We start from the raw sequence: 57,671 nt of genomic DNA on the forward strand, positions 1-57,671 counted from the left end.
TTTATTCGTTGGTATTGGGTTAGGGTACAGTCAACAAGTCGGTGCAGAAGGAACACAGACAGACATACAAAAAAATATGATATCAGAAAACTATGAGTCAGATTTTTCGCAGCATTTAGGTACTTGGCAAGACATTGTTGGAAAAGCAGATAAATATACCAACGAGAATGGGTTACAGATCGCAAATCAGAAAGTCAATCAACAATTTGAGTCTGTGTCGTTATTATTAGATGCAGGTGTCCGCAGTTCAGGTGATCTAGAATACACGTTTCTATATGAGGGACAGACCAATTTTGGACTAGTTTTTCGAGGGAACGATCAGACGATATCGAACTGGCAATCGTTTGCCTATATGCGCGATGGTGAATGGCAATTGGGGCAGCCTGGGGGAAAGTGGTTGACAGCCATCAAAGGCCCTACACTGATTCCAGGACAAACCTATAAATTGTTACTAAGATATGAAGGAACATCGTTCCAAGCATATTTGAACGACCGTTTGTTGTATGAAAATCAAGAAGTTTTTTATACTGATGGGACAACGATCAATGGGGACTGGTCAGGTTATTCAGGGATTCGGTTATTTGGGAATGAAAGTAAATTAACTATTTATTCCATGCGTAGTGGAGCGGTCAATAGTCTGCAAGTAGAAGAACCGACAGAAGAATTTCAAACAATGAAAGCAAGCTGGAAAGATCAACTTGTGTCAACAACGACCGATTTAGCCAATCCAGCGATTGCTAATTATGTAAGCGCTCTTTCTAACGAAGCAGAAAAACTTTACAAGACAATGAATCAAGATCCTGACCGCACGTATCTATGGCCATTAGAATCTGGAAATACCGCTTCGGCAGATTTAACCACGCAATTTATAAAGTTGCAAAAACTAGCGTTAGCATACGGAACGAATGGGACAATTTTTTATCAAGATGAAGTCGTCAGTCAAGCGATTCAAAGTGGATTAGATTTTATGATCACAAAAAAAGGCTATGATGGCACAAAGTATCATGGTAATTGGTGGGATTGGCAAATCGGAGTAGCTCAAAAATTTGTGGCGATTTTGATGGTACTGGATGAAAACGTGCCAGAGGAGAAACTTCAAGAGTATACGAGTGTGTTGAGTAAATATGTACCCGATCCATTTAAACAACTCTACACAAAACCACAAGGAACTTTTGTCGCGCTTGATTTTATACCAAATTTTTCAACGACTGGTGCGAATCGCACAGATTTAGCGCAAACTGTCTTAGGACTAGGTCTCTTACAAAATGACCCAGCAAAAGTCACACAAGCAGTTGAAAGTATTACTGATGTCTTCAAACTAGTGACACATGGCGATGGATTTTATCAAGATGGTTCATTTATCCAGCATGAAACGATTCCATATACAGGTTCTTATGGCAATGTACTAGTCAAAGGTGTAGGACAAATTTTATCGATTGTCAAAGAATCCCGCTATACTTTGACAGCAGAGCAGATCAAATCGTTTGTTGATAATGTCCAATCGGCATTTATCCCATTAGTATATCAAGGTGAAATGTTGCCTTTAGTCAATGGTCGCTCCATTTCTCGAGCACCAGCTGCAACAAAAAATGGTTACGGCTCGACAACCATGTACAATTTATTGATCGTGGCAAAATTTGCACCTGAAACACAGCAAAAAGCATTAAAAGAAGCAGTGAAATATTGGATGCTGTCTAATCCTGACTATTATTTGACAAATCCGAGAGATTTCAATGATCTGATGATGACAACCAACTTATTGGAAGATGCAACAATCGTAGGCAATCAGCTACCGTTCATCGGAACGAAGATGTATCATGCAATGGATCGGTTTGTCCAACGAACAGAGAATTACCATTTAGGATTAAGCATGTATTCGAAGCGAATCTCTTCATTTGAAGCAGGAAATCTGGAAAATCAACGAGGCTGGCATACCTCAGATGGAATGGTTTATCTTTACAATGATGACCAAGTCCAATTCGGTCCGAGTTATTGGCCAACCGTCGATCCTTATCGTTTACCTGGCACGACCATCGATACAGTACCTTTAGCAGATGAAATTTCAGCATTTACTACAGTGACTTCAAATGAAACATGGGTAGGCGGGACCGCTGCTGGAGATCAAGGTGTAGTAGGGATGGCTCTTAACAAAGCAGGAACAAAGAACAATGGCACGACCTTGCCGATGAATGTACAAGGGAAGAAGTCATGGTTTACATTGGATGGGCAAATCATTGCCTTAGGTGCCGGTATTACAGGAGATACAACTGCCTCAATCGAAACAATCGTCGATAATCGTTTATTAAATGATTCGTATAAGTATCAAGTACTTTCGGATGAAGGAATGATTGATCAGTCACAACAAACGAAGGAGACATCGTGGTTATTGCTTGAATCGGATCATCAACATGCGTCGATCGGTTATTATTTCCCACAGAAAGAAACAGTGGATGTAATCAGCGAGACACGTACAGGGCCTTATCAAGAAATTAACGAAGCATTCCCTAGTGATACGCAATATACTGGTGACTATCGAACCTTCTCGATCAATCATGGCCAACAACCTAAAGATGCGGATTATGCTTATGTGATGTTGCCAGGAACGACTCAATCGGAATTAGAAACGTATGTGGCAGAACAGCCAGTCGACATTATACAAAATACTAAAGAAATCCAAGCAGTAGAAGTAAAAACATCCGGTTATTTAGGTATCAATTTTTGGCAAGGACAAGGTGGAGAAATTGCTGGGATCAAAACGAATAAACCAGTTTCTTTATTGAAACAAATGAAGTCAGAACAAACGGTTTATACACTTGCTAATCCGACACAACAAACTGAACCAGTAACGCTTCGTTTATCAAGTGATTTTACTGACGTGGTGTCTATGAGTGAGGGGATTGTCTATGATAGTCAAACCAATACGTTTACCATTGATTTCGGTCAATTCGAAAGCAAAGAGATCGTTGTCAAATAGCTCTACCTTTCTAGGTCATAATCAAACACAGATCAATTGAAAAAAACAGAAACTTCCCAAACGTTTTCTTATTGGAGAAGTTTCTGTTTTTTTATAAATATGCTCTCTTATGCCCATTTGAGATCGCCGATAAAGTTGATATTCAGCCATAAAGAATAGTCAGAGAAACCTTCAGTTACTTTGTGGTTGAGTTTATCTCTTAGATGATCTTGCGCGCGGATACTATCTAATTCACTGTCGGGTAAAATCACGATATCTAGTTCAAGAATGACTTGATCCCCGACTTTTGCGATTCGTAAGACATAGGTTTCGATGGCGATATTTTGCAAGAGCTTATCAACTACAAACAATATTTTTTCGCGTAATTCATATTTTGGGGGTGCATAAGTAAGTTCTAATGTGGCATTTTTGATTTCAGTCACCGATAGATAAATATAGAAAATAGTGATTCCAATGGAAATCACAGGGTCGATCAGTTGGGCGATTGCAATGTAAGATGTTTTTGCGAGCAACCCAGAGGCAATGATGGAAACCACTACCCCTAAACTAAACAGAAACCCGAAACGCCATTGTTCCAACTCCACCTTATAAAAGGAATGATTGATTGGATTTTTTTTCAAATAAAGATAAAAAACAAAACAAAAGAGTGTCCCAAATAAAGAAAAGGGCAAGCCAATCGCTAAATCAACGTAGGTATCTGCAAAAAGCAAACTGAAAAAAGACTCAATCAGGCCATAGGAAGAAATCAATAGGATGACACTGTATTGGATAAAAACAACCAAGGGCATCAGTGATTCCTTTCCAAATGGAAAACGTTCAAAATCTTGTGTCTGGATAAACTTAGCAATATATAATGCGATCAGAGACATCAGCGCACCGACCATCGTATAGACACCATCAAGCAAGAGGACGTTGTAATTGATCATCAATCCCGTAAGTAGCGCTAAAAGACCATAAACGGTTCCTGCAATGATGGAGGCGGTTAATAATTTTTTTATTTTTTGTGTATTTTTCATATAACTAAAATCCTTTCTGGAATAAATGCTTTTTTGAGAATCATATTAATTGTAATAAAAGATGCGAATAAATACTTGCGGTTAGAGTCGTTCTAAGCCTTATACTTTAATCATCTTACTCAAAGGAGGAGCGTTGTACAAATAAAAAATCAAAACTAGAGGTGGAAATAGATTGAAAAAGAACGTATTGATTCTTGGTGCATCAGCACCAATTGCTAGATATAGCTATGAATTTTTAAAAAATGATCCTACTGTGAATGTAACTTTATTTTTGAGAAATCCGGATAAAGTCTTTGATAAGGAACGAAGTATCATTGGTGATGCGATGAATCTAGATGATTTGGTTCATGCAATGAAAGGCATTGATATCGTCTATTCTTGCTTAGGTCCTTACAATATGGTGCCTTTAGCTAAACATGTGATCGAGGCGATGAACCAGAATAAGATCAAACGCGTATATTGGATGGCAACACTTGGGATCTACGGTGAAGTTGACTTTAATGACGAAGAAGCAATTGCAGAGTTGGGCGACTATCGCGATCCTGATACTTATTTAGGGGATCAGCGTATTGCAGCAGATTTGATTGAGAACAGTCATCTAGACTTTACCATTATCCGCCCTAATTGGTTAACCGATAAAGAGATCATTGAGGATATTCGTATCGAGAATAGAAACGGAAAAAGTTACATTGGTGAAATCAGCCGACAAACTGTAGGAAAATACTTAGCAACTTTGATCAACGAGCCAACTACTCATATGTATGACTCTATTGCATTAACAGCAAAGGGGAAAATACACGAGTAAATAATTGAGGTTTGATAGAAATTTTCAGCTTTGAAAATAAGGCAGGACCCCCAGAAAGTATTCTTAGATTTTCTGGGGATTCTGTCTTACTATTTTTTGTGATGATCGAAAGGAAAGTAGTTAAAACAAACGTAAGATTCACTTTTGTCTGTGACCATAAAAACAAATCAACAGCAAGAATCAACGAAACCTCTTCGAAAATAAGGCAACAGCTACAAAAATTGGAAGAGTAATTTTTGTAGCTATCACCTTATTTCATGAGGCTAAACACTTCGGTGCAATATCGGATCGCTGATTCTTTGAGGCGATTATCCAGCCTGAGTGGAAAGTATGTTGGCACAGTCCAATTGATTGAACATTTTATAGAGATTGTCAAAACTTGTTTCGATCATATTTGATACTGCTTGGTCGGTATTCGAACCAATATGCGGTGTAATGATTACTCGCGGATACATATCGATCAGCGCCTTAGCTGTTGCATCGATCAATAATGGATCTTCATCAAAATTTTTGTTGAAAATCAGCGCTTCATTAGGTAAGACATCTGTACCAAATCCAGCTAGTTTTTTGCTCGTCAACGCATCAAGGATTGCTTGATTATCCTGTAATTCCCCTCGAGCAGTGTTGATCAAAATCGCGTCATCCTTCATTTTTCCGATAAAAACTTTATTAATGAAACGTTCATTTTTACCGGGGATGTAAGGAATATGGATACTGACGATATCACTTTCTGCCAGTAAGTCATCAAGCGACTTAAATTCGATGAATGCTTTTGCTTCTTCGCTTGGATATAGATCATTACCAATCACCGTTGCACCTAATCCTTTGAAAAGTTTTGCTTCTGTTAGTCCGATGTTCCCCACGCCAATGATTCCAACTGTACAGTTTCGGACTTCTTTACTGAACATAAAGCGATCAATCGTAAAATTATAAGAAGCTGTTTTATTCGTTGTATGAGTTGTTCTACGTAAAAGCATCATTGCTAAAGTAACAGATAATTCAGCGATTGCATTTGGTGAATAAAATGGTACATACGCGACTTGCATTTCATGATCGTGAGCTGCCATTATATCAATATGATTTGTCCCAACTGTACGCGTGAGTAGGAACTTGATCCCGAATTGGGCAAAGCGTTCGATATTCATACGATTTGCTAAACAATTTCCTCGAACGATGACGGCATCCATTCCTTTTGCTTCTGTGTAATTTGTCTCATTTAATAAATCTTCTACTAGTTTCAAGTTGAATCCGTGGACATTCAACTGCTGAAAGAGCTCTCTTTCAGCAGGACGAACACCATAACATACAACATTTAAATTTTTCATAGTATAGTTTCCTTTCGTTAATTATATAATGTGCTTTAATTTCCAATCAAGTTTAAGACGATGATCCAGATAGGGATTAAGACGATCGAGAAGAGTGTAGAAAGTAAAGAGGCGTTAGAGGCAAGTACTGCTTCTTTTTCAAAGTTTATGGCATAAGCAACCGCAACTGTTGCAGCTGGAGTAGCCATCATAATGATCATTGTACTTAGACCAACTGAATTCACTGGTAAAATATTCATTGCGTTCAACAGTAAAATTGAAAGTAAAATCACAAGTGGGAAGACAATGACTTTAATGAATGAATAGTACCAAGCGGTATGACTGCTGAGGGTTTTTCCGAATGGAAGATCGCCTAATGTGATCCCGATTGCCAACCAAGCGAGTGGGGAGGCTAAACTAGAGAGGAACGTCAAAGGTTTAAATAGCCATGGCAACGTCTGATCGATTCTTAAAAAAGCAACAGATTCAGAACTAGACTGAGCAATTTGAGGTAAGCTATCTTGGAAGAGCCAAATAAATAATCCGATAAAAGTTGCCAATACGATTGGGTTCAAGATCATTTCTCTAATATTCTCGCGTGCCATTTTCAATCCACTCATTTTTAAATAAGCATAAGAGTATAAAAAGATACGATAACCAATGTTAAAAATCGATGCGTACAAAATCCCTTCTGCGCCAAAGACTGCACCGACAACAGGAATACCGAAAAATGTTGTTGACCCGAAAATAGAGAGTACACGCAATGTGTCTTCTTTATTTGGTGCATATCTAAAATAGAAGAATTTACTTAGAAAAATCAAGAAAACGTGGACCAAGATTCCGAGAATCAAAATGTTGATTCCTTGATTCAATACTTCATCATTCAAGTCCTGCATAAACGAATTAAAAGCTAATGCAGGAATTGCGACAGTTAAGACGACCTTAGACAAAGTCTTTCCGACATCTGATGAGAAAACCTCATGCTTTCTTAAAAAGTAACCTAATAATATAATAAACAGTGTGGAAGTGATCGCACTGATAATTTCTATGTTGATGACATTGCTTAATGTTTCTGATAGTGACATTTAAATTTTCCTCCTCAATCCTTGTGAATGTTTTAATTTGTTTATTTGAATCAGTTGTGCATGTTTACCAATCCTCCTCAATTACATCTTAGAGGTTAGAATCGTTCTAAGGTCAATATGCTTTATAAATAAAATCACAAAAGTATTTTTTCTTCTATATAAGTGATTTTTTACTTTTCTGATGTAAGCGGTTTTATCGAAATGATAAGAAAAAGATTGACCTTAGAGTTGTTCTACCCTTTAGTCTTAACATGTAAACAGGAAAACATATAAAGGAGAGAATAATATGAACAATCGCAAGAAAAAGTATTTTTGGCATCCAATGACGGATACTCGAGCAAGTGAAGAAGAAACAATCGTTATCGAACGTGGTGATGGGAATTTTATCTATGATGACACGGGAAGAAAATTACTCGATGGTGTCGGTGGATTATGGTGTATGAACGTTGGTCATAATCGCCCTGAAATGAATCGAGCAATTTCTGATCAAATGGAAAAATTATCTTACTATCAATTGTTTACGAATATTGCCCATCCCAAGGCATATGACTTGGCAGAAAAAATCATTCAAATGATGCAAGAAGAAGAGATGGCGAAAGTATTCTTTACTTCTGGAGGAAGTGATTCAGTAGATACTGCTTTAAAAATTACAAGACAATACTGGCAAGCAGTAGGTAAACCGACAAAGAAAGTATTTCTTTCATTGGAAAAAGCCTATCATGGGATGCATTATGGTGGAACGTCGATAGGTGGTAACCCGATCTATCGGGAATTTATCGGGCCTGGTCTACAAGATTGTGTGCGTGTTTCTTCCCCACATTTGAAGAAAAATAAATGGAATTGCCAAGATCCAGAAGAATTGACAAAACTCTGTATCGCTGAATTAGTTGAAACAATTGAGCAAGTGGGTGCAGATAATATTGCTGCATTTATTGCTGAACCGATCCAAGGTGCTGGTGGTATCATTGTTCCACCAACTTCTTACTGGCCAGCTTTACGTGAAGTCTGTGACAATCATGATATTTTATTGATTGCGGATGAAGTGGTGACAGGATTTGGCCGTTCAGGGCATCTTTTTGGTAGTCGTGGCTGGGGCATCAAACCAGATGCCATGGTTCTAGCCAAAGGATTATCTTCAGGATATGTTCCACTAGGGGCTACTGTTTTTAATAAACGCATCGTTGAAGGCATCGAATCAGCGACCAATGGAGCTAATGTCATTATCCATGGGCATACTTACGGTGGACACCCGCTCGGCTGTGTGGCAGCATTAGAAGCTTTACGGATTGTGGAAGAAGAAAATCTAGTTGAGAATGCCCGTGAAGTCGGTGCATATTTATTGGAACGCCTAAAAGGTCTTGAAGGAAAATATGACTGTATTAGTGATGTTCGTGGAAAAGGTTTGATGATCGCTATCGATTTTGAGAATACCGGGAAATATGATGTGGAACAAACATCAAAGAATGTACAAGCCGTTGCTGATTATGCTATCAATGCAGGCGTCTTGCTACGTGATGAATTACAAACGATTATCATTTCACCATCATTGACATTCTCAAAAGAAAATGCAGATCAACTATTTGATGCCATTCACATGGGATTTGAGGAATGGCAAAAGCAGCAATAATTTAAAGGAGGATCAATATGACAATCATTGGCGTACCAAAAGAAATAAAAAATTCAGAGAAACGTGTAGGCTTAACACCTGCAGGAGTCAAAGAGTTAGTAACAGCAGGTCATATCGTTTATGTGGAAGAACGTGCAGGGGAAGGATCAGGCTTTACAGATGAACAATATCGTGAAGCGGGCGCTCAAATCAAAGCGAATCCACAAACAATCTGGTCGGCAGAACTCGTCGTCAAGGTCAAAGAACCACTACCATCAGAATATCAATACTTTAGAAAAGATTTGATTTTATTTACGTACTTGCATCTAGCCGCAAATCTTGAATTGACCGAAGCATTGATCAAGTCTGGAACAACAGCGATTGCCTATGAAATGGTTACGAAAAGCGGAGCATTCCCATTACTCGCACCAATGAGTGAAGTCGCTGGCCGTTTAGGCGGTCTATTGGGTGCAGAGATTTTAGCGAAGCAAAGTGGAAAATTGATTTCAGGTGTAACAGGTGTTTTACCGGTTCAGGCAACTATTTTAGGTGGTGGGATCGCCGGAGTGAGTGCGGCGCATTACTTGCATGGATTAGGAGCAGATGTGACGATCTTAGATATCAATGTCGACCGCTTACGTGAATTGTCAGAGATGTTTAATGGGCAAGTAAAAACGCTCTATTCAAGCCCAGCGAATATTGAGAAAATGGCATTGACTAGTGATATTGTGATTGGTTCAGTCTTATTACCAGGTAAAAAAGCACCTCATCTTATCACAGAAGAATTGGTGAAGCAGATGAAAGAAGGAACGATCTTGGTGGATATTGCGATTGACCAAGGCGGCTGTTTTGAAACGAGCCAGCCAACCACCCATGAAGAACCGACTTTCGTTAAACATGGCGTAATCCATTACTCTGTAGCAAATATGCCAGGAATAGTGCCCCAAACGTCTACGCTTGCTTTGACGAATGTCACGATGAGATATATCAAAGGATTAGCCTCTCAATCATTGACTGACGTGATCCAAACCTATCCAGAACTGATACCGGGTATCAGCACACTTGACGGAAAATTGACCTGCCTTGAAGTAGGAGAAGTGTTTGAGCGAACAGTTGCTGATGTTCGTGAATTAATTTAAAGATTTTAAAGAAATGTGAGGGAAATGAAATGAATAAAAAGATTCGTATGGTACAAGTTGGCTGTGGAAAAATGTCGAAAGAGATTATCAAATATGCCATGGAAAAAGGGATTGAAATCGTTGGAGCGGTTGACAATCGACCCGAAGCAATCGGTCAGGATCTAGGGTTATATCTAGGATATGACCAAGCCTTAGGAGTGAAAATCTCTAATGATCCCCACGAAGTTTTTCAAAATTGTGATGCAGATGTCGCTTTAGTAACGATTGCTAGTTATATCAAAGACTTCATGCCAAGTTTAGAGATTCCTTTAACTTATGGAGTCAATGTTTTAACGATCAGCGAAGAAGCTTTGTATCCTTGGACGACTTCGATTGCAGAAACTAACCGTCTAGATAAAATCGCAAAAGCCAACAACGTCACAATTTCAGGTACAGGAATGCAAGATATTTACTGGGTGTTGTTCCCAGCCTTGATGGCTGCTGGGATGAATGATGTACAAAAAATTAGCGGTGAAGTTAGTTATGATGTCGAACACTATGGCAAAGCGTTAGCTGAAGCCCATGGGGTCGGATATGATCAAGAGAAATTTGCAAAAGAAATTGCGAACGCGACCGATTTACCGTCGTATTCTTGGATGACGGCAGAAGCAATCTGTTCTAAAATGAATTGGTCGATCAAACGTATTACTCAAAAGAATGTTCCAATTGTTTTAGATAAAGCTATTTCGTCGAAAACAATGGAACGTACGATCAGAGCAGGCGAAGCAATCGGGATGTCTGCTGTGGCGACTGTTGAAACGATCCAAGGACCAATCGTTGAAGTTGGTTGTACTGGAAAAGTGTATCAAGCAGGCGAGGGCGATCTATGTACTTGGTCGATCGAAGGAACGCCAAGTATGCAATTTGAAGTAACAAAACCAGATACACCAAAACATACGTGTGCAACCTTGATCAACCGTATACCAACGGTGGTCAACTCTGCCGCAGGTTATGTCACGATCGATCAATTGGCACCTGTCCAATATATGACCTACCCAGCACATCTTTATTTAGATAATAAATAAGAAGAACTAAGTTTGTCAGTTGAAGAAAGAGAAACAAAAAAAGAGCGAGGATTGAACATCCAAGCTCTTTTTTTGTTTAGTCTAAACCAATCAAGTAATCTTCATCTTTCATCGCTTCTACATTACCTAATAGGTAGCCATTTCCGACTTGTGAGAAGAAATCATGGTTACTTGTTCCAGTAGAGATCCCGTTCATGACGATTGGATTGACATCGTTTGCTGTATCAGGGAATAGAGGATCCATTCCTAGATTCATCAATGCTTTATTTGCATTGTAGCGCAAGAATGTTTTGACTTCTTCCGTCCAACCGATTGGGTCATACAGTTCTTCCGTATAGCGTTCTTCATTTTCGTATAATTCATATAAAAGATTATACATCCAGTCTTTTAATGTTTCTTGTTCTTCCTCAGGTAATTCGTTATAGCCTAATTGGAATTTGTACCCGATATATGTGCCATGGACAGATTCATCACGAATGATCAACTTGATGATCTCTGCTACATTGGCTAATTTATTATTCCCTAAATAATAAAGTGGGGTGTAGAATCCTGAGTAAAATAAGAAGGTTTCTAAAAAGACACTCGCGATTTTTTTCTCTAACGGCGTACCATTTTTATAGATTTCATTAATACGCTCTGCTTTTTTCTGAAGATAAGGATTCGTATTCGTCCATTCAAAGATTTCTTCGATTTCTTTTTTTGTATTCAATGTACTAAAGATCGAAGAATAACTTTTCGCATGGACAGACTCCATAAATTGGATATTGTTCAATACTGCTTCTTCATGGGGCGTGCGGACATCTTTACGTAATTGATCCATGCCGCTTTCTGATTGGACGGTATCAAGTAAAGTCAGTCCACCGAATACGTGACCAACTGTATCTTTTTCTAATTGAGAAAGTGTACGCCAATCGTCTAAATCATTTGACAAAGGGATACGTGTATCTAACCAAAATTGCTCGGTTAGTTTCTCCCAAGTTGATTTATCAATGATATCTTCAATTTCATTCCAGTTTATCGCTGCATAATAAGTTTCTGACATGAGAATGCTCCTTTATTAAAATCCAGTAACGGTTCTATCACTAAGTGAAATTAGATCACACAGCTTTCACATTGGTTGCTGCCGCTTTCTTCTGCATCGTCTGTAAACGTACGGACATAATAAATCGATTTGATTCCTTTGTGGAAAGCATAGTGTCTTAGAATATTTAGATCACGTGTGGATTGTTTTGTTGTTTCTTTCCATTCGTACAAACCTTCTGGGATTTCTGAACGCATAAACAACGTCATACTCATTCCTTGATCCACATGTTTTTGTGCTGTGGCATAAACATCGATCACTTTACGCATATCCATATCATAAGCAGAAGTGTAATATGGAATTGTTTCATTTGATAAATAAGGCGCTGGATAATAGATTTTCCCAATTTTCTTTTCTTGGCGTTCTTCGATCATACGAGTGATCGGATGGATACTTGCACTCGTATCATTGATATAAGAAATAGAACCATTAGGTGCTACAGCTAAACGATTTTGGTGATACAAACCATCTTTCATGATTGCTTGCTTCAAGTTTTCCCAGTCTTGGGCAGTCGGAATAAAGATACCATCAAACAAAGCAGCAACTCGTTCAGATTTTGGTTGGAATTCGCCAGTGACATATTTATCAAAATACGTGCCATCTGCATAAGCTGATTTTTCAAAGTTATGGAAGACTTGTTTTCTTTCACGTGCGATATTGTTACTTTCAACAAGTGTCCAGTAATTCAACAACATGAAATAGACATTCGTGAAATCAAGCGAATCTTCAGAACCATATTCCATTTGTTCTTTAGCAAAGTAAGTGTGAAGGCCCATCGCACCAAGCCCGATCGTATGATTCAACTTGTTCCCATTTTGGATTGGAGGAACGACATCAATATCTGAAGCATCAGTGATATAAGTCAAAGCACGAGTCATCGTGCGGACAGAACGACCAAAGTCAGGGCTATCCATCAAATTGACGATGTTTGTCGAACCTAAGTTACATGAGATGTCTGTCCCTAACTCTTCATATTCTTGCTTGCCATTGATGACAGAAGGTGTCTGCACTTGTAAAATCTCAGAACATAAGTTACTCATGATGATTTTACCATCTACAGGATTTTCACGATTTGCCGTATCAATATTGATGATATACGGATAACCAGACTCTTGTTGTAATTTAGAAATCTCGTTTTCTAAATCACGGGCTTTGATTTTTTGTTTACGGATATTTGGATTTGCGACTAAATTGTCATATTCCGCAGTGATATCTACGTAAGAAAATGGCACACCATATTCTTTTTCCACACTGTATGGGCTGAATAGATACATTTCTTGGTTTTTACGTGCTAATTCATAGAATTTATCTGGGACAATCACACCAAGTGATAAAGTCTTCACACGAATCTTTTCATCTGCATTTTCTTTTTTTGCTGAAAGGAACATCATGATGTCTGGGTGGAAGACGTTTAAATAAACGACACCCGCACCTTGACGTTGTCCTAATTGGTTCGAATAACTAAAGCTATCTTCAAACAATTTCATTACTGGAACAACACCGCTAGCTGCACCTTCGTAGCCTTTGATCGGCGCTCCGGCTTCACGTAGGTTAGAAAGAGTGATCCCAACACCGCCACCGATTCGTGAAAGTTGTAAGGCAGAGTTGATCGAACGACCGATCGAATTCATATCATCCGTTACTTGAGTCAAGAAACAAGAAACAAGTTCACCCCGACGTTTACGGCCAGCATTCAAAAATGAAGGGGTTGCTGGTTGATAACGTTGATGGATCATTTCATCAGCTAAAGCTAAGGCTAGTTCTTCGTCGCCATTCGCAAAATACAACGCATTGAATGCGACACGATCTTCATAAGATTCCAAGTAGGCAGAACCATCATTTGTTTTTAACGCATATTGAGAGTAGAATTTATAGGCTGCCATGAATGATTTAAATGTAAAGTTTTGTTCGAATAGGAATTGATAAAGTTTTTCAATAAATTCACTACTATATAATTGAATGAACTCTGCTTCTAAATATTGGTTGTCGATCAAATACTGGATTTTGTCGATCACTGTTGGAAACGTCATCGTATTTGGTTTGACATTTTCTTCAAAAAAAGCAGCTAAAGCTTCTTTATCTTTATTTAAAGGGATTTGCCCGTTGACTGGTCGATTGATTTCATTATTCAGCTTAAAGTAGCTGACATCTTTTAGATTTTTAAGACTCATACATACGCCCAACCTTCTTTTTGATTTTGATGATACGTGTTTGACCACAAGATATAGTGGTGTTCATTGCTGTAAAAAAGGATTTGGGGAGGTTACGGACAAGAGCCGTAAGTCCATCAAATCCATGGTGGCAGAGGACCAAGTTGATCCTCGATCTATTTGACAACTGTTTGAATGATTCTTAGCTAGCTAAGTGACGTAGTTGATCTGGTCTGAAGCCGATGACAGTTGCTGCGTCAGAAGTGATGACTGGAACACTTTGGAATCCTTGGTCTTTTAACCATGAGATTGCTTCAGGTTGCTCATCGATATTTACTTCTTCAAAGTCAATTTTATTTTCAGCTAAAAAGCGTTTCACCATTTTACATTGCATACAATTATTTTTAGAAAAGATTTTTACGTTCATTATTGTTTGCCTCCTTGCCCATGTGTTTTCTCTATAATCAATAGTATAAATCTATTAGTAAAAAAGTCAATCAACAAACACTACATCTTGTGTTGTGGAAATTGTGGAATACTATGTTTTGTGGTTTTTGAAAAACAGTGAAAACAAGCATCTCATGCAAATTCGCTTGTGTTAGTACAGAAATGCTTGTGGAAAACTCCAATAAAAAATATTTTTTTAACCTTTGCTGGCCAATAAATGAATGTTCGATTGAAAAATCACAAACGAAAAAAGTATGCAAAATGATGGAAAGAAGAAGAGAAATAAATGCAGATCAAAACCAGAAGAAAAAGGTATTTATACATTTTAGAGATAGAAATTTTTTCACAAAAAGAAAAATGATCATGAAGCGTTTAAGGAGCATCTAAAAGAGAAACTCGAATCAAAATAGCAAAAGTCAAAAGAGTACTCACTATGTATAGTAGTAAGAAGATAAATGTTGTAAAAATTTAACTAACAATATTTTTTTAATTTTTTAATAACGATGTTATGTTTAAAAATTGGTTAATTGTCATGTTATCTGTTTTTTAATTCCTAGATTTTTGTTTAAATAGAGCCAACAGGACGTCTTGTTGATGCTTTGAAAATTCAATAAAAGGAAGCGATCCAAGATGCGTACAATGATCAAATGGGTAGGTGTTATTTGTTTTACTTTACTAGTTTACGTTGGAGGAACAGCAGAGGCAATTTCGATTCCAATCAAACCTATGATTACTGAAAAAAATCAACATGTGTTAGGTAGTAGCAGCCAATTCTCAGAATCACTCACCCGAAGTTTGACAGACGATTCAGGAATCTCCGCTGCAGAACCAGGAAGACCAGCTAAAGATTTTATTGACATATCTTCCAATAATGACAAGATATCGAGTGAAGAATTTCAAACGATGAAAAACTACGGCATTAAAGGGGTAGTCGTAAAATTGACTGAAGGAGACTCGTATAAAAATCCGCTTGCTCCTGAACAGATTGCTTCAGCCGTTGCGGCAGGCCTAAAAGTAAGTGTCTACCATTATGCGTGGTTCAATGAAGAAGCTGACACAAAAGGGGAAGCTCAGTTTTTATTGGATTATATGAAAGAGTTGAACCTGCCATCATCAACTGTTGTTGTCAACGATAGCGAAAATCCAAAGATGAACGTGGATAAAGTGACAGATAATGCATTGGTTTTCCAAAAAGCGATCCAACAGGGAGGCTATCAAAACGTCGTCCACTATTCGAGTGCTTCTTGGTTCACCGAAAACAAATTGGATATGACACGTCTAGGAAAAGAAAATTGTTGGGTTGCACAGTGGCCGTACGATCCTTCTGATAAAAATCCTTTGCATACAGATACAGCAGCTTGGCAGTGGGCAAGTGATCTTTATTTCCCAGAATTTCCTACCCGTCATTTTGATGTAAGTAGTGACTATTTGAAAAAATTTACAAGCTAAATGAAATTTGTTTTTTAGCGCAAGAAACAAAAAGACAACCACGAAAATCAAAAAAATTTTCGTGGTTGTCGCTTTATTCTCGAAGTGAGTGATACGAACTGTTTAGTTTGGGAAATCAACTGATAATTACCGGATTTCTTGTATAGAAGAAAAAATAAAACCAGTTTACTTTTGCTTCTTTAAAGCGTCCATAGTAAGATGTTAGCTGACAAGTAGATGAAAGAGGAAGAATAAAATGAGTGAAAAAACCAAACTGGTTCGCCCACGTTATCAACAGATTGCTGTTGATTTGGCTGAACGAATCGTAGAAAATCGTTATCAAATCGGCGAGAAGATTCATGCAAGATCCACTTTAGCAAGCACGTATAACGCTTCTCCAGAAACGACTCGTAAAGCAATCAATGTTTTGGTCGATCTGGGGATCATGGAAGTCCGTCATGGCAGTGGTGCGTTTGTAGCATCTAAAGAAAAAGCAAAGGATTTCCTTTTACAATACCAAGATGTGCAATCGATCCAAGAAACAAAAGCAGAAATCATGGAAAGCGTGAAAAAACAACAAGAAGAATTGAACCATTTTTCACAACTATTGGATCAACTGGTGAGTCAAACGAAACGAATACATAAGATGAATCCACTTCTGCCTTTTGAACTTGCTTTGACAGAGGAAGCGGCTCACTTAAACCAATCCATCAGCGAATTGAATATTTGGCAAGCTACTGGTGCAACAGTGATTGCCATTTCCCACGATCAAGAACTGTTGGTCTCGCCTGGTCCATATGCGAAATTTTCAGCGGGGGATACTGTCCACTTTATTGGGAACGAGTATACGCTGCAACGGATGACAAACTTTTTTTATCCAGATGGGCAGTGAACGAGCGGATAAGAAGAATCTCATTTAATTCTAATTTTGGTCAATCCCTATACTGATAAGGGATTGACCATTTTTTTGTATCGTTTCACTAAGAATAGAGATGCTTGAATTTTGACAAAGTGACTACATGGTGTTATCGTAGTGTGGTCACTTTTTTCAGAAAGAAAAATGAATTTACATACAAAGGAGAATTTGTTTGGTAAAAGTAGAAGTCAAAAACTTAACGAAAATATTTGGTAAACGAACACAAACTGCTTTGGAAATGATGAAAAAGCACCAATCGAAAACAGAGATTTTACAAAAAACTGGCGCAACTGTCGGGGTATATGAAGCGAGTTTTGATGTACAAGAAGGTGAGATCTTCGTGATCATGGGTCTTTCTGGGAGTGGGAAATCAACCTTGATCCGTCTATTGAATCGTTTGATTGAACCTACATCTGGAAATATCTTGATTGATGGGGAAGACATCTCAACACTTAGCAAAGAAGAACTTCGTGAAGTTCGTCGTCACAAAATCAACATGGTTTTCCAAAACTTCGGTCTATTCCCGCATCGTACGATTTTAGAAAATACAGAATATGGTCTTGAAGTTCGCGGTGTTCCTAAAGAAGAACGTCAAGCTAAAGCAGAAAAAGCGTTAGAGAACTCAAGCTTGTTATCCTTTAAAGATCAATATCCTAGTCAATTATCTGGGGGGATGCAACAACGTGTAGGGTTAGCCCGAGCATTGGCAAATGATCCAGAGATCCTATTGATGGATGAGGCTTTCTCAGCACTTGATCCATTGATTCGTCGTGAAATGCAAGATGAATTATTGGAACTACAATCTAATGTGCAAAAAACGATCATCTTCATCACACATGATTTAAATGAAGCATTGCGTATCGGCGATCGCATTGCGTTGATGAAGGATGGCGAAATCATGCAAATCGGTACTGGAGAAGAGATATTGACAAATCCAGCCAATGATTACGTGAGAGAGTTCGTTGAAGAAGTGGACCGTTCGAAAGTCTTGACAGCTCAAAACATCATGGTGCCAGCATTAACAACAAATATCGAATCAGATGGTCCAAACGTTGCGTTGACACGTATGCGTAACGAAGAAGTCAGCATGTTGATGGCTGTTGATAAGAAACGAAACTTAAAAGGGATCATTACAGCAGATCAAGCATTAGAAGCAAGACGTCAAAAACGTCCTTTAATCGATTTCCTTGATGAAAATGTCACAGTGATTGGGAAAGATATGCTTGTTAGTGATATCTTCAATATTATTTATGATTCACCAACTCCATTAGCAGTGGTTGACAACGGAAAATTAAAAGGCGTTGTTATCCGAGGTAGCGTGATCGAAGCATTATCAGCAACTAGTGAGGTGAGCGAACATGAATAATTTATTGAACTATCAAGTACCCGTCGCTGACTGGGTCGAAACGATCACTGATTGGTTGACAACAACGTTCGCAGGACTGTTCTCATTCCTTCAAACGATTGGTCAAGCAGTGATGACAGCTATCACGAATCTTTTATTAGTGATACCAGCACCATTATTTATTCTTTTAATGGCAGTCGCAGCATTCTTTATTTCAAAAAAACGTCCGGGGTTGACATTATTCACGTTGATCGGCCTATGGTTCATTTATAATCAAGGATTATGGTCAGATTTGATGAATACTGTCACATTAGTGTTACTATCTAGTGTGATCTCGATCATTATTGGTGTACCTCTTGGTATTTTAATGGCAAAAAATGGTAAAGCACAAGGAATCATTAAACCGATTCTTGACTTTATGCAAACAATGCCAGGTTTTGTTTATTTGATCCCAGCAGTTGCCTTTTTCGGAATTGGTATGGTTCCAGGGGTATTTGCTTCAGTGATCTTTGCATTACCACCAACCGTTCGTTTTACGAACCTAGGTATCCGTCAAGTACCAACCGAGTTAGTGGAAGCTTCTGACTCATTTGGTAGTACGAGTTGGCAAAAGCTAGTGAAGCTTGAGTTACCATTAGCAAAAAGTACGATCATGGCAGGAATCAATCAGACGACTATGCTTTCCCTTTCTATGGTTGTTATCGCCTCAATGATCGGAGCGCCTGGTTTAGGTCGTGGCGTTCTTTCCGCTTTACAACGTGCACAAGTTGGGAATGGCTTTGTAAATGGGGTAGCATTAGTAATCCTAGCGATTATTATTGATCGTTTTACACAACATTTGAATCAACCGAATCACGAAAAAGCAGCAGGTACGGTTAAACAAAAAAATAAAAAGCATCAAGGATTGATCATTGGTGCAGTAGTCGTCGTTTTATTAGGTGCGATCGGTATTGGAAGTTTTAGTTCTTCAACAAAAGAAACAAACACCATCAATCTTTCTTATGTGGAATGGGATACAGAAGTTGCTTCAACGAATGTCGTAGCAGAAGTCTTAAAAGAGATGGGCTACGATGTCAATGTGACCCCTCTTGATAATTCGATCATGTGGGAATCTGTTGCAAAAGGAGAATCAGATGGGATGGTGGCTGCTTGGTTACCGAAGACGCATGGTTCTCAATATGAACAATACAAAGATCAAGTTGATGATCTAGGTGCAAACTTGAAAGGTGCCAAAGTCGGATTAGCTGTTCCAGCATATATGGACGTTAATTCGATCGCTGATCTAACCGATGAAGCAGGCAAAAAAATCACCGGTATCGAACCTGGCGCAGGTGTGGTGAATGCTGCAGAAAATACGATTGCCCAATATCCAAATCTGGAGGGGTGGACAGTTGAGACCTCTTCTTCAGGTGCGATGACGGTTGCATTAGGACAAGCAATCAAAAATCAAGAACCAATCGTCTTTACTGGTTGGACGCCACACTGGATGTTTGCAAAGTATGACTTGAAATATCTAGAAGATCCAAAAAATGCGATGGGAGATGCAGAAGAAATACACACCATCGTCCGCCAAGGCTTAAAAGAAGATCAACCAGAAGCATATGCTGTGTTGGACAAATTCAACTGGACAGAAAAAGACATGGAAGAAGTCATGTTAGAAATCAACAATGGTAAAGATCCACAAGAAGCAGCAAGAGAATGGATCGATAAGAACCAAGAAAAAGTTGCAAGCTGGAAAAATTAAATACCATATAAAAAAGGTGTTACCGAAACAAATGAGATGTTTCGGTAACACTTTTTTTGTGAAAAATTCAATAGTATGCGAGATCAAAAGGCGTATGGTGATACATCAGCCAATGCAGTCCTAAAACGATACTGCTTTCTAAATCATCCAGATAGCTGAATACAGGAGCATTGGGCTGTTTCGGCAAATAACGATTTTGCGCTAAAGTTTCCTCTACGAGCGGCTTAATATCTGGGTCAATAGCTAAGACGAACTTGTCTGGAGCAATCAAAGCATTATACGTAATAATCAAAGAAGAAAGATTTTTAGCAAGTTCAACAGGTGTATCAGGACTCCCTTGATCTAAGAATAAAGGGAAATATTTTGCTTCACCAGCTAGCGAGTCATGTCCTTCGATCAAAGCTGATTTGGCAAGTAACGTGACACCTGGCATACTATTTTGTGGATAATAGATGCCTACGATCGTTTCAGATAATGGAAGTTGTTTCAAAAGACAATGACCGATCGTAAAAAGATGGGCATCATTTTGGATATAGTAAGGAAGATCAGTCACTTCTTCAATCAATTGATGGATAGGCCAACGATCCATTTTTTTATACCAACTAGAAGTGATTACGCCCTCTGAGATTTTACCAGGAATTGAAAATCCAATAGAGGAAATAGTTGATGCGCTCTTCAAATGATTGGAAAGCAACAGTTGGAAGGCAGAAGGAGAGATCTCATAAAAAGGTTGTGTATGCTTTGCTAATCGGTCCCCTTTTAAGTCAATCGTAAAAATATCTACATATAATTGCTTGTTTTCTTCTCGAAAAACAAAGAGCAGTGAATGTTTTCTATCATAATTGAATTCATATTGCGTTGCTGGACGACCAATCTCTCTTGGCTTGTTAGGATGTTCAAATAAAAAACCCTCAGACACCAACTCTTTCACCAAGGAATTGGTCGTCACCATACTGATCTTTGTTGCTTCTACGATTTCGGAAGAAAATAGTTTTTGATGTTGGAATAGTAAAGAGATCACTCGATTTAAATTTGTTTGACGTATTAGATTTTTATTGATTGTCATTATTGAGGTTTTCCTTTATTAAGTTATTTAATTAAGTATAGCGGACGCAAGTATAAATGTAAATATGTAGCTGTAATAGTCAAACCAACCTATTTCTCTCATTTAATACTTGACGTCCACCTATTAATTGATAAACTTAATAAAGGAGATTAATTAAATAGAATTAGGAGGGTCTCAGATGATCAAATTGATATTAACGGACTTAGATGGAACATTTTTAAATAGTAAAGGAGCGTTTGATAAAGATTTATATACAGAAGTGAAAGCGCTTATGGATGAACAAAATATCTATTTTGCACCGTGTACGGGCAAACAGTGTGAACGTGTCGAAGAATTATTCGGTCCAGAGTTTTCAAAAGATTTATGGATTTTAGGAGATAGTGCTACTAGAATCAAGCACAAAGATGAATATATTTACGAATCTTTATTGCCAAATAAAGTCGGAACTGAAATCCTTCAAAAACTAGAGGAAATCTCTGATGAATATACGATCATCGCTTGCACACCGAGTGCAGCAGTCATCAAAAATACTGTACCTGAAGAAGAAGCTAAAGTGATTCGTCGCTCCTATGCTAAGGTTAAGACGGTTGAGAGTCTAAAGGAAATGGCAGAAGACTTTGTAAAAATCACCGTTTTTGATCCACAAAAAAAATGTTTTGAGCATGTCAAACAGTTAGAAGAATTTAAACAACAAGCCTATATTGTTGCTTCAGAAGCTGCTTGGATCGATATCTCCAATCATAATGTCCACAAAGGGACGACAGTCGCAGAACTGCAAAGAATCCTCAACGTCACACCAGAAGAAACCATGGCATTTGGTGATGGTCTAAATGATATGGAATTATTAGGACGTGCAGTTTATAGCTTTGCGATGAGTAATGCCTTTGAGCAAATCAAAGAAGTTGCGCAATTTGTGACAAAGTCGAACGATGAAGATGCTGTACTTCATACCATCAAAAAAATGATTGCTTTACAAGTATGAAAACCCAGTGAGTTGATTTCATAGAAGGAGCCTTCAACCATTTAATTGGCAGAAGACTCTTTTTTGTTTGTAACTATTTAACGAATACATGCAGTGTTACATCAACCGCTCTAGCTAATAAAATCATTGTGCCAAATTTTAGACTGTTTCAGTCATCTGATTGATTTAGACCTGTAAAGCTACTAGCGGTGATCCCAGTTTTTTATAATTGTTTCATACAACTCAAAAAGTGATGATAATCACTTTTTTGCAAGATTGCTTGTTGAACATCTTCACGATCCATCAACTCTAATAAAAGACTATAGATTTCTTCTGTATCTTCATATTCGTTTTTTTGAATCGCAAAGAGAAAGACAAATCTAACCAAGTCACCATTTCCCCAATCAACGCCATTAGGAATGATTGCCACTGATACAACCGAGCGTTTCGCCATCAATGTCATGGGATGGGGGATAGCTAACCACTCGTTGATATTCGTCTGATTGATTGCTTCTCGTTTCTTCACACTGTCATAAAAATCTTTTGGCACAAAATCTTTTTGGTACAATTGTTGTGCCATTTTCTTTAACAGGGTCTCTTTATCTGCATGATTTTCATGAAGAAAAAATGTTTCTTGAAACAATGAATAGATGCCGTTTTTTGCTTCGCTTAGCGTTTCAATGAACGATTCGATTTTGCTAATTTCCTTGTCTAGTTTGGCCATGTTGATATAAATTGAAGGAACAGAAAACTGCTCTAATGGAACTGTTGTAATTACAAAATCAATCGCAGAAAGATCACATTGTTGTAGCTCAACATAAGAAAAGCGATCAACGACTTCGATCGTTTCTTGATAGTGCTTGATGATTTTCGCTTCAATAATACGGCTCATGGCTCGACCGGTTCCACAAACAAGGATGACGCGATGTTTATGATGATTTCTGAGGGAACTCCTTTCCATAGCACCTGCGATGTGCAAAGCAATATAACCGATCTCATCAGAAGAAAAATAAAAACCATGTTTCATGCTTACCGTTTCTAAATGAGTCAAACATAAATCATAAGCCTGTGGAAAAGATTTTTTGATCGTTGCCAGTAATGGATTGCTGCGGCGTGCATCCATCAGATTCATATTGATAAAACCTTCTATATGAGAAGTCAGATCTTCTATTAGCATCTTATCTGTCTCTAATGCATAGTTTGACGTCTGTTTGATCGCAGTTAGTAATTCTTCGACGATGGCTTTAGCAGTTTCTGTGGAAGAATCGTTTGCATCGCCAGTTTCAACTAAACGTGGTGCATTCATCGCAAGATAGTAAATAAAGTATTGTTTTTCTCCTGCAGTCAATTCTATATCAAATGCCTGATCGATTTCTTCTAAGAAATGACCAACTACTTTCTGAGCGTCTTTTTTGAGCGCAGGCACGTGCAAGGGAAATTCGTTGATCGTATGGCCAGCTATAAAGCGGCTGATTGCTAAAGCAAAATGAGAAAGAATGTTTTTATGATAGTAGTCAGAGTCTAACAAGTCTAAGGATGACAGATGATTTAATGCCAATTCTTGTAAGTGGACTAGATTGATCGTATCAAACAACTCAAGTTCCATTTCTGTAAAACCGATCAAGTACTCTTGTAGATCTTTTTCAATCAACAGATCACTGATAGCCTGACGCTTGGCGAATTCGTTACCCAAGACTTCAAAGCCAATATTTGGACGATTTACTATTTTTAAGTGATAGGTGGCTAAATTGTCTCTAGCCGTTTTTAAGTATGAGTAAAAGGTGTTTTTGCTAATAAATAACCGATCAAGAAAATCATCCAAGGATAAAGGGTTTTCATTCTTGAATAATAGGAAAAGTAGGTAGGTTTGTCGTTCTTCACTAGTGGTTAAAAAGGACTCTGTGGTCGACATACTTTCTGTCCACCAGTCATGAAATTGCTCTTTTGAACCAATGGACAACAAATAGCCTTGCCCTCGAATCAACTTGATGGAGGCTCCCACGTTTGTTAATAAATCATTCAAATTTGCAATGTCTGTCCGAACCGTTCGTTCAGAAATCGAGAAGTTTTTCGTTAGTTCCTTCATTGGTAGCGGCACCGTTTGTCTAATTAATACTTCCAATAAATCATCTAATCGCTGATAAGCAAGTTTTGACAATTGTTTCACCTCCGTGCTCTTCCCCATCATACAATAGAAAGAATAAGAATGAAATGCTTCACTAGTACTGAAAATTTCCAGAAGAGTTGGCAGTCATCTTGGAAAACGCTTTACTAATGATTGCCACTTGAACTGGAAATTTGATGTGTTTACATCGTGTATTAGAAACCGTAAATTAAACGTGTACAGAAAATAAACCACACGAATTACTATGATGGTTTCAGAATAAAGGAAAGGAGCAGATGAGATGGATTTTCAGGAAAAAAATATTCTTTTGAATGTAGCTGTTAGATCAAAAGAAGAACTGTTTCACGTAATTGCGAATCATGCCTATGAATCCGGGATCGTTACCGATGCAGCAGACACATGTGCGGCATTCATTGAACGGGAAGCACAATATTCAACCGGCTTACAAGAAGGCTTTGCTATTCCTCATGCAAAAGCTGAACCGGTTTTGGAACCGACCGTTTTGTTTATTCGCTTAGAACAAGCTATCGAATGGGAAACCTTCGATGATTCTGCAGTCAAAAATGTGTTTGCTTTGATGGTTCCTAAAAAAGATGAAGGAACGGTGCATTTACAAATGTTGAGTCGCCTAGCAACAGCGTTGCTTGAAGAGATATTCATTCAGCAGATTCAACAATCAAAAGATAAAGCTTATTTAGCAGAATTGATCAAAAAGGAAATGATGGGAGAGAAAATCATATGAAAATAGTAGGGATTTCCGCCTGTCCAGCAGGATTGGCACATACACCGATGGCCGCAAAAGCTTTAGAAAAAGCTGGTGTGAAACTGGGCTATGAGGTCAAAATCGAACAGCAAGGTTCGTTAGGGCAAGTCAACGAGATCACTGCAGCAGAAGCAAAAGAAGCAGATTTCTTGCTTTTAGCGACTGATCAAAAAGTTGTTGGGATGGAACGGTTTGAAGGAAAACCGCAAATTCGGGTAAATATCAATACGTGTATCAAAGCACCGGAAGCGGTGCTAAAGAAATGTGTCGCAGCTGTGGAACAAAGAAACGCAAACTAAAGGAAAGAGGCAAGGATGATGAAAAGAGTTCTAGCAGATGTAAAAGGCCACTTGATGAGTGGAATTAGTTTTGTATTGCCGTTGATTATTGGCGCTTCACTAGTTGTTGCCATTCCGAAAATGATTGCTCTTGGTATGGGGATAACAAGCTTAGATCCTTATGCTGGCACTGAAGGCTTTAAACATGCGCTTTATTTGATTGAACAAGTAGGGTGGACAGGAATTGGTTTGATCAATACTGTCTTAGCTGGGTTTATAGCGTATTCTGTTGGAGATAAAGCTGCTTTAGGGGCTGGCTTTATCGGCGGTGCAGTCGCTTCCAGCACAAATGCTGGTTTTTTAGGGGCAGTTATTGCTGGGTTCTTAGCAGGATACTTAGTGAAGTGGGCTAAAGAACATATCAAATTACCGGAGTCATTTGCAGGAGTGATGCCGCTGGTCATTTTACCCTTGATCGCTACATTATCCGTAGCGATCGTCATGGGCGCATTACTCTCTGAGCCATTGGCGTGGATCAATACTAGCTTGGTTGATTGGATTCGAACCATGATTGAAAACGACGTCAACAAAATTTTGCTTGCAGTCATCATGGGGGCAATGATTGGCTCTGACTTAGGGGGGCCTGTAAATAAAGCTGCTTGGATGGCAGGAAATGTTTTATTAGCTGAAGGAGTGTATTTACCAGCAATTATTGTAAATGTTGCGATTTGTGCGGTGCCATTTGGATATGCCCTAGCCACTTTGTTCCACAAAAATCGATTCAATAAAGAGCTATTAGATGCTGGTCGTAATAACTTTATTATGGGCTTCATTGGAATCACAGAAGGAGCAATTCCTTTTACATTAGTCAATCCATTACGGCTCGTACCAATCAACATGTTGGGAGGAGCAATCGCTTCAGGTTTGGGGATCGCGTTAGGAATGTATGACAAAATGCCACCAGTTGGAGGGATCTACGGCTTCTTCACCGTTGGGAACGGTTGGGCGTATTTGATTGGACTATTTGCAGGAGCTGCTTTCATCGGTTTTGTCGCTCCTTTATTTGTGAATTTCAATAAGCAAGAAGAACAAAAAGAAGACATTACGCTCGATGATATCGAATTGAGCTTTGAAAATTGAGTAACAAAGCCGATTAGCTAAATAGTAGTGAAAGAAAAGGCACGAGCAGATGATTTTCTAAGAACGCTTTTAGCTTGTATGACAATGACAAAAACTTGGGTAAGAAAACAAGAGTATTTGAAGAGAAACGATTTTCAAAATTCGAAGTATTTTATGAAAGGAACAAATTATGCGTACCAGATGGTAAAAAATTAAGAAAAATTAATAGGCACGAACGACAACTATCGTTACGTGCCTTTTTTAATCACGGGAGAGGAATGATTGAATGAAAAAAACAGTACATGTCGTACCCCACAGTCATTGGGATCGCGAATGGTATTTTACTACAAGTCGCTCGAAAATCTATTTGATGCACGATTTAAGAAAAGTCATTGAACAACTAGAAAAGGATGATCTCTATGAGAGCTTCATTTTAGATGGACAGGCTTCGCTGTTAGATGATTATTTGAAGTGGCGCCCGCAGGACAAAGAAAGGATTCAACAACTTGTTCAACAAGGGAAGTTGATCATTGGTCCATGGTACACTCAAACCGATCAATTAGTGATCTCGGGAGAAAGCATTGTTCGGAATATGTTATACGGCATGAAAATTTGTGAAGAATTCGGGACATACATGAATGTTGGGTACGTCCCAGATTCTTTCGGCCAAGCAGCCAGTATGCCACAAATCTATCGTGAGTTTGACATCAATGATACGATGTTTTGGCGTGGTGTCAGTGATGACGACGTTAAACATACAGAGTACACATGGCGTGGAGAAGATGGTTCGGTGGTCAATGTCTACCAGATCCCAAGTGGGTACTACATTGGCGGTGCTATTCCTGAACGAGAAGCAGAATTAGCAGAGTTCTTACATCAAGAACCGTTTAAAACGACTTGGGGACGCAGTGCTACGGATCAAGTGTATTTTCCAAATGGTTTCGACCAAGCACCAGTCAGAGAAAATCTTCCAGAATTAGTTGATCGAATGAATCAACTTTATGAGGATGAGTATGAGCTACAGTTTTCAACGATTGAAAAATACATTGCCGCAGTCAAAGAACGCCATCCTGAGTTGGAAGAAATCGCCGGTGAACTGATCAATGGCAAATTGATGCGAATCCATAAAACGATTTTTTCTTCACGTCCTGATTTGAAGGCGATGAACACTCAGATCCAACATTACTTAGTCAATGTCATGGAGCCTATCTTGACGATGGCCATGCAATTAGGCTTTGAGTACCCCGTGGAAACAGTCATAGAGATTTGGAAGTTGATGTTTGAAAATGCGGCGCATGATTCGATTGGTTCTTGTGTTTCTGATACGACCAATGAAGATATCTATATGCGCTATAAGCAAGCGCGAGATATTTCCATGAATCTTGTCGAATTGACTTTACGACAGATTTCTATTGCAATCAATAACCCACAAGCACAAGAAATTACTTTCACGCTCTTCAATACCTATGATACAAGGCGCAATGGGGTCATTGAAGCAGAGGTTTATTTGCCACAAAAAGAGTTTGCGATTCTTGATCAAGCTGGTCAGGCGTTGCCTTATACGATTTTAGAGCTTACCGACCAAACGGAGTATGTTTTGAATCAAGGAAATATTTTGAATCCAGTCAAGGAAATCTATTTGCCGGAGAAAGTCTATAAAGCGAAAATTGCCTTAGAAACGACGGATGTGCCGAGTATGGGGTATACCCAGCTAACGGTTGATTTGAAAGGTGATACAAGCGCACCATTGCAGGATGTCAAAACCAATACGGTTGAAAATGAGTACTATCAGATCACTGTCAATAACAATGGTTCTTTGGATATTCTTGATAAAACCAATCAAGTGCTTTACCAAAACCAAGGAATCATTGAAGAAAATGGCGACGATGGTGATTCATTCAATTATTCACCACCTGTGAAAGATTTTGTGATTTCATCAATTGATGCGCAACCAACGATCACCATTCAGCAATCAGAGATTTATCAGAAAATCCATGTAGCTTACACGTTGAAGGTTCCGAAGGATTTAGCTGAACGTGCAGAAAAGAAAGTCTCATCTTTACTGCCGATCCAATTGACGATTGTGTTGAAAAAACAATCACAACAAATTGATTTCAAATTAACGGTTGAAAACCAACAAGTGGACAGCCATCGGGTATGTGTGCTATTTAATACTGGGATTTCCTCGAAATTTTCACTTGCTGACCAACAGTTTGGTACGTTGGAGCGCCCAGTTGTATTTGAAAAAGAAATGGCCCTTTGGGAAGCCAATAAAGAGCAATGGAATGAGCAACCGATCGCCATAGAAACTTGTCAATCCTTTGTTGGTTTATTCGATGCGTCCCATGGCGTAGCAGTCATGCCTCAAGGGGTACGTGAATATGAGATTGTGGGGGAAGCGTTTGATACGATTCGCTTAACGATTTTCCGGACCTATGGCTTTATGGGGAAAGAGAATCTACTGTATCGTCCAGGGCGTGCTTCAGGAGAATCAGTGATTGAGACACCAGCTGCACAGTGCCATAAAACAATGCATTTTGATTTCTCCATTGCTTACTTTGCTCAGGGATTTGATCAAGCAAATGTTGCACAATGTGCCAAACAAGCAGTAACACCGATCACTCTTTATCAATACGCAGAATTCCTGAATTCCCGATTGATTTTTACTTTGGGATCGGTTGAGCCAACTTTGCCGACAAACTTTAGTCTTTTTGAGATCAATGGTAATTTAACCTTGAGTGTATTGAAAAAGTCGGAAGAGCGTTCAGGCTACATTTTGCGTCTATACAATGGGCTTTTAGATGAAGTGGGGCATGCGACTATCACTTTCAACCATCCAGTGAACGTAGTAGAAATAGTCAATCTAAAAGAAGCTAAGAAAGAAGCACTTCTAGTGGAAAAGAATGCCGTCAATCTTGAAAAGATTGACCACGCAAAATTTGTGACATTGTATGTGGAATGATCGCTACTGAGAAAAAGTGACGCGAAGTAGTGAGTCTGCTTATGAGAGAGAAAAGCGAAAAAGGTTCGTAAGTCGTATGAAAGAACTTACGAACCTTTTTGTTTACTAATGCGAAACAAGCAAGAATCTGACTCTTTTTCAATAAGGACTAATAAGTTGTGCAAAATCAAATCTGGAAAGCGTAACTAGTTAACTTATGTCACGTCCTCATGACTTCAGCACAAAAATAACTGAAAAAAATGGATCGAACTCAAATAAGGGTAACTGGCGCTTGGATCAGAAAAAATAAGGAACCACTGATCCTCACCAATATGGTAAAAGATGGAGTTGAAGTAGAAAATGAAAAGAAAAAGTGTAAGGCTTTGAAATGACTTAAATAGTTACTAAAATCTACTGTACTTTGTTAATAACAAAATCACGAAGTGTAATTAATTTAGTTTAAAGTTAACTGGATAAGGAGTGTGTCTTTTTTGAATCAAAAGGTTCCTAATATTTTTGAAAGATATGGTGGCAATCTATCTTTGAAAGATACCCGAAAAGTGGGAATTCATTTTAAGAATTTAGACTGAAGTATTTTGATTACTGAAAAGATCATAGATTAACTACTTAGAGGCGAAATGTTGGGGGAAAATAGGTAAGTATGGAAGATAATGATAATCATGTAAGCATCTTAATGATCAAGCGGGGATAAGGAATCCCTTTTAAACCTTTTTCAAGGTAATCTAAAAAAGGTTTAAAACAAAAAAGGAACAGCATAAATGTTTTCGAAATGCTTTCGCACCAACATTTACCTGTTCCGTGGGTTTGGCACCCAATGGGCCGTGAGGGGCTCGAACCCGCGACCCGCTGATTAAGAGTCAGCTGCTCTACCAACTGAGCTAACGGCCCGTATGAAAAAGTACTTTATTATAGTAGCACTAAGCATTTTAAAATGCAAGGCACGTACAATAAAAAATCTACGAAAACTTTACTACTTCCTAGAAATTCATTCATAGTTTATTCATAAATGACCGTTATGATAAATGTATCCCAACCAATAAAGTTCTTGCAAAAGAACAACCCATAACACTTTTTCATTTTTTTACTCCTTTTCCCGTCATGAAAATGGCGGGTCTTTTTTTTATTCCAAGAAGAATCTAGAACAATCCTCGTTTAAACGCTTGATATTGATGTTTGATTTTGTTATTAATACATCTAGTTCGAGTAACTAGATTGAATGTTTTTGAAAACTTTGATAAGATGTTAATGAGAACACTAAAGGAGCTTTCATAATGGAAAAAATGCGCCAGCAATTAATTGATTGGGCTGTCAGTATCGAAACGTTTCATTTACCACATTGGGAAGAACTTCCAGACTTGGAGCTATACATGGATCAAGTCAAGACACTAGTAGATCGTCATTTATCACCAGTTATCCAAGGAGAAAAACATCCTTTGTTAACTTCTTCAATGGTTAATAATTATGTGAAACTAGGTTTAGTACCGGCGCCAATCAAAAAGCGATACAACAAACAACATGTGGCATTTCTGATTGCTATCACAACACTTAAACAAGTGTTGACAATTCCTGAAATCAAAGAAGGAATTTTGTTTCAAGGAAAAACAGTGGGCATCCGTGAAGCATACAATCTTTTTTGTGATGAACAAGAAAATGCGATACGAATGGTCAGTCAATTAGCCCAAGGAAAACAACATGAACAATTATTGAATCAAGAACTTCCATTAGAATATGTTGCTGTACGTTCAGCGACGATTTCTTTTGCAATGAAGCTACTAGCAGAAAAAACAATCAGTTTAGAAAGCGAATATTTACAAGAGGCAAAAAAGGAGACAGAAAATGAAGAATAAGATTGCGATTTTAGTAGACTCAGGAACAGATGTGCCACAAGAAATCATCGATATGTACAATATTTATGTGATCCCTTTGAAAATCATTTATAAAGATAGAGAATATACAGATAAAGTCGATATTACTCCTGAAGAGATTTATAAGCGTTTACCTGAGGAAATTCCGGGTACCTCGTTACCTGATGGAGAATCAATCACTAAAATTTTTGATCAAATCAAAAATGATGGCTATGATAAAGTTCTAGCAATCACTATTTCAAGTGGTTTGAGCGGAACGAATAATGTGGTTCGTCTTGTCGCACAAGAACAAGAAGGAATCCAAACACATGTATTAGATACTAAAAATATTGGTATTGGCGCTGGTTTTACAGCAATCCAAGCCGCAAAATGGATCGAAGAAGGCATGGAATGGGACACGCTGATCGATGAATTAGTTGCATTAGCTGAACGCACGAAAGTCTTTTTCAATGTAGCAACACTTGAATACCTGCAAAAAGGCGGACGTATCGGTCTAGTTGCCTCAATTTTAGGAAATGCCTTAAAATTGAATCCTATCATCTCTTGTAATGAAGAGGGCATCTATTATACAGTAGGTAAAGCACGAGGCAGAAAGAAAAGTCTAGACAAAACAATGTCCTATGTGAAAGAAGCTGTCGGGGATGCAAAAGTCTTCAACTTGGCAGTCGCACATGGTGCAGCGGAAGAAGAAGCAATTGAAATGAAGGCTCGCTTTGAACGTGAATTCCCTAATGCCCAAGAGATTTATTTTGGACAAATCTCACCGGCATTGGTGGTCCACACTGGCCCAGGTTTATTAGGGATTGGTGTGCAAATACTTGAAGCATAGTATGATCGAAGCTAAGTGATCATCAAAGAACAGTATTATTTTTTATCTAAAATAATTAGAAAAAAATAGTGGACACTAAAAGAATCGCAAATAGAATCCCGCTCTTTAGAAGTTAGATATTGGTCTGACTTCTCTAGGGCGGGATTTTTTATGGGGAAATTTAATTTTTAAATTTAATGGAACATGCTTCAAGAGTTTTTGGAGAAGAAAAAACACTATTCCGGCATTTTTGATTTTGTATAAAAAATTAGGTTGACCTTAGAATCGCTCTAACCAATATCATTAAAGTAGGCATAGAAATGCGGATCATATCGATTGATCACTATGCCAGTTTATTTTTAGGTAGAAAGAAGGAGTTTAAAAATGAATTATTTAGAATTAAGTGCCCACAGAGAAAATCCAGCAGTAACGATCATGTTAGGGATGCCAAATGACGAGAAAAGTGCTGAAAAATATAAACTAGTATTAAAAAATCTAGTAAAACAGATTATTTTAGAGTTAGAAGAAAGGGAAGCAACAGCGGCGAAAACAACGATTCGTAAAATCGATCAAGTGTTAAAAGACTTTCAACCTACGCATAAAAGAGGAAGCATTGTCTATTTTATTTCGCCAAGCGTCAATGAACAAATCGAAGTACCGTTTGTGTTGGAGAGTCAATTTGTTATTGATGCGTATTTCCATACAAAAGAAATCTTACGAAGTGAAAGTAAAATGAACCATTATTATGTGTTAACGATTGGGATGGATTGTTCACGTCTACTAGAATATGTAGATGATACGCTGATACAAGAAGTGAAAGACGCACATTTCCCAATCAGGAATAAAGGCTACTGGACAAAAGACCGCGTATTGAATTCAATGGGAAGTGTTCAAACGAATTACAAAAAAGAGTTCTTCAAATGGATTGATTCTGAGTTACAACCTTATTTGAATCGTCATCCACGCCCAATCATTTTAGCTGGAACAACAGAAAATATTGCGACATATAAACAGATTTCACATAAAGATGAACTGATTGTTGGAGAAATCTATGGGAACTTTACAGCTGATAGTGGCGAAAATGAGTTGGCGATAGGAGAGCAAGCAAATCAGGTGATTCAAGAATATATTCGTCATCAAAAAGAGACGATACTACACACTATAGTAGGGATGGAAAACCAAGGGCGTGTAGAGCGTGATGTAGCCAATATCTACAGACAAGTAATTAAAGGAAAAGGACAAAAATTGATTGTGGATCACGCCTACTATCAAGAGGCAGTGATTAGAGATCATCAAGTCAAATTAGTAGATATCTCACCGAGTGACGAAGGCTACGTCGAAGATATCGTAAATGAAATCATTTATGAAGTCATGCGTTATGGAGGAGAAGTTATCTTTGCTGAAACAGAAGTATTAGAAAATCAATCGCCGATCCTGCTGCAATTACGCTATTAAAAATCGATTCATACAAATGGTAAACTAGGAAGCTTAGAAGAATAAGGAGATGGCCCAAGCCCAACACTCGGATATATTCGGAGGTTGGGCTTTTTGATGAAAGATAAAGTCTAAAAAGTTTGGAATAGCTAAGAAAACACTCGTAATCTTAAAAGATAGTATAAGATTCTTTTCAAATCAGCCTTGAGGTGTAGGTTATCTTATAGACCTTATAGTACAATGTTTAAAACAGAAAACAGCTACATGGAGGTTATGTATGAAGAAAACAAAACTTATTGCCACTCTCTTGGTCTCAAGCCAAGTTTTACTAGCAACACCAATCGTATTAGCAGACGAGACGGCAACAACGCAAAGTATTGTCCCAATTTCAGGAACGGTTGACTCGACAGTTGCTACGGATTCTTCCGATTCAACAACGACAACCAGCTCTAGTGAACGATTACAGATCAATGCAGTAGCAATTGGTAATGCGTTAACGAAAGAACAAGAAACTTATACATTAGATAAATTAGGGATCAAAGGAGAAACACCGATCTATAAAACGTCCGGTACAGACTTGATGTCCTATATTCCTGACGGTGGTTTTACCAAAGACTGGGCAGTTTACAGTTCTGTACGTATGCAGACGCTCGCTGAAGGCGAAGGGATCACTGTTGATATCGCGACACCAGAAAATATCACACGAATCACAGCCGCTCAGTATCAAAATGCAGCGTTAACAGCTGGGATCACCGATGCAAAATTGACGGTCGCATCTGCAGTACCAATCGATGGTTCAGGTGCTTTAGCTGGTGTGTACAAAATCGTAGAAGAGTCAGGGGGCATCATTAATCAAGACCGTGTCAGCGTGGCTCAAAATGAGATGGCTGTTTTATCGTCTATCACAGAAGAAAACAAAGACAAAGATGGCTATTCCGATGAAGCATTAAATAAAGCACAGGAGCAAGCAAAAGAAGAATTAGCAGCTAAGACTGCTGATGGCAAAGCACTGACACAAGCGGATATTCAAACGACAGTAGAAAAAGCTCTGAAGGATAATGGACTAGAAGATGTAATGACAAGCGATCAAGTCACAGAAATAACTTCGTTGATGAGTGAAATGAAAGATAAAAATATTTTTGAAGACTTCGTGAAAGAATTAGACTTGACTGAGGCAAGCAAGCAAATTCAAGAAAAATCAAAAGGGCTTTGGGAAAATATCAAAGGATTCTTTAGTGGCATATGGGATTCGATCACTGGCATGTTTTCTGGAGACTCTCAATAATCGAAATAGTTTTTTATGTATGAAATATTTGATTTGAGCTACCCTATATGGATCTTTAGTCAATGGAGCAAGAATAAACCGCTATAACTTTTCCGAGTTAGCGGTTTATTTTTATAATCATCTAATTGCATACTTTGATAAGCGACAAGTGGGATTCGTGGAGGTTTGTAGGCATCTGAATCCGCCTGTTCAATCATGCAATTTTTATCAATAACGTCCTATTTTTTTAGAAAGATGAAACCTGATAAGAAATGCGGTATAATAGAGCAGAATGACAATACTAACTAAGAGGTGGCTCTTTATGAAAAAAATACTAGTTGTCGACGACGAAAAACCGATTTCGGATATCGTCAAATTTAACTTAGCAAAAGAAGGCTATGACGTCTATACAGCATATGATGGGGAAGAAGCTTTAGCAAAAGTAGCCGAAGTGGAACCTGATTTGATTTTACTAGATTTGATGTTGCCAAAAATGGATGGCTTAGAAGTGGCTCGTGAAGTACGAAAAACGTTTGATATGCCGATCATCATGGTGACAGCTAAGGATTCTGAAATCGATAAAGTGTTAGGCTTGGAACTGGGAGCAGATGATTATGTGACCAAACCGTTCTCTAATCGTGAATTAGTGGCACGTGTGAAAGCAAATCTTCGACGTGGCGCTTCTGCTACCAAAGAAGTGGAAGAAGTCACACCTTCTGAACTGATCATTGGGGACTTAACGATCCATCCCGATGCGTATATGGTGACGAAACGTGGCGAAACGATTGAATTGACTCACCGTGAGTTTGAACTGCTCTTTTATTTAGCAAAACACATTGGTCAAGTCATGACACGGGAACATTTGTTACAAACCGTCTGGGGCTATGATTATTTTGGTGATGTTCGTACAGTAGACGTGACCGTTCGTCGTTTGCGTGAAAAAATCGAGGATAATCCAAGTCATCCTAGCTATTTAGTTACACGCCGAGGCGTAGGGTATTACTTGCGTAATCAAGAACAGGAGTAATTGGATGAAAGGAAAAGTCCGTTTTTTTCGATCAGTAAACTTCAAAATAGCTATTACATTTATTTTGATTTTACTGATCTCAATTGAAATTATAGGTGCTTATTTTATTAGAGGATTGGAACGTTCAACGATCAATACCTTTATCAAAGATATGAACCAAACAGTCGAAACATTAGCGACAACGATCAGTCCAGAACTGAATGGGAAAGGCAATGAAAGTGCGACTATCGATGATGTCAATGGGAATATCAAACGTTTTATTGAGACCAGTGCTTCAAGTGATATCATTGAGATTCGTGTCGTGGATGAAAAAGGCATCATTCGAGCAACGACAGAGGTAAGCGAACAAGGTTCAGTCGGCAAAAAGAATGATTACGTCGATATGAATGATTTTACAACCAAACGATATGTCGCATTAGATGATGACGGAAAACGAGTAAATATCAATATTCAACCGATTTTGTCCCCGACCGGCGACGCCGTCATCGGGGCTCTTTACGTCAAAAGTGATATCGAACAAAAATATTCAGAAATCAATAATACAGCACTGATTTTCTTTACTGCTTCGTTAATTGCTGCATTCATCTCAATGGTTGTGTCTGTTCTGGTCGCACGTTCCATTACGCAACCGATCGGTGAAATGCGTGAGCAAGCGATCCGCATTGCGCGTGGTGATTATAGCCGTAAAGTAAAGGTCCATGGTCAAGATGAATTAGGTCAGTTGGCTGAAACGTTCAACCAATTAGCAGAACGGATCGAGGAAGCGCAAGATACGATGGAAGCTGAACGAAATCGGTTAGACAGCGTTTTGTCACATATGACAGATGGCGTTATTGCAACCGATCGTCGTGGGAAGATCATTACGATCAATGATATGGCTGTCTCATTATTAGACTTGAAAAAAGAAGAAGCAATCGGACAGTCAATCTTGACTCTTTTAGCAATTGAAGAAGAATACACGTTACGAAAACTGTTAGAAGATCCGAATGAAATGATTTTAGATCGATCAACTGGAGCGAGAGAAGCTGACCAGATGATTTTACGCGTCGATTTTTCGATGATCCGTCGAGAATCTGGCTTTATCAGTGGGTTGGTTGCAGTTTTACATGATGTAACGGAACAAGAGAAAACAGAACGGGAACGTCGTGAGTTCGTATCGAACGTTTCCCATGAGTTGCGTACGCCTTTAACAAGTATGCGTAGTTATATCGAAGCACTGAGTGAGGGTGCTTGGAAGGACGAAGAAGTCGCACCGAACTTTTTAAAAGTGACCTTAGATGAGACCGATCGTATGATCCGCATGATCAATGATCTACTGAATCTATCTCGCATGGATACGGGGAATACTCAATTACAATTAGAATATGTCAATTTTAATGAACTCGTTAATTTTGTGTTAGATCGTTTTGATATGATGGTTGGTAATCAAGAAAAAAATTATACGATCCGTCGAGAATTTACGCAACGAGATCTGTGGGTCGAGATCGACACAGATAAAATCATCCAAGTTATTGACAATATCATGAATAATGCGATCAAATATTCACCCGATGGGGGAACAATTACTTGCCGGTTGCTTGAAACACATAACAATGTGATTTTAAGTATTACAGACCAAGGGCTAGGTATTCCTAAAAAAGATTTGAATCGTGTATTTGAACGTTTTTATCGAGTGGATAAAGCAAGAGCTAGAGCGCAAGGTGGAACAGGATTAGGCTTAGCAATCTCTCGCGAAGTAGTGAAAGCACATCATGGCGCAATCTGGGCAGAAAGTAAGGAGGGAAAAGGTTCAACCTTCTATATTTCTTTACCTTATGAACCGTATGAGGAGGAATGGTGGGAATGAAGATTTCTGAAAAATTTATACGAATTGGTTTGATCTTGATGGTTGCATTAAGCCTGTACTTCTCTTATGCAATTTGGTTGAGTCCAGCAGGGAAAATTTCAATCAACTTAGAAGAGAGCAATTCACAAGTGATTGAATCACAAAGCTATCGTAAAGCATCAGAAATTTATTTGCCTTTACACCTCACATGGTTTCAAACAGATACAGTGAAAGAAACGAATAGTGAGAACCTGATCTCTCAAATACATGGGTTGATCGAAGGTGCTCGTTTTGGCAAGCTGACAGAAGTCGTGGAAGCAGACCAAGAGAAGTTCAATCAAAAGAAGTCTCTCAATGAAGGAATCGAATTCTCTTATAACGCACCTTATCTACTCAGTGGCTATGTGAAAGCATTTGGATTGAATATTGATCTAGGTTCAGTCCAAAATGAAGATGTCTATTTTACGAGTGTCCAATTTGATCTAAAAGACGAAAAAGTTAGTTTTATTGATTATGATCAGCGGACGATTTATGAAGCCAGTCTATCGATGGATTGGAAAGAAATAGAACATGATTTGAATTCTTCAGATGTCAACTGGACACCTGTATTCAGAACGCCAGAAAGTATTGAAACACAGCACAGTATCAAAGAACCAATGAAACTAAAAAAATACAGTTATATCTTATCTCAGCAACCATACACCGTCTTTCGGAATGCTTTTTTTTCCCAGCCAGACACTGTTAAAAACAATGATGAAAGTATGGAATTGATTTTTTATGATGGCAATGAAACAATGACGATCCATTCAGAAAATCAGATCGTCGATTTTAGAGGAGATTTACCGACGATTGATGAACCAAACAATATTTTTACGGACAGTTTTCCTTATGTCAGCAAACTAGGTGGCGCGTTAGGCAATGTTCGATATTTTGATCGTAATAAGAATACAATCGATTATCGTATTTTTGTAGAAGGATTTCCCGTATTTGGTTCAGACAGTAAAGGAAAAGTTGGAATCGAAATCGGTAATGAGCAAGTGAATAATCAAGTAAGTATCCAGACGAGTTTAAATACTATCCAAGTCCCGATTCCTTCAGATGAAGAAGTCGAGTTGCCTAGTACCGACGATGTATATCAGGAATTAGTAGATAATGGGGCAGAAGAATCGAAAATCGAGTTGATTATTGTTGGCTATACATGGCAAAACATCGAAGAAACAAATCGGGTGGTTGATCTATTGCCAGAGTGGTATGTGAAATATCAAGGAGAATGGTATTCTGCAAATGAATTATTGTCCAAACTACCTGAGAAGGAGGCGGAGTAAATATGGATTTCAAAAAAATTGAATGGATTTTCTTCGTCGCCTTTTTAGGATTGAATGTTTTTTTGTTTAGTAGTTACCATGAATCGATCAACCAAGAGCATACGGTAATACGCTCAGATCAGACAGAATCGATCAAAAAACGGTTAGCAAATGATGATATTACTTATACGGGTGATTTTTCTTCAGAAAGTAAGCAAGGATACTATTTAAGTGCGGAAGAAACGGAACTGAGTCAAACGTTGTTCAAGTATCGCCAAGATAATAATCGAGGTAGTTTATTAGAGAGTGGAGTTTCGATCAATGATAATATATTGACTAAAACATTATCGGACTCTGAATCTGAAAGCAAAGTACTTGATCCCAATCGCATAGCAAGTTCACTCAATGACTTTTTGGATAACGAAGAAGATGTTTTATTTGGTAATGAATATATCTATATGAAAAATTTCTCTGTATTAGAAGGTGATTCTCCTGAAATCACAGCGAGCCAAACGTATGAAGGATTGCCATTCTATGATGATACAGCTAAACTTATTTTCTCCCTCGAAAAAAAGGGGGATGAGTATCGCATTTTGAAGTATACTCAAACCCATTTAATGAATATTGAACAGTTGCGAGAAAAAACAGAATTGCATACGGAAGAAGAAGCTATTAATACATTGTATGTAAATAATAAAATCTCTCGAGGATCGAATATCCTTTGGCGTCAGCTGGCTTACTCTCGTATTTTGAAAGTACGAGAGAAAAATGTGTATGTACCGGTATGGTATGTCGCAATTGAAACGCCGGATAAGACCTATCAGATCGAAACAGTCAATGCATTTAGTAATACGATTATTACAAATAATTCGATCCCAAAGGTGGAAGATCATTAAAAAAGTAGGTATAATGAAAAAAGTTTACAAAGTAAGAAGGGAAGTAGTAGTAAAATGGCTGAAGGAAATACAGCTTTTAAAATCAGTATCCTTGCAAGTGGAAGTTCAGGAAACTCATTATATATCGAGAGTGACAAAAAGCGACTTCTGGTAGATGCGGGACTGAGTGGGAAAAAAATTACTTCCTTAATGGCACAAATCGGTCGGACGCCCGATCAATTAGACGGTATTCTTGTGACACATGAACATCGAGATCACATTCATGGGGTAGGTGTTTTGGCGCGTAAGTACCATTTAGATATCTATGCAAATGAAAAAACATGGGAAGCAATGACTCCGATGATCGGAAATGTCCCAATTGAACAAAAACATTTATTTCAGATGGGGAAAGTCCAAACATTTGGCGATTTAGATATCGAGAGTTTTGGTGTTTCTCATGATGCAGCTTCACCACAATTTTATCGTTTCCATAAAGAGAATCGTTCGTTTGTCATGCTGACGGATACAGGTTATTGTAGTGATCATATGCGAGGGATCATTGAAAATGCAGATGGGTACTTGATGGAAAGCAATCATGATCTAGAGATGTTGCGTATGGGGCCTTATCCTTGGAATTTGAAACAACGTATTTTAGGCGATCGTGGTCATTTATCGAATGAAGATGGTGCGTTAGTGATGACTGATGTAATTGGCGATCGTACAAAACGAATCTATTTAGGCCATTTAAGTAAAGAAAACAATATGAAAGAATTGGCCCATTTGACTATGGAAAATATTCTTAAGGAAAAAGATCTAGGTGTGGGATATGATTTCAATGTGTACGACACTGACCCGGATGCTGCAACAGAATTATTTTCAATTTGATCAATCAGTTGTGACGGAAGTGATCAGCTCATAGAAATAAGCGGTAAAGTCCGAAAATTTGAAGGAATTTTTGGGCTTTACCGCTTATTTCATAAGGAGTTACCTCCTGAATACTATTTATTTTATTATAGGGAGTGCCTGATGATGAAAGTCACAGGCTTTTTTTATTATATTACAGTAAACCTTGTTGCAATGCCAATTGTACAATGACAACTAGAGTGTTCATACCAATATGGGTGATCATTGGTGCCCAGATTCGCCCAGTGGATCGGTATAATAAACTAAAGAAAAATCCTAAAAAGAAGTAGACGAGTAAATGCCCATCATTGTGTGCTAATGCAAAGAGCAAGGAACTAACACTTGCACCTATCCAAAAGTTGGTATAGTGACCAACGATGCCAAGAATACTTCGACGAAATACAAATTCTTCCATGATTGGTCCGGCAATAGTTGTAGCAATAATAAAAGCAGGAGTATCTAAAATCAGTTGGATAATATTTTGCGTATTTTCAGATGGAGAGACTTCTCCAAAAAAGAAACTCTCGATCATAACCGCAATACTTTGTAAAATCAGAGCGATAAAGATACCAATGACGCCATATAAAATGATTTTTGAGCGAGAAGCAACTGGAACGTTTGCTTCGATTTCGAGCGGTTCTTTATGCTTGAGGTACAAGAACCACAGAATGATTGCACCTAAGATATACGTAACTGTTGTTGCATTGATCAAACCTGACGTTGAATTTACAAGTCCGACAGATGTCAGAAGTAAAGGCGAGACAAACACTAGTCCGTAACAAAAAATGCTAAAAAAGCTATATTTTTTTAATGACATATGAAACCTCCTTGAGCTAAGAGAAAAGCCAAGTATAACTTTCTTTCTTGCTCTAATAATATAGGAAAAGTAACCTTTCGTTGAACTTTAAGTGAAGAAACTTAGTAGCTTAATCAACTTCTGTGTTACTGAACATGATCCATTATTCATTATACCATATCAAGATGTTTCTCTCTGATCAGTTAGTATTGATCGGCATTTTTACGATCTAAATAAACGGTGTTCAAGAAGCAACACTTCAATAATAAGACAAAAAAATCCAAAATGAAAAAGCTATTTTTGATTTTTCTGTCTTATTACTCAGTGCTGAACGCTTCTTTCACAACCTAGATAAACTGTGTTCAAGAAGCTGACCTTCAACATTAAGCTAGAAAATCAAAAAATATGAGGAGCTATTTTCTGATTTTCCATCTTACTGCTCAGGTCAAAACGCTTCTTTCACAACCTTCTTTAAAAAATTTTTTTCTATGATTTAAAAAGCTTGCAAAAGAATAGGAGAATGAGTATTATTAAAAATGTAGGTTAGCACTCGATGTGATAGAGTGCTAATGGATTCAAAAAAAGAGTTATCGGAGGGATTTATCGTGTTAAAACCATTAGGTGATCGCGTCATCATTGAAGTCGCGCAAGAAGAAGAAAAAACTGTTGGAGGAATCGTTTTAGCTTCATCAGCGAAAGAGAAACCTCAAACTGGAACAGTTGTAGCAGTGGGTGAGGGACGTTTGCTAGAAAACGGCGAAAAAGTTCCTGCAGCTATTAAAGTAGGCGACCAAGTAATGTTTGAAAAATATGCCGGTACAGAAGTGAAATTTGAAGGAACAGAATATTTGATCGTCTCTGGAAAAGATATCATGGCGATTGTTGAGTAAGTACAAAACAAAAATAATTGATGAGGTGACGAAAAAATGGCAAAAGAATTGAAATTTGCAGAAGATGCACGTGCAGCAATGTTACGTGGTGTAGATAAATTAGCAGATACAGTAAAAGTGACATTAGGACCAAAAGGCCGTAATGTTGTTTTAGAAAAATCATATGGTTCTCCGTTGATCACAAATGACGGTGTGACGATTGCAAAAGAAATCGAATTAGAAGATCATTTTGAAAACATGGGTGCAAAATTAGTTTCAGAAGTTGCATCTAAAACAAATGATATTGCTGGAGACGGTACAACGACAGCGACTGTATTGACTCAAGCAATTGTCCGTGAAGGTTTGAAAAACGTCACAGCTGGTGCTAACCCACTAGGTATTCGTCGTGGGATCGAATTAGCCACTAAAACAGCAGTGGAAGAATTACACAACATCTCAACTGTTGTTGACTCAAAAGAGGCTATTGCACAAGTTGCGGCTGTTTCTTCTGGTTCAGAACAAGTGGGCCGTTTGATTGCGGATGCAATGGAAAAAGTCGGCAATGACGGTGTCATCACAATTGAAGAATCTAAAGGAATCGAAACAGAATTAGATGTCGTAGAAGGTATGCAATTTGACCGTGGTTACTTGTCACAATATATGGTAACAGACAACGACAAAATGGAAGCTGTTTTGGAAAATCCATACTTGTTGATCACTGACAAGAAAATTTCAAATATCCAAGATATCTTACCTTTATTAGAACAAATCTTACAACAATCACGTCCTTTATTGATCATTGCTGATGACGTGGATGGCGAAGCATTACCAACATTGGTATTGAATAAAATTCGTGGTACATTCAATGTTGTTGCTGTAAAAGCACCAGGTTTCGGCGACCGTCGTAAAGCAATGTTAGAAGATATTGCTGTCTTGACTGGTGGTACAGTGATTACAGATGACCTAGGATTAGAATTGAAAGATGCAACAATCGAAAACTTAGGAAATGCTTCAAAAGTAGTTGTGGATAAAGACAATACAACAATCGTTGAAGGTTCAGGCGATAAAACAGCTATTGATGCACGTGTTCAATTGATCAAAAACCAAATCGCTGAAACAACTTCAGACTTTGACCGTGAAAAATTACAAGAACGCTTAGCGAAACTTGCCGGCGGAGTAGCAGTCGTAAAAGTCGGAGCAGCAACTGAAACAGAATTAAAAGAATTGAAACTACGTATTGAAGATGCGTTGAACGCTACTCGTGCTGCTGTTGAAGAAGGCATGGTCTCTGGTGGTGGTACAGCATTAGTGAACGTGATCAATAAAGTAGCGATGATCGAAGCAGAAGGTGACGTAGCAACAGGTATCAAGATCGTTACTCGTGCATTAGAAGAACCAATTCGCCAAATTGCTGAAAATGCTGGTTATGAAGGATCAGTTATTGTTGATAAATTGAAAAATGTTGATTTAGGAACAGGATTCAATGCAGCAACTGGTGAATGGGTAAACATGGTGGAAGCCGGAATCGTTGACCCAACAAAAGTAACTCGTTCGGCATTACAAAATGCAGCATCTGTATCTGCATTACTATTAACAACTGAAGCAGTTGTGGCAGATAAACCAGAACCAGCAGCACCTGCTGCACCAGCTATGGATCCATCAATGATGGGCGGCATGATGTAATAACTCCAGAAGAACCTTGTTCAATCAAGGTTCTTCTTTTTTTGTCTTCTTAGAAAAAAAGCATAAATAGGGTAAAATCGAGTGTGTCGTAATGAGATTTTACATTCATATTGTAAATAAAAATGGGGCAAATCACTAAATTGACAAGCGAATCATCAAATTGTTGTATGATTCTTTCATCGATTTCATCTATGTTAGAAAATTTATTTCCTTTAACATTTCTTTTACTCTTTCGCTAGCGAAGTTCACAAAGTTATGCTATATTTGTGATATCATTATAATGTATGCGCATTCATAGTGATGGAAGATCGAATTGTAGGAGGATGAAAATGAATAAATTGATGGAATGGATGGAGAGATATATTTTGCCAGTTGCCACGAAGATTGGTTCAGAAAAGCATCTGGTTGCTTTACGTGATGCGTTTATTGGAACCATGCCGGCAACAATGGCTGGGGCAATAGCTGTGCTATTGAATGCGTTTATGCGTGATTTTCCTAACACGTATCTAGGTGAAGGGAATGCCATTACGACTTTCTTTACACCAGTAATTGGTGTCAATGGCTTGATTTGGAATGGGACGCTAGCGATTATGGCAGTCGTATTCGCATTGTCACTAGGGGCAAATTTGGCAAAGGCATATGAAGTGGATCCTGTATCAGGAAGTATTGTATCTTTAGTTGCATTTATTATTGGATTACCTGATGCTGCCACAGCTGTTCTGACGTTGCCAGAAAAATTGTCACAAGATGCGATGAACATGATCACTACAGCCGGTGGTGTGCTTGCTGATGGTGCTGATGGCGGACAGACCTTATATATGGGCGCATGGGGTTATTTCAACTTTGGGAAATACATGGGCGGTTCTGGTCTTTTTACAGCGATGATCTTTGGTTTTATTTCTGTTATCATTTTTGCATTATTGATGCGTAAAAAAATTATTATCAGAATGCCAGAATCAGTACCACCAGCAGTTGCACGTGCTTTTGCCGCAATCATTCCTGCAGTTGTTTCTTTATATGTTGTGGGAACGATCAATTATATCTTCCGACAAACAGCAGGGGTACCATTGATTGACTGGATTTCTGAAGCAATTCAAAAACCTTTGATGAATTTATCGCAAGGATATGGTGCAGTATTTATTATCGTGTTACTTGTTCATGTGCTTTGGTTCTTTGGATTACATGGAACAAACATCATGTCGCCAGTATTACAGACACTTTATGGTACAGCGATGGTCGAAAATACCAATGCTTTTCAAAATAATGAACCAATCCCCTTCAAATGGGTAGCAGGTTCCTTTGAAGCATTCGTATGGCCTGGTGGTGCCGGCGTAACGCTGGTATTGATCGTCATGATTTTATTTTTATCAAAACGTGCGGATTATAAAACAGTCGGCAAGCTAGGGATTGCTCCAGGTTTGTTCAATATCAATGAACCAGTGATGTTTGGTCTACCAGTCGTATTGAATCCATTGTTGATGATTCCATTCATCGTCGCACCACTTGTAACGGCAACCATCGCTTACTTTGCGACAATGGCTGGCCTTGTTCGCCCAGTGGTGGTAAATGTGATTTGGGTCATGCCGACGATTATCAGTGGCTTCTTAGCAACCGCAGGTGATTGGCGTGCCATTGTCTTGACGATCGTCAATCTCTTAGTTGCTGCTTTGATTTGGGCACCATTTATCTTGGCTGCAAACCGTTTAGATCCTAATCTAGGTGAACCAGAAGAATAAAAGAAGCAAACTCCTTGCTATGAGACGCGTTTCATACTGTATACTCAAAGCATAAATAAAGGAGGGCTTCTTATGAATACCTATATCAAAGCAACGCAAGGCACCAAGAATCAATGTTTTTACGCATTTGTTGAGTTTAAAGATTCCATGCTCGTGTTGTCTAGTTTTCAAGGCCTTAATCGATCGGTGATCAAAAAAATCAATTTAGCAGATATTTCTGGTTTGACCAAGGATGATTATTGGGGTGGTCAACGAATCAGTTTCTATGACCAAGGAACATTGTATCAATTTTTCGAATGTGGACCTGCTGTGGTAGACTATCTACAAGAAAATCTTTTTGTATAGGTGGCGAACAGTAGTCATGGCAAACATCCGAGATATAGCCAAACGAACAGGATACTCTGTTTCGACGGTCTCCCGTGTCATCAATCAACATCCTTATGTCGATGAAACGAAACGAGCAGAGATCTTGAAAGTGATCAAAGAATTGAATTATGTGCCGAATGCGAATGCCAGACAATTAAGTTCTGGAAAAACAAAAAATATTGGTGTCATTTTACCTTATACCAATCACCCATACTTTGATCAGTTACTCAGTGGAATTATTGAAGTTGCTTTTAGTGAAGGATACAAAGTGACGTTGTTACCAACGAACTATCAAATCAAACGGGAACAACAATATTTGGAAGAGTTTGCAGCGAAAGCTTTTGACGGATTGATCATTACCTCAAGAGCGAACCCCTTAGAGTTATTGCTTAAATATCAACGCTATGGCCCTATGGTCTTTTGTGAGAAAATCGAAGGTTTAGAGGTAACGAGTGTCTACATTGATCGCAAACAATCGATTACTGATGGTTTATTCTTTTTAAAAGATCAAGGAGTCAAACGTTTGGGTGTAACTTTAGGGAGAACTGGTCGATTGAGTTACAATTCGAAAATCACATTGACGTTGTGTAAAGAGATTTTTCCTGAATTTAATGAAGCTGATGTCTACTGGCAGTGTATTGATACCAAACATGGGAAATTGGCTGGGGAATTTTTTAAGGAACGAGGAATTGATGGTATTTTCACGAATTCAGATACGGTAGCAGCCGGCATTCTTCAAATTTATAGAGACGAAAAAATCCCAATCGTCGGTAGAGAAAATATGCTGATCAGTGAACTGTTAGATTTTTCGACGATCGACCATCACTTGAAACAATGTGGCGAGACCGCTTTTCGTTTGTTTTTGAATGACACAATCGAACAGGTAAAAATTCCGTATACGTTTATTCAACGTACGTAAAAGAAATCGGGCTAGAAGTGTATAGCTTCAAGAAATAAGACAGAATCCATGAAATTTGTTTCTCGAATTTTGAGGGATTCTGTCTTATTTTGAAGAGGTTACTTCTGCTACAGCCGTTTATTCGAATTTAAAGTGTATATAAAGATTGATTTTTTTGTCATAGACTTTTTTATGCATTTTCTTGAATGATTTCGTTCAATGCTTTAGCGGCACCTTTGCCACTACGAGAATCATAGTATTCAGTAAAACGTTCATCTGAGATATACAGCATACCTAATCCTTTGTGGGCTTCTGCTTGATACGTGGGCCAACTAAATAATAGCCATTTTTTATGTGCATCAAAAATTTCTTTTGCAAGTGCCTGATTTGATTGGTCAGACAGATAAGACGTTAAATTCGTTAGTAATTGTTGCTCAACATCTTGCATTTCTTGATATTTTTCTTGGGAAAGGTTTTGCCATTGTTCGTTCGCTTTATCAATCGTTTCTTTTCCGTATTTTTCACGGACCTCTGTGCCATAGTTTGCTTCATTTTCAGTTATTTTTTGTTTTTTAAATCCTTCAAATTTTTCTTGGTCAGTCATTTTTTTTCCTCCTTTGAATTGTGCTAATGTTTGTTGGACGGTTGCCAGGAGAATATCGATTTCTGCTCGTTTCTCTAGTAGTTTTCTCTGATGTTCGATGAGTGCATGTTGATGATCAAAGGTAGGATCATCTAATAATTCGCGAATTTGATTCAGTGGAAAATCTAAAGATCGATAAAATAAAATTTGTTGTAGACGATCGATTTCTTGAGAACCATAGATACGATAACCAGCTGAATTGATCCGTTTGGGTTTGAGTAAATCAATTTCATCATAAAAACGTAGTGTACGGCTACTTACACCTGAGAGCTGTGCCATTTTCTTAATTGTGTACTCCATTGTTTTTCCTCCTGACAAAACTAGCATACTCCTTGACGTAACGAGAAGGTCAAGTGAAAAATCATCTTTTTTATCTAATTGATTATATGTTATACTATTAATCGAAGAGAGGGAAATCAAATTGTTTTTCATCGTCTTTATGAAAGCGATTTATTTTGTTGAGTAAAAAAATTAAGAAAAGAGGAAAAGTATGAAACTGATTGAAACCCCGATTACGAGCAACTTGAATATCAAAACTTTTTATCCAAAAATCGTTGATTTCTTTTTTAGAAATTCTGCTATTCGATTTTATAAACTATTTTCTTTAGATCGTACACAGATTTTGTTGATCGATACTTATAATCAAGTCCAATTAGTGATGATCAATACAAAAAAGAAAATCACTAAACAGGAAATTGATTATGCAATCAAAAAAGTGTTGAAAACAGAACGATCAGCGGTCAATATCCATGTAGGTGTCAAGCAAGAATTAGAAGAAGCGGGTGTTCAGTTCAAACGCCCGAATAAGGATATCGTCATTGTAGAACAAACCCTTGCAACGATTGCATAACTCGATCAATACAGCAAGAAAGTTATGGATGATCCTAAATTGAACAAGCGTTAGGAAGTGAAGCGCCTAAATTCCAAGATAGTTTGATCTTTGGATTTAGGCGTTTTTTTATAACTTAGATAAACGGTGTTCAAAAAGCTGACCTTCAACATTAAGCTGAAAAATCAAAAAATATGAGGTGCTATTTTCTGATTTTCCATCTTACTGCTCAGGACAAAACGCTTCTTTTACAACCTAGATAAACGGTGTTCAAGAAGCAACACTTCAATAATAAGCTAAGAAAATCCAAAATAAGAAAGCCGTTTTTGATTTTCTTGTCTTATTACTCAATGCTGATCGCTTCTTTCACCACCTCTTATCTTATTTCTTTACTTTGTACAAAATAAAACAAGATTTCTTTTACTAGGGTATTTTTTTGTTATAATGGATAAGAAATGAAAATTGGCTAAGAGGAGCAATAAAAAAGATGACGACAACTTATTCAGATGACAGTTTGACGCTACATACGGATCTTTATCAGATCAACATGATGCAGACTTACTGGGAACTAGATAGAGCAGATAAACATGCAGTTTTTGAATGTTACTTCCGCGAGATGCCATTCAATCATGGTTATGCTGTTTTTGCAGGGTTAGAACGACTAGTGGATTATTTAGAAAATTTGACATTTACTGATACAGATATTGCGTATCTTCGCGAGATGGCTGTTTATCCGGAAGGCTTTTTGACATATTTACGTGAATTCAAATTCAAAGCGACTGTCCGTTCCGCTCGTGAAGGAGAACTTGTTTTTGCGAATGAGCCATTGATCCAAGTGGAAGGCCCATTAGCCCATTGTCAATTAGTAGAAACAGCCTTATTGAATATGGTGAACTTTCAAACGTTGATCGCGACGAAAGCGGCTCGTATCAAATCAGTGATCGGTGACGATCCATTATTGGAGTTTGGTACACGCCGTGCGCAAGAATTGGATGCTGCGGTTTGGGGTACTCGTGCTGCTTACATTGGTGGAGCAGATGCAACGAGTAATGTTCGTGCAGGGAAAATTTTCGGGATTCCAGCAAGCGGTACCCACGCTCATTCACTTGTTCAAAGTTATGGGAATGATTATGAAGCATTTATGGCGTATGCAAAGACACATAAAGATTGTGTTTTTCTAGTGGATACTTACGATACCTTGAAATCGGGTGTTCCTAGTGCGATCCGTGTGGCAAAAGAACTTGGCAACGAGATCAATTTCCAAGGCGTACGTATCGATAGTGGCGATATGGCATATATTTCGAAACGGGTCAGAGAACAATTAGATTCCGCTGGTTTTACAGAAGCGAAAATCTATGCTTCAAATGATTTAGATGAAGCGACGATTTTAAACTTAAAAATGCAAAAAGCAAAAATCGATGTTTGGGGCGTTGGGACAAAGTTGATCACCGCCTATGACCAACCGGCTTTAGGTGCAGTCTTCAAACTGGTATCCATCGAAAATGAACAAGGTGAAATGATCGATACGATCAAATTGTCTAGCAATGCAGAAAAAGTTACTACACCAGGTAAAAAACAAGTATGGCGTATCACTCGTAACTTTGATGGAAAATCAGAAGGCGATTATGTGACACTATGGAACGAAGATCCTCGACAAGAAGAAGAAATCTTCATGTTCCACCCGACCCATACCTTTATCAATAAAACCGTTCGTGATTTTACAGCTCGGCCAATTTTACAAGATATTTTTGTTGAAGGAACGAGAGTCTATGATTTACCGACATTAGAAGAAATCAAAGAGTATACTAGAGGAAACTTAGATTCTCTTTGGGAAGAATACAAACGTGATTTGAATCCACAAAAATATCCTGTGGATCTATCAACAGATTGCTGGAATCATAAGATGGCAATCATGGAACGCATGAAAAAAAACGTCACACAATTAACGAGTGAACTATAGGAGGAATGGAAGATGAATCATTTACAACAAGCAATCATCGAAGAATTAGGCGTGAAATCGGTCATCGATCCTCAAAATGAAATTCGTGTCAGTATCGATTTTATGAAAGAATATCTGAAGAAAAATCCCTTTCTAAAAACGTTAGTATTAGGGATCAGTGGAGGACAAGATTCCACTTTAGCTGGACGCTTAGCACAATTGGCAATGAAAGAAATGCGAGAAGAAACGAAAGATGACAGTTACCAATTTATCGCTGTGCGTTTGCCATATGGAGAACAGGCAGATGAAGAGGACGCCAAAGCTGCGTTGGACTTTATCCAACCAGATGTGCAATTACGTGTCAATATCAAACCAGCTGTTGATGCACAAACACAAGCATTGAGCGAAGCTGGTGTAGAAATCAGTGATTTCAATAAAGGGAACATCAAAGCACGTCAACGCATGATCACACAATATGCAGTTGCTGGACAACGTGCTGGAGCTGTGATCGGTACCGACCATGCGGCTGAAAACATTACTGGTTTTTTTACAAAATATGGTGATGGTGGAGCTGATATCTTGCCGTTGTTCCGTTTGAATAAACGCCAAGGCAAAGCACTATTGAAAGTCTTGAACGCACCAGAACATTTATACACAAAAATCCCAACAGCTGACCTAGAAGACGGTAAGCCAATGGTTGCGGATGAAGTCGCATTAGGCGTCACATATGATGAAATCGACGACTATTTGGAAGGAAAAGAAATTCCAGTGGATGCGCAACAAAAGATTGAACAGTGGTGGAATAAAACACAGCATAAACGTCATTTGCCAATTTCGATTTTTGATGATTTTTGGAAATAAATAAAGTGAAAAAACAATCAAATAAACCGTGAATCCTTTGTTGATCAAGGGATTCACGGTTTATTTTTGTTTGTATACATTTTTTGCTCTCCAGTGTATTTTTAAGGTGAAGATTTTTATTGCTTTGCTTCATTCTCATAGAAAAGAAGGTTTGAAAAACAAGTTGGCCACACTGGAAGAGTCAGTTTTGAAAGAAACAAAATAGGATCGTGTATACTTGATTGGCACTCTTTGACAGTCTGAAACAAATCGATGTTCCTTAAGAAAATCATTTGATAGCAACAATAGCATCTATTTCTACTTTGAATCTGGAATCAATCAATCCGGCTACTATTACTACTGTCATTGCCGGTTTATTTTCTCCATACAGTTTTATAAGTGTTGTCCTAAGGGATTCTAAAAAGGAAGTATCAGTTAAATAAACGTTCATTTTAACAATATTTTGGGTACTCGCTTCGTTATCCATAATGATGGAATTTATTTTTTCAACAACGATTTGTATTTGCTCATCGATACCATCGGGAATGTAAGCCTCTTTTTGAGGTTTCTGGCCGGAAATAAATAATAAAGGTGAATTTGTCATAACACTATTTGAATAGATAGCCATAAAATTACTCCTTTTCATTGATAATATTATTCAGTGTTGAACACTTTTCTCACAACCTTAACTATAATACACCTTCATCTTGATATCTTGGTCGTAGTTACCGAAGCCTTTGCCGAATAGGGTGCAGCCACCGACGTTTTTGGCGTCTTCTTTGACTTCGATCCGGAAGGTCCAGACGTCTTCGTTTCTTGGGATATCATTGATCGTGATTTCAGATAATGGTTCGCCGTTGATATTGGTCAAATGTTTAGTGATACGGATTGTTTTCAATAGTCCGTATTGGTTTAGATTATCTGGATACCAGTCTGGGGTATGTTTTCCGCGAATATCTGCGAAATCTCCAGGGCTTGTCCAGTTACCTAATTCTACACCGTTTAGGCTGAAAGTGATATCCGATGGCCAATTGTCGTTCGAAAAAGGAAACTCGGAAGACAGTTCAACGGACAATTCCAACATTTCTAAAGTATCTTCTTCGTTTAGGAAGTTTGGTGTTTGATATTCCACAAATCCACTTGTAAACCACAGAATCCGAGCATCCATTCGTCTTGGATCAGCAAAGTAACGTGGTTCATCGACTTTGCCGATAAAATCATGGATCGTTGCTAGACCGCATGTCGGCTCGATCGAATAGCGGGTATAATGACCGATAGGAATCGATGTTTCTTTCGTATCAAAGGCATTGAAGATTTTTTCTGGAAACGTGATGTTGATTTTATCGACACGTAAGCTGGAAATTTTTTTTTGACCTATTTTTTCTGATTTGATGATATTTGCTTCTTCAAGTTTTTTTACATGCATTGTTGTAATCGCACTACTGATACCGAGTGCTTGAGCAAGCTCTTTGATATTCATTTTGTTTTTTGAAAGTAACTGGATGATTTTTATCCTTGTTTTACTAGCTAAAGCTTCATAAACAGGTAATGATTCTTCATTGATTTGGAGTTGCATGATTTTTCACCTCTTATTTAGGTTTTTATTTAACTATATATTAACATAAATATTAATTTATAGGTTAATGCCATAAAAATAATATACATAATTAATGTTTATGTTAATTATAATGTAAAATTTTTTATATATTTAATAATATTATTATTGACAACGCTTTCAAAGAAAGATATGATTCATGTATAAATTAAAGGAGGGGACTTATGGAAGCTGTAATGTCAGTTAGTCGTGTGCAAAAGATAGGGGAAATCGATCGTCGTTTGTATGGCTCGTTTATTGAACATATGGGACGTGCAGTGTATGGAGGGATCTATCAACCGGATCATCCGACTGCAAATGATAAGGGATTTCGCCAAGACGTTATGGAGCTAGTCAAAGAATTATCGGTACCATTGATCCGTTACCCGGGTGGAAATTTTGTTTCTGGGTTCAATTGGGAAGATAGCGTGGGGCCTATAGCGGAGCGGCCGAAAAGATTAGACCTTGCTTGGCGATCTTTAGAAACAAATCAAGTGGGTGTACATGAATTTGCTGCGTGGTGTCAAGAAGCGGGCGCTGAGATCAATATGGCGGTCAATCTTGGAACACGTGGCTTAGATGCTGCAAGGAATTTAGTCGAATATTGCAATTATCCTAGTGGTACTTATTGGAGTGAGCAAAGAATAGCAAATGGACAAACCGAACCTTTTGCAATCAAGACGTGGTGTTTAGGCAATGAAATGGATGGTCCTTGGCAAATCGGTCATAAAACGGCAGAAGAGTACGGACGGCTGGCAGAAGAAACGGCGAAAGCAATGAAACTTGTCGATGATTCGATCGAAGTAGTTCTATGTGGAAGTTCGAATAGCCAAATGCTGACATTCGGCGAGTGGGAATTGACTGTATTGGATCAAGCCTATGAACAAATCGATTATCTTTCATTGCATCAGTATTATGGCAATCAAACAAATGATTTGAAAAATTATTTAGCTCGTTCAGTCGATATGGATCAGTTCATCGCTGGTGTTGTTGCGATGTGTGATGCAATCAAGGCGAAAAAACACAGCAAGAAACAAATCAATCTATCTTTTGATGAATGGAATATTTGGTATCATTCGACAGAACATGATCAGACAGTCAAGCCATGGCAAGTTGCCCCACCTTTATTAGAAGATCACTATAATTTTGAGGATGCTTTAGTATTGGGCTGTTTGTTGATCACTTTGTTAAAACATTCTGATCGAGTAAAAATTGCTTGTCTGGCGCAGCTAGTCAACGTGATTGCTCCGATCATGACAGAAGAAGACGGTGAAGCATGGCGTCAAACAATCTATTATCCATTTATGCAAGTCGCGACTTTAGGACAAGGTATTGCTTTACGACCTGAAATCACTGTCGATACGTATGCAACGAGTGAATTTGATACAGTCCCATATTTAGAAAGCATTGCGGTGCTCAATGAAGAAAAAAATGAGTTGGTGATTTTTGCAGTGAATCGTGGAGAAGAAGAGATGAGTTTAGATCTACAATTTTCTGACTTAAAGATTGAGGAAATCATCGAGTTTTCAGAGATGTCCGGCTATGAAATCAAAGCGGTCAATCGAGCAGGAAATGAGCAAATCAAACCTGTGTCTTCCAAAGCCTACGAACAGAAAGAAAATCAGTTGAATTGCAAATTGAAACCGTTATCTTGGAATGTGATCCGTACAAGCTTGACCCCGAACAAATAAGGAGGAGATAGAGATGCGAGGAAAAAAATTGATTATTGGTTCATTGTTGTTAGCTGCGACTGGAATATTAGGTGCTTGTGGCGGTGGTGCTTCTTCTCAAAGTAAAAATGACGGAGAAGTCACACTCTCTTTTTGGAATGGGTTTACAGCTTCTGACGGGGAAATCTTACAGGAGATCGTCAACGATTTTAATAAGAATAATGACAAAAACATCACGATTGAGATGGATGTGATGACATGGGCTAATTTGAATGAAAAATTACCAACGGCAATTTCTTCGAGAAAAGCGCCAGATTTTGTTGCACTGAACTATGCTGATTTTGCTCAATATGTGGAGAATGGGGCTGTGCAGCCTGTAGATGATTTCTGGGAATATGATGGTGTGGATAAAGGAGATTTCAAAGATACTGCGGTAGATCTAGGAATGGTGGATGATCAGCAATACTTTATTCCGATGCAAGTACAAGGGATGTATATGTATTGGAACAAAGAATTATTCAAACAAGCTGGCTTGGCTGAAACAACACCACCAACTACTTGGACAGAATTAACAGAGATGGCTCCGCAACTGACCGATAGTAGTAAAAATGTCTCAGGTTTTGTCTTCAATAAAGACGGTACTGCGCCACTTTATAACTGGATGAAGGCAAATGGAGGAAAACTTGTCAGCGATGACTATACAAAATCTGAGTTCGCTTCACCAGAAAATCTTGAAACACTAACAGCCATCCAAAAAATGATCCATGTCGATAAAGCAGGACCAGAATCGATCTCAGGAGCAGAGATGGATAACTTGATGAACGCTGGACAATTATCGATCATCATCAACGGACCGTGGTTGAATAACGGCTTGAAAGCAAACGAAATCGATTATGGTGTAACGACATTACCGCAAGCAAGTGCGAACGGTGAAAAAACAGCGATTTTAGATGGTGTTGGTTATGCAATCCCAGCAAGTACAGATAGTGACAAAAAAGAGGCAATCTATGAATTCCTAAAATACTGGAACACAAGTGAAATCGGTAAAAAATGGAGTATTGAAAATGGCTTTCCTGCCTATTTATCATCAGTTGCAGAAGATGAAGAAGTGAAGAATGATCCTATCGTATCGGAACTATCAAAACAAATGGAATATGCTGAACCTTATCTACCAGGATTCACGAAAATCGCAGCAATCAATAATGACATCATCAATCCATTGATCGAAAAATTGTTAGCTGGTGAAGATCCAGAGCAACTCATGAATGATGCAGATGATCAGATCAATGATCTACTGAAGGAATAATCGAGTAGCAGTTCACAATGAAATCAAAATAACAAAGGAAACAGAAGTAATCTCGTAGAAGAGAAGGCGAAGGTCTCATAAATTTAAAAACATCTTTATCGCTTTCGCTTTCCTTTTTCGAGAAAAACTTCTTTCCTTTCTTGGTCTGGTTTTTCATCGCTTGAACTGTTCATCAAGGAATCCATCGAATAAGAAAGAGGGGAAATAGACGAAATGAAAGCATTCACCAGATACTGGAACCGACCGGATCGAGCAGCTTATTTGTTTTTAGTGCCATCCTTTTTGATTCTACTGTTATTCACAGTGGTGCCACTAATTGGTACATTTGCGATCAGTTTTACTGATTTGAACATCTTTTTTACTTCAAGAGAGTTCGTAGGCATGGATAACTTTTTACGGATCTTTGGGGATGAACGTGCGGTCAACTCACTTTTCCATACGTTGTATTTTACCTTACTTGAAACACCAACACAGATTATCGTTGGTTTATTAGCTGCGGTGATCTTGTCAAAGAATACTCGTTTCAATCGCTTTTGTCGCTCAACTTTTTATATCCCTGTTATTTGTTCCTTAACATCCATTGCAATCATCTTTTCAATGTTGCTTGACCCAAACGTTGGGGCTATCCCTTACCTTTTCTCACAAGTAGGTTTGCCGATTCCACAATTTTTCCGTGATCCAACATTAGCAATGCCAACAGTTGCGCTGATGACGGTTTGGAAAAATTTCGGTGTCACGATGACGATCCTGATCACTGCTATCCAAGGAATCTCCCCTTCTCTTTACGAATCAGCGCAGATGGATGGAGCAACCAATCGTCAACAATTCTTTAATATCACGTTACCGCAGATCGTCCCATCTCTTGGTTTTTGTATCTTGACCAATCTGATTGGTTCCATGCAAGTATTTGACCAAGTATATGTGGCAACGAACGGCGGACCACAATTCAAAACGGAAACAGCTGTCCAATACATTTATAGTCGCGGCTTCACCGCTCCATATGAGTTAGGCTATGCTTCTGCATTATCTTCAGTATTGTTTGTTATCGTAGCTGTGCTGGCAATTTCGACTAATTTATATATGACAAGAAAAGAAAAACAAATGAAATAGGGGGGAGTAATAATATGCTTTCGGAAAGTTATACAGCAGTTTCAACGAATCGTCGGAAAAAGTTTGATGGAAAGAAATGGTTACGTGTCGTAGGAATGTTACTCGTATTATTGATTATCGCTTTTCCTTTTCTATGGTTGATCATTTCCTCGTTCAAATATGAAAAAGACATTATTTCTTTTCCCCCGAGAATTTTTGCAGATGAATATACCTTTGAGAATTATATCAAGGTTTGGACGACTATTCCGTTGTTAGATTACATCAAAAACACAGTAATCTTTGCAGGTGGGACAGTGATCACTTCTGTTTTCTTTGATTCTCTTGCAGGATATGCTTTTGCTCGGATGCGCTTCAAAGGGAAATCAGTATTGTTTTACTTTGTTTTGTTAACGATGATGATCCCATTTCAAGTCTTCATGATCCCACTGTTCATCCAAGCAAACTTTTTAGGTATGTTAGATACGTATGCCGGATTGATCATTCCTCGGATGACTACTGCTTTTGGGATATTTATGATGCGGTCGTTTTTTGTGACTTTACCAGATTCATTGGAAGAAGCCGCACGTATTGACGGGTTAGGTGAGTTCAAGATTTTCTTGAAGATCATGTTGCCTTTGAGCAAACCAACACTTCTATCACTAGCAATCTTTACGTTGATGAACAGTTGGAATGATTTATTGTATCCACTGATTTTGACAACAAGTTCGAA

Annotated in this window: 47 protein-coding genes and 1 tRNA gene (2 of these 48 running past the window's edge); 35 read left to right on the forward strand and 13 right to left on the reverse strand. The window is 38.2% G+C overall.

Annotated elements, in window-relative coordinates; genetic code table 11:
* Positions 1–2,974: the 3' portion of a hyaluronate lyase HylB gene (gene hylB, locus P3R27_RS00555; RefSeq protein ID WP_301356635.1), read on the forward strand. 44 nt of this gene lie to the left of the window's left edge; 2,974 of the gene's 3,018 nt are visible here — the last part of the coding sequence; its start codon lies off the left edge, out of view; it ends in the stop codon at positions 2,972–2,974.
* Between the two features lie 107 nt (positions 2,975–3,081).
* On the opposite strand, the gene P3R27_RS00560 is transcribed toward hylB, so the two are convergent.
* The gene (locus P3R27_RS00560; protein ID WP_034687057.1) at positions 3,082–3,990 is read right to left on the reverse strand and encodes a cation efflux transmembrane domain-containing protein; all 909 of its coding nucleotides are present in this window, start codon (positions 3,988–3,990) and stop codon (positions 3,082–3,084) included.
* A 172-nt stretch (positions 3,991–4,162) separates the two neighbouring features.
* Here P3R27_RS00560 and P3R27_RS00565 point away from each other — a divergent pair, with 172 nt between their 5' ends.
* Positions 4,163–4,795, forward strand: coding sequence for an NAD(P)H-binding protein (locus P3R27_RS00565; RefSeq protein ID WP_034687055.1), 633 nt, complete (start codon positions 4,163–4,165; stop codon positions 4,793–4,795).
* Positions 4,796–5,103: 308 nt separating this feature from the next.
* On the opposite strand, the gene P3R27_RS00570 is transcribed toward P3R27_RS00565, so the two are convergent.
* Complete coding sequence (locus P3R27_RS00570) at positions 5,104–6,120, reverse strand: NAD(P)-dependent oxidoreductase (RefSeq protein WP_034687051.1); 1,017 nt, start codon at positions 6,118–6,120, stop codon at positions 5,104–5,106.
* A gap of 35 nt (positions 6,121–6,155) precedes the next feature.
* Positions 6,156–7,184: an AEC family transporter gene (locus P3R27_RS00575; protein WP_034687049.1), complete on the reverse strand. Its 1,029-nt coding sequence runs from the start codon at positions 7,182–7,184 to the stop codon at positions 6,156–6,158.
* 286 nt (positions 7,185–7,470) lie between these two features.
* On the opposite strand from P3R27_RS00575, the gene P3R27_RS00580 reads away from it, so the two are divergent.
* From P3R27_RS00580 to P3R27_RS00590, 3 genes are read left to right on the forward strand one after another with little or no spacing between them, the layout of a single operon-like run.
* Positions 7,471–8,811, forward strand: a complete 1,341-nt coding sequence (locus P3R27_RS00580) for an aminotransferase class III-fold pyridoxal phosphate-dependent enzyme (RefSeq protein ID WP_034687046.1) — start codon at positions 7,471–7,473, stop codon at positions 8,809–8,811.
* Positions 8,812–8,828: 17 nt separating this feature from the next.
* A complete protein-coding gene (ald, locus tag P3R27_RS00585; RefSeq protein ID WP_034687044.1) occupies positions 8,829–9,929 on the forward strand; it encodes an alanine dehydrogenase in 1,101 nt (366 codons plus the stop codon).
* A gap of 29 nt (positions 9,930–9,958) precedes the next feature.
* On the forward strand, positions 9,959–10,993 hold the full coding sequence (locus tag P3R27_RS00590; protein WP_301356631.1) for an NAD(P)H-dependent amine dehydrogenase family protein: 1,035 nt from the start codon (positions 9,959–9,961) through the stop codon (positions 10,991–10,993).
* A 76-nt stretch (positions 10,994–11,069) separates the two neighbouring features.
* Here the strand turns inward: P3R27_RS00590 and nrdF are convergent, their stop codons facing one another.
* The 3 genes from nrdF to nrdH form a co-directional block, all read right to left on the reverse strand.
* Complete coding sequence (gene nrdF, locus P3R27_RS00595; protein WP_010734316.1) at positions 11,070–12,035, reverse strand: class 1b ribonucleoside-diphosphate reductase subunit beta; 966 nt, start codon at positions 12,033–12,035, stop codon at positions 11,070–11,072.
* Between the two features lie 50 nt (positions 12,036–12,085).
* Entirely contained in the window at positions 12,086–14,245 is a 2,160-nt protein-coding gene (gene nrdE / locus P3R27_RS00600; protein ID WP_301356630.1) for a class 1b ribonucleoside-diphosphate reductase subunit alpha, read from the reverse strand.
* A 181-nt stretch (positions 14,246–14,426) separates the two neighbouring features.
* Positions 14,427–14,651, reverse strand: coding sequence for a glutaredoxin-like protein NrdH (gene nrdH, locus P3R27_RS00605; RefSeq protein ID WP_010734318.1), 225 nt, complete (start codon positions 14,649–14,651; stop codon positions 14,427–14,429).
* A 650-nt stretch (positions 14,652–15,301) separates the two neighbouring features.
* Between nrdH and P3R27_RS00610 the strand changes: the two genes are divergently transcribed.
* The 4 genes from P3R27_RS00610 to P3R27_RS00625 all read left to right on the forward strand — a co-directional run bounded on the left by P3R27_RS00610 (position 15,302) and on the right by P3R27_RS00625 (position 20,104).
* Positions 15,302–16,120, forward strand: a complete 819-nt coding sequence (locus P3R27_RS00610; RefSeq protein ID WP_301356629.1) for a GH25 family lysozyme — start codon at positions 15,302–15,304, stop codon at positions 16,118–16,120.
* A gap of 235 nt (positions 16,121–16,355) precedes the next feature.
* Positions 16,356–16,991 carry a GntR family transcriptional regulator gene (locus P3R27_RS00615; RefSeq protein ID WP_010734320.1) on the forward strand — a complete coding sequence of 212 codons (636 nt, stop codon included), beginning with the start codon at positions 16,356–16,358 and terminating at the stop codon, positions 16,989–16,991.
* Positions 16,992–17,187: 196 nt separating this feature from the next.
* The gene (locus tag P3R27_RS00620) at positions 17,188–18,381 is read left to right on the forward strand and encodes a quaternary amine ABC transporter ATP-binding protein (RefSeq protein WP_034687032.1); all 1,194 of its coding nucleotides are present in this window, start codon (positions 17,188–17,190) and stop codon (positions 18,379–18,381) included.
* Positions 18,374–20,104 carry an ABC transporter permease/substrate binding protein gene (locus P3R27_RS00625; RefSeq protein WP_034687030.1) on the forward strand — a complete coding sequence of 577 codons (1,731 nt, stop codon included), beginning with the start codon at positions 18,374–18,376 and terminating at the stop codon, positions 20,102–20,104. The genes P3R27_RS00620 and P3R27_RS00625 overlap by 8 nt, the downstream gene beginning before the upstream one ends.
* Positions 20,105–20,171: 67 nt before the next feature.
* Here the strand turns inward: P3R27_RS00625 and P3R27_RS00630 are convergent, their stop codons facing one another.
* Positions 20,172–21,170 carry an ROK family protein gene (locus P3R27_RS00630; protein ID WP_034687029.1) on the reverse strand — a complete coding sequence of 333 codons (999 nt, stop codon included), beginning with the start codon at positions 21,168–21,170 and terminating at the stop codon, positions 20,172–20,174.
* A gap of 178 nt (positions 21,171–21,348) precedes the next feature.
* Between P3R27_RS00630 and P3R27_RS00635 the strand changes: the two genes are divergently transcribed.
* Positions 21,349–22,152, forward strand: coding sequence for an HAD-IIB family hydrolase (locus P3R27_RS00635; RefSeq protein ID WP_034687232.1), 804 nt, complete (start codon positions 21,349–21,351; stop codon positions 22,150–22,152).
* A 202-nt stretch (positions 22,153–22,354) separates the two neighbouring features.
* Here the strand turns inward: P3R27_RS00635 and P3R27_RS00640 are convergent, their stop codons facing one another.
* Positions 22,355–24,289, reverse strand: coding sequence for a BglG family transcription antiterminator (locus P3R27_RS00640; protein ID WP_034687028.1), 1,935 nt, complete (start codon positions 24,287–24,289; stop codon positions 22,355–22,357).
* A gap of 247 nt (positions 24,290–24,536) precedes the next feature.
* Here P3R27_RS00640 and P3R27_RS00645 point away from each other — a divergent pair, with 247 nt between their 5' ends.
* From P3R27_RS00645 to mngB, 4 genes are all read left to right on the forward strand, one after another.
* Positions 24,537–24,998, forward strand: coding sequence for a PTS sugar transporter subunit IIA (locus P3R27_RS00645; protein WP_034687026.1), 462 nt, complete (start codon positions 24,537–24,539; stop codon positions 24,996–24,998).
* Positions 24,995–25,318 carry a PTS fructose transporter subunit IIB gene (locus P3R27_RS00650; protein WP_005225262.1) on the forward strand — a complete coding sequence of 108 codons (324 nt, stop codon included), beginning with the start codon at positions 24,995–24,997 and terminating at the stop codon, positions 25,316–25,318. Before P3R27_RS00645 ends, P3R27_RS00650 begins: the two co-directional genes overlap by 4 nt.
* Positions 25,319–25,336: 18 nt before the next feature.
* Complete coding sequence (locus P3R27_RS00655; RefSeq protein WP_034687022.1) at positions 25,337–26,437, forward strand: PTS fructose transporter subunit IIC; 1,101 nt, start codon at positions 25,337–25,339, stop codon at positions 26,435–26,437.
* 265 nt (positions 26,438–26,702) lie between these two features.
* A complete protein-coding gene (mngB, locus tag P3R27_RS00660; protein ID WP_034687020.1) occupies positions 26,703–29,378 on the forward strand; it encodes a mannosylglycerate hydrolase in 2,676 nt (891 codons plus the stop codon).
* 815 nt (positions 29,379–30,193) lie between these two features.
* Here the strand turns inward: mngB and P3R27_RS00665 are convergent.
* Positions 30,194–30,266, reverse strand: a tRNA-Lys gene (locus tag P3R27_RS00665).
* 383 nt (positions 30,267–30,649) lie between these two features.
* Here P3R27_RS00665 and P3R27_RS00670 point away from each other — a divergent pair.
* The 9 genes from P3R27_RS00670 (at position 30,650) to walJ (ending at position 40,665) form a co-directional block, all read left to right on the forward strand.
* Positions 30,650–31,225 (forward strand): DUF1836 domain-containing protein, encoded by a 576-nt coding sequence (locus P3R27_RS00670; RefSeq protein WP_034687018.1) that lies wholly within the window; start codon positions 30,650–30,652, stop codon positions 31,223–31,225.
* Positions 31,215–32,072 (forward strand): DegV family protein, encoded by an 858-nt coding sequence (locus P3R27_RS00675; protein WP_034687015.1) that lies wholly within the window; start codon positions 31,215–31,217, stop codon positions 32,070–32,072. The genes P3R27_RS00670 and P3R27_RS00675 overlap by 11 nt, the downstream gene beginning before the upstream one ends.
* A gap of 363 nt (positions 32,073–32,435) precedes the next feature.
* Entirely contained in the window at positions 32,436–33,506 is a 1,071-nt protein-coding gene (locus tag P3R27_RS00680) for a baeRF3 domain-containing protein (RefSeq protein ID WP_034687014.1), read from the forward strand.
* A 256-nt stretch (positions 33,507–33,762) separates the two neighbouring features.
* Positions 33,763–34,770 carry a DUF1002 domain-containing protein gene (locus tag P3R27_RS00685; protein ID WP_034687012.1) on the forward strand — a complete coding sequence of 336 codons (1,008 nt, stop codon included), beginning with the start codon at positions 33,763–33,765 and terminating at the stop codon, positions 34,768–34,770.
* Between the two features lie 301 nt (positions 34,771–35,071).
* A complete protein-coding gene (gene yycF, locus P3R27_RS00690) occupies positions 35,072–35,776 on the forward strand; it encodes a response regulator YycF (protein ID WP_019723593.1) in 705 nt (234 codons plus the stop codon).
* Between the two features lie 4 nt (positions 35,777–35,780).
* Positions 35,781–37,622, forward strand: a complete 1,842-nt coding sequence (gene walK / locus P3R27_RS00695; protein ID WP_034687009.1) for a cell wall metabolism sensor histidine kinase WalK — start codon at positions 35,781–35,783, stop codon at positions 37,620–37,622.
* Positions 37,619–38,926: a YycH family regulatory protein gene (locus tag P3R27_RS00700; RefSeq protein WP_034687007.1), complete on the forward strand. Its 1,308-nt coding sequence runs from the start codon at positions 37,619–37,621 to the stop codon at positions 38,924–38,926. The genes walK and P3R27_RS00700 overlap by 4 nt, the downstream gene beginning before the upstream one ends.
* A gap of 2 nt (positions 38,927–38,928) precedes the next feature.
* Complete coding sequence (locus P3R27_RS00705; protein WP_034687005.1) at positions 38,929–39,801, forward strand: two-component system regulatory protein YycI; 873 nt, start codon at positions 38,929–38,931, stop codon at positions 39,799–39,801.
* Positions 39,802–39,855: 54 nt separating this feature from the next.
* Positions 39,856–40,665 carry an exodeoxyribonuclease WalJ gene (walJ, locus tag P3R27_RS00710; protein ID WP_034687003.1) on the forward strand — a complete coding sequence of 270 codons (810 nt, stop codon included), beginning with the start codon at positions 39,856–39,858 and terminating at the stop codon, positions 40,663–40,665.
* Between the two features lie 172 nt (positions 40,666–40,837).
* Here walJ and P3R27_RS00715 read toward each other — a convergent pair whose 3' ends face one another.
* Entirely contained in the window at positions 40,838–41,500 is a 663-nt protein-coding gene (locus tag P3R27_RS00715; RefSeq protein ID WP_034687001.1) for a CPBP family intramembrane glutamic endopeptidase, read from the reverse strand.
* A 584-nt stretch (positions 41,501–42,084) separates the two neighbouring features.
* Here P3R27_RS00715 and groES point away from each other — a divergent pair.
* From groES to P3R27_RS00740, 5 genes are all read left to right on the forward strand, one after another.
* Entirely contained in the window at positions 42,085–42,369 is a 285-nt protein-coding gene (gene groES, locus P3R27_RS00720) for a co-chaperone GroES (RefSeq protein ID WP_019723198.1), read from the forward strand.
* A 36-nt stretch (positions 42,370–42,405) separates the two neighbouring features.
* Positions 42,406–44,031 (forward strand): chaperonin GroEL, encoded by a 1,626-nt coding sequence (groL, locus tag P3R27_RS00725; protein ID WP_010736685.1) that lies wholly within the window; start codon positions 42,406–42,408, stop codon positions 44,029–44,031.
* A 329-nt stretch (positions 44,032–44,360) separates the two neighbouring features.
* Entirely contained in the window at positions 44,361–45,767 is a 1,407-nt protein-coding gene (locus P3R27_RS00730; RefSeq protein ID WP_301356618.1) for a PTS sugar transporter subunit IIC, read from the forward strand.
* Positions 45,768–45,839: 72 nt separating this feature from the next.
* Entirely contained in the window at positions 45,840–46,112 is a 273-nt protein-coding gene (locus P3R27_RS00735) for a hypothetical protein (protein WP_034686996.1), read from the forward strand.
* A gap of 16 nt (positions 46,113–46,128) precedes the next feature.
* On the forward strand, positions 46,129–47,052 hold the full coding sequence (locus P3R27_RS00740) for a LacI family DNA-binding transcriptional regulator (protein WP_034686994.1): 924 nt from the start codon (positions 46,129–46,131) through the stop codon (positions 47,050–47,052).
* A 169-nt stretch (positions 47,053–47,221) separates the two neighbouring features.
* Here P3R27_RS00740 and P3R27_RS00745 read toward each other — a convergent pair whose 3' ends face one another.
* Positions 47,222–47,974, reverse strand: coding sequence for a MerR family transcriptional regulator (locus tag P3R27_RS00745; RefSeq protein WP_034686992.1), 753 nt, complete (start codon positions 47,972–47,974; stop codon positions 47,222–47,224).
* Between the two features lie 190 nt (positions 47,975–48,164).
* Between P3R27_RS00745 and P3R27_RS00750 the strand changes: the two genes are divergently transcribed.
* The 3 genes from P3R27_RS00750 (at position 48,165) to nadE (ending at position 51,303) form a co-directional block, all read left to right on the forward strand.
* Positions 48,165–48,524, forward strand: coding sequence for a DUF1827 family protein (locus P3R27_RS00750; RefSeq protein WP_034686990.1), 360 nt, complete (start codon positions 48,165–48,167; stop codon positions 48,522–48,524).
* 466 nt (positions 48,525–48,990) lie between these two features.
* Positions 48,991–50,463 (forward strand): nicotinate phosphoribosyltransferase, encoded by a 1,473-nt coding sequence (locus tag P3R27_RS00755; RefSeq protein WP_034686988.1) that lies wholly within the window; start codon positions 48,991–48,993, stop codon positions 50,461–50,463.
* A 12-nt stretch (positions 50,464–50,475) separates the two neighbouring features.
* Complete coding sequence (gene nadE / locus P3R27_RS00760; RefSeq protein ID WP_126134342.1) at positions 50,476–51,303, forward strand: NAD(+) synthase; 828 nt, start codon at positions 50,476–50,478, stop codon at positions 51,301–51,303.
* A gap of 268 nt (positions 51,304–51,571) precedes the next feature.
* On the opposite strand, the gene P3R27_RS00765 is transcribed toward nadE, so the two are convergent.
* Positions 51,572–51,910 (reverse strand): RidA family protein, encoded by a 339-nt coding sequence (locus P3R27_RS00765; RefSeq protein WP_126134341.1) that lies wholly within the window; start codon positions 51,908–51,910, stop codon positions 51,572–51,574.
* A 57-nt stretch (positions 51,911–51,967) separates the two neighbouring features.
* On the reverse strand, positions 51,968–52,858 hold the full coding sequence (locus tag P3R27_RS00770; protein ID WP_019723205.1) for an ArsR/SmtB family transcription factor: 891 nt from the start codon (positions 52,856–52,858) through the stop codon (positions 51,968–51,970).
* A gap of 203 nt (positions 52,859–53,061) precedes the next feature.
* Between P3R27_RS00770 and arfA the strand changes: the two genes are divergently transcribed.
* The 4 genes from arfA to P3R27_RS00790 form a co-directional block, all read left to right on the forward strand.
* On the forward strand, positions 53,062–54,567 hold the full coding sequence (gene arfA / locus P3R27_RS00775; protein WP_126134340.1) for an arabinosylfuranosidase ArfA: 1,506 nt from the start codon (positions 53,062–53,064) through the stop codon (positions 54,565–54,567).
* Positions 54,568–54,580: 13 nt separating this feature from the next.
* A complete protein-coding gene (locus P3R27_RS00780) occupies positions 54,581–55,852 on the forward strand; it encodes an ABC transporter substrate-binding protein (RefSeq protein ID WP_126134339.1) in 1,272 nt (423 codons plus the stop codon).
* Between the two features lie 213 nt (positions 55,853–56,065).
* A complete protein-coding gene (locus P3R27_RS00785) occupies positions 56,066–56,962 on the forward strand; it encodes a carbohydrate ABC transporter permease (RefSeq protein ID WP_034686976.1) in 897 nt (298 codons plus the stop codon).
* 14 nt (positions 56,963–56,976) lie between these two features.
* On the forward strand, positions 56,977–57,671 hold the 5' portion of the coding sequence (locus P3R27_RS00790) for a carbohydrate ABC transporter permease (RefSeq protein ID WP_010736672.1). It continues 169 nt past the right edge of the window; the window shows 695 of its 864 coding nt (coding positions 1–695); the start codon lies at positions 56,977–56,979; its stop codon lies off the right edge, out of view.

Origin of the sequence: Enterococcus spodopteracolus, from assembly GCF_030441955.1 — a bacterium.
Classification (GTDB): Bacteria; Bacillota; Bacilli; order Lactobacillales; family Enterococcaceae; genus Enterococcus_B; species Enterococcus_B spodopteracolus.

What these genes read in the sequence shown, in the direction of transcription:
- P3R27_RS00560 (WP_034687057.1), bottom strand. Translation starts at nt 3,990, where the DNA reads ATGAAAAATACACAAAAAATAAAAAAATTATTAACCGCCTCCATCATT.
- P3R27_RS00570 (WP_034687051.1), bottom strand. Translation starts at nt 6,120, where the DNA reads ATGAAAAATTTAAATGTTGTATGTTATGGTGTTCGTCCTGCTGAAAGA.
- P3R27_RS00575 (WP_034687049.1), bottom strand. Translation starts at nt 7,184, where the DNA reads ATGTCACTATCAGAAACATTAAGCAATGTCATCAACATAGAAATTATC.
- P3R27_RS00580 (WP_034687046.1), top strand. Translation starts at nt 7,471, where the DNA reads ATGAACAATCGCAAGAAAAAGTATTTTTGGCATCCAATGACGGATACT.
- ald (WP_034687044.1), top strand. Translation starts at nt 8,829, where the DNA reads ATGACAATCATTGGCGTACCAAAAGAAATAAAAAATTCAGAGAAACGT.
- P3R27_RS00590 (WP_301356631.1), top strand. Translation starts at nt 9,959, where the DNA reads ATGAATAAAAAGATTCGTATGGTACAAGTTGGCTGTGGAAAAATGTCG.
- nrdF (WP_010734316.1), bottom strand. Translation starts at nt 12,035, where the DNA reads ATGTCAGAAACTTATTATGCAGCGATAAACTGGAATGAAATTGAAGAT.
- nrdE (WP_301356630.1), bottom strand. Translation starts at nt 14,245, where the DNA reads ATGAGTCTTAAAAATCTAAAAGATGTCAGCTACTTTAAGCTGAATAAT.
- nrdH (WP_010734318.1), bottom strand. Translation starts at nt 14,651, where the DNA reads ATGAACGTAAAAATCTTTTCTAAAAATAATTGTATGCAATGTAAAATG.
- P3R27_RS00610 (WP_301356629.1), top strand. Translation starts at nt 15,302, where the DNA reads ATGCGTACAATGATCAAATGGGTAGGTGTTATTTGTTTTACTTTACTA.
- P3R27_RS00615 (WP_010734320.1), top strand. Translation starts at nt 16,356, where the DNA reads ATGAGTGAAAAAACCAAACTGGTTCGCCCACGTTATCAACAGATTGCT.
- P3R27_RS00625 (WP_034687030.1), top strand. Translation starts at nt 18,374, where the DNA reads ATGAATAATTTATTGAACTATCAAGTACCCGTCGCTGACTGGGTCGAA.
- P3R27_RS00630 (WP_034687029.1), bottom strand. Translation starts at nt 21,170, where the DNA reads ATGACAATCAATAAAAATCTAATACGTCAAACAAATTTAAATCGAGTG.
- P3R27_RS00635 (WP_034687232.1), top strand. Translation starts at nt 21,349, where the DNA reads ATGATCAAATTGATATTAACGGACTTAGATGGAACATTTTTAAATAGT.
- P3R27_RS00645 (WP_034687026.1), top strand. Translation starts at nt 24,537, where the DNA reads ATGGATTTTCAGGAAAAAAATATTCTTTTGAATGTAGCTGTTAGATCA.
- P3R27_RS00650 (WP_005225262.1), top strand. Translation starts at nt 24,995, where the DNA reads ATGAAAATAGTAGGGATTTCCGCCTGTCCAGCAGGATTGGCACATACA.
- P3R27_RS00655 (WP_034687022.1), top strand. Translation starts at nt 25,337, where the DNA reads ATGAAAAGAGTTCTAGCAGATGTAAAAGGCCACTTGATGAGTGGAATT.
- mngB (WP_034687020.1), top strand. Translation starts at nt 26,703, where the DNA reads ATGAAAAAAACAGTACATGTCGTACCCCACAGTCATTGGGATCGCGAA.
- P3R27_RS00670 (WP_034687018.1), top strand. Translation starts at nt 30,650, where the DNA reads ATGGAAAAAATGCGCCAGCAATTAATTGATTGGGCTGTCAGTATCGAA.
- P3R27_RS00675 (WP_034687015.1), top strand. Translation starts at nt 31,215, where the DNA reads ATGAAGAATAAGATTGCGATTTTAGTAGACTCAGGAACAGATGTGCCA.
- P3R27_RS00680 (WP_034687014.1), top strand. Translation starts at nt 32,436, where the DNA reads ATGAATTATTTAGAATTAAGTGCCCACAGAGAAAATCCAGCAGTAACG.
- P3R27_RS00685 (WP_034687012.1), top strand. Translation starts at nt 33,763, where the DNA reads ATGAAGAAAACAAAACTTATTGCCACTCTCTTGGTCTCAAGCCAAGTT.
- yycF (WP_019723593.1), top strand. Translation starts at nt 35,072, where the DNA reads ATGAAAAAAATACTAGTTGTCGACGACGAAAAACCGATTTCGGATATC.
- walK (WP_034687009.1), top strand. Translation starts at nt 35,781, where the DNA reads ATGAAAGGAAAAGTCCGTTTTTTTCGATCAGTAAACTTCAAAATAGCT.
- P3R27_RS00700 (WP_034687007.1), top strand. Translation starts at nt 37,619, where the DNA reads ATGAAGATTTCTGAAAAATTTATACGAATTGGTTTGATCTTGATGGTT.
- P3R27_RS00705 (WP_034687005.1), top strand. Translation starts at nt 38,929, where the DNA reads ATGGATTTCAAAAAAATTGAATGGATTTTCTTCGTCGCCTTTTTAGGA.
- walJ (WP_034687003.1), top strand. Translation starts at nt 39,856, where the DNA reads ATGGCTGAAGGAAATACAGCTTTTAAAATCAGTATCCTTGCAAGTGGA.
- P3R27_RS00715 (WP_034687001.1), bottom strand. Translation starts at nt 41,500, where the DNA reads ATGTCATTAAAAAAATATAGCTTTTTTAGCATTTTTTGTTACGGACTA.
- groL (WP_010736685.1), top strand. Translation starts at nt 42,406, where the DNA reads ATGGCAAAAGAATTGAAATTTGCAGAAGATGCACGTGCAGCAATGTTA.
- P3R27_RS00730 (WP_301356618.1), top strand. Translation starts at nt 44,361, where the DNA reads ATGAATAAATTGATGGAATGGATGGAGAGATATATTTTGCCAGTTGCC.
- P3R27_RS00735 (WP_034686996.1), top strand. Translation starts at nt 45,840, where the DNA reads ATGAATACCTATATCAAAGCAACGCAAGGCACCAAGAATCAATGTTTT.
- P3R27_RS00740 (WP_034686994.1), top strand. Translation starts at nt 46,129, where the DNA reads ATGGCAAACATCCGAGATATAGCCAAACGAACAGGATACTCTGTTTCG.
- P3R27_RS00745 (WP_034686992.1), bottom strand. Translation starts at nt 47,974, where the DNA reads ATGGAGTACACAATTAAGAAAATGGCACAGCTCTCAGGTGTAAGTAGC.
- P3R27_RS00750 (WP_034686990.1), top strand. Translation starts at nt 48,165, where the DNA reads ATGAAACTGATTGAAACCCCGATTACGAGCAACTTGAATATCAAAACT.
- P3R27_RS00755 (WP_034686988.1), top strand. Translation starts at nt 48,991, where the DNA reads ATGACGACAACTTATTCAGATGACAGTTTGACGCTACATACGGATCTT.
- nadE (WP_126134342.1), top strand. Translation starts at nt 50,476, where the DNA reads ATGAATCATTTACAACAAGCAATCATCGAAGAATTAGGCGTGAAATCG.
- P3R27_RS00765 (WP_126134341.1), bottom strand. Translation starts at nt 51,910, where the DNA reads ATGGCTATCTATTCAAATAGTGTTATGACAAATTCACCTTTATTATTT.
- P3R27_RS00770 (WP_019723205.1), bottom strand. Translation starts at nt 52,858, where the DNA reads ATGCAACTCCAAATCAATGAAGAATCATTACCTGTTTATGAAGCTTTA.
- arfA (WP_126134340.1), top strand. Translation starts at nt 53,062, where the DNA reads ATGGAAGCTGTAATGTCAGTTAGTCGTGTGCAAAAGATAGGGGAAATC.
- P3R27_RS00780 (WP_126134339.1), top strand. Translation starts at nt 54,581, where the DNA reads ATGCGAGGAAAAAAATTGATTATTGGTTCATTGTTGTTAGCTGCGACT.
- P3R27_RS00785 (WP_034686976.1), top strand. Translation starts at nt 56,066, where the DNA reads ATGAAAGCATTCACCAGATACTGGAACCGACCGGATCGAGCAGCTTAT.